This is a genomic window from Thermus oshimai DSM 12092 (genome assembly GCF_000373145.1).
Lineage (GTDB): Bacteria > Deinococcota > Deinococci > Deinococcales > Thermaceae > Thermus > Thermus oshimai.
Genome location: NZ_KB890602.1, coordinates 159,013 through 213,536 on the forward strand (window position 1 = coordinate 159,013; position 54,524 = coordinate 213,536).

At 68.4% G+C, this 54,524-nt stretch carries 56 protein-coding genes (1 of these 56 running past the window's edge); 20 read left to right on the forward strand and 36 right to left on the reverse strand.

Annotation, left to right across the window (positions count from 1 at the left end):
• The first annotated feature begins 66 nt into the window (after positions 1-66).
• A complete protein-coding gene (locus B043_RS0100940; protein ID WP_016328713.1) occupies positions 67-438 on the forward strand; it encodes an SRA domain-containing endonuclease in 372 nt (123 codons plus the stop codon).
• On the opposite strand, the gene B043_RS0100945 is transcribed toward B043_RS0100940, so the two are convergent.
• Positions 395-1,153, reverse strand: coding sequence for a type III pantothenate kinase (locus tag B043_RS0100945; protein ID WP_018460606.1), 759 nt, complete (start codon positions 1,151-1,153; stop codon positions 395-397). The genes B043_RS0100940 and B043_RS0100945 overlap by 44 nt on opposite strands.
• Positions 1,153-1,566, reverse strand: coding sequence for an OsmC family protein (locus tag B043_RS0100950; RefSeq protein WP_026234065.1), 414 nt, complete (start codon positions 1,564-1,566; stop codon positions 1,153-1,155). The genes B043_RS0100945 and B043_RS0100950 overlap by 1 nt, the downstream gene beginning before the upstream one ends.
• A 48-nt stretch (positions 1,567-1,614) precedes the next feature.
• Between B043_RS0100950 and B043_RS0100955 the strand changes: the two genes are divergently transcribed.
• On the forward strand, positions 1,615-2,715 hold the full coding sequence (locus B043_RS0100955; protein WP_018460607.1) for an N-acetylmuramoyl-L-alanine amidase family protein: 1,101 nt from the start codon (positions 1,615-1,617) through the stop codon (positions 2,713-2,715).
• A 9-nt stretch (positions 2,716-2,724) separates the two neighbouring features.
• Here the strand turns inward: B043_RS0100955 and B043_RS0100960 are convergent, their stop codons facing one another.
• Positions 2,725-3,498: a serine/threonine-protein kinase gene (locus B043_RS0100960; RefSeq protein ID WP_016328717.1), complete on the reverse strand. Its 774-nt coding sequence runs from the start codon at positions 3,496-3,498 to the stop codon at positions 2,725-2,727.
• A 48-nt stretch (positions 3,499-3,546) separates the two neighbouring features.
• Here B043_RS0100960 and B043_RS0100965 point away from each other — a divergent pair, with 48 nt between their 5' ends.
• Both B043_RS0100965 and lepB read left to right on the forward strand, forming a co-directional pair.
• Positions 3,547-4,302: a patatin-like phospholipase family protein gene (locus tag B043_RS0100965; RefSeq protein WP_016328718.1), complete on the forward strand. Its 756-nt coding sequence runs from the start codon at positions 3,547-3,549 to the stop codon at positions 4,300-4,302.
• The gene (gene lepB / locus B043_RS0100970) at positions 4,299-5,099 is read left to right on the forward strand and encodes a signal peptidase I (RefSeq protein ID WP_016328719.1); all 801 of its coding nucleotides are present in this window, start codon (positions 4,299-4,301) and stop codon (positions 5,097-5,099) included. The genes B043_RS0100965 and lepB overlap by 4 nt, the downstream gene beginning before the upstream one ends.
• Here lepB and B043_RS0100975 read toward each other — a convergent pair.
• From B043_RS0100975 to gyrA, 13 genes are all read right to left on the reverse strand, one after another.
• Positions 5,074-5,655, reverse strand: a complete 582-nt coding sequence (locus B043_RS0100975) for a LutC/YkgG family protein (RefSeq protein WP_018460609.1) — start codon at positions 5,653-5,655, stop codon at positions 5,074-5,076. The two genes, lepB and B043_RS0100975, sit on opposite strands and share 26 nt — an antisense overlap.
• Positions 5,631-7,031 (reverse strand): LutB/LldF family L-lactate oxidation iron-sulfur protein, encoded by a 1,401-nt coding sequence (locus B043_RS0100980; protein ID WP_018460610.1) that lies wholly within the window; start codon positions 7,029-7,031, stop codon positions 5,631-5,633. The genes B043_RS0100975 and B043_RS0100980 overlap by 25 nt, the downstream gene beginning before the upstream one ends.
• Positions 7,021-7,731: a (Fe-S)-binding protein gene (locus tag B043_RS0100985; protein WP_018460611.1), complete on the reverse strand. Its 711-nt coding sequence runs from the start codon at positions 7,729-7,731 to the stop codon at positions 7,021-7,023. Before B043_RS0100985 ends, B043_RS0100980 begins: the two co-directional genes overlap by 11 nt.
• Before the next feature lie 104 nt (positions 7,732-7,835).
• Positions 7,836-9,203, reverse strand: coding sequence for a phosphohexomutase domain-containing protein (locus B043_RS0100990; RefSeq protein WP_018460612.1), 1,368 nt, complete (start codon positions 9,201-9,203; stop codon positions 7,836-7,838).
• 11 nt (positions 9,204-9,214) lie between these two features.
• Positions 9,215-9,484, reverse strand: a complete 270-nt coding sequence (locus B043_RS0100995; RefSeq protein WP_018460613.1) for a hypothetical protein — start codon at positions 9,482-9,484, stop codon at positions 9,215-9,217.
• Between the two features lie 669 nt (positions 9,485-10,153).
• On the reverse strand, positions 10,154-11,401 hold the full coding sequence (locus tag B043_RS0101005; protein WP_018460615.1) for a sensor histidine kinase: 1,248 nt from the start codon (positions 11,399-11,401) through the stop codon (positions 10,154-10,156).
• Positions 11,398-12,081: a response regulator transcription factor gene (locus tag B043_RS0101010; protein WP_016328742.1), complete on the reverse strand. Its 684-nt coding sequence runs from the start codon at positions 12,079-12,081 to the stop codon at positions 11,398-11,400. Before B043_RS0101010 ends, B043_RS0101005 begins: the two co-directional genes overlap by 4 nt.
• Positions 12,078-12,434 (reverse strand): hypothetical protein, encoded by a 357-nt coding sequence (locus B043_RS0101015; protein ID WP_016328743.1) that lies wholly within the window; start codon positions 12,432-12,434, stop codon positions 12,078-12,080. The genes B043_RS0101010 and B043_RS0101015 overlap by 4 nt, the downstream gene beginning before the upstream one ends.
• Positions 12,435-12,444: 10 nt before the next feature.
• A complete protein-coding gene (locus B043_RS0101020) occupies positions 12,445-13,092 on the reverse strand; it encodes a DUF502 domain-containing protein (protein WP_016328744.1) in 648 nt (215 codons plus the stop codon).
• A 10-nt stretch (positions 13,093-13,102) separates the two neighbouring features.
• On the reverse strand, positions 13,103-13,711 hold the full coding sequence (locus tag B043_RS0101025; RefSeq protein ID WP_016328745.1) for a helix-turn-helix domain-containing protein: 609 nt from the start codon (positions 13,709-13,711) through the stop codon (positions 13,103-13,105).
• A 60-nt stretch (positions 13,712-13,771) separates the two neighbouring features.
• Positions 13,772-14,005, reverse strand: a complete 234-nt coding sequence (locus B043_RS0101030; protein WP_018460616.1) for a hypothetical protein — start codon at positions 14,003-14,005, stop codon at positions 13,772-13,774.
• 107 nt (positions 14,006-14,112) lie between these two features.
• Entirely contained in the window at positions 14,113-14,424 is a 312-nt protein-coding gene (cutA, locus tag B043_RS0101040; RefSeq protein ID WP_018460617.1) for a divalent-cation tolerance protein CutA, read from the reverse strand.
• Complete coding sequence (gene gyrA / locus B043_RS0101045) at positions 14,424-16,838, reverse strand: DNA gyrase subunit A (protein WP_016328748.1); 2,415 nt, start codon at positions 16,836-16,838, stop codon at positions 14,424-14,426. Before gyrA ends, cutA begins: the two co-directional genes overlap by 1 nt.
• Positions 16,839-16,900: 62 nt before the next feature.
• Between gyrA and B043_RS12735 the strand changes: the two genes are divergently transcribed.
• A complete protein-coding gene (locus B043_RS12735) occupies positions 16,901-17,059 on the forward strand; it encodes a hypothetical protein (protein WP_155987375.1) in 159 nt (52 codons plus the stop codon).
• Here the strand turns inward: B043_RS12735 and aroQ are convergent.
• Positions 17,056-17,493: a type II 3-dehydroquinate dehydratase gene (gene aroQ, locus B043_RS0101055; RefSeq protein ID WP_016328749.1), complete on the reverse strand. Its 438-nt coding sequence runs from the start codon at positions 17,491-17,493 to the stop codon at positions 17,056-17,058. The two genes, B043_RS12735 and aroQ, sit on opposite strands and share 4 nt — an antisense overlap.
• Between aroQ and B043_RS0101060 the strand changes: the two genes are divergently transcribed.
• Positions 17,492-18,469: a peptidoglycan DD-metalloendopeptidase family protein gene (locus B043_RS0101060; RefSeq protein WP_018460619.1), complete on the forward strand. Its 978-nt coding sequence runs from the start codon at positions 17,492-17,494 to the stop codon at positions 18,467-18,469. The genes aroQ and B043_RS0101060 overlap by 2 nt on opposite strands.
• On the opposite strand, the gene B043_RS0101065 is transcribed toward B043_RS0101060, so the two are convergent.
• Entirely contained in the window at positions 18,466-19,686 is a 1,221-nt protein-coding gene (locus tag B043_RS0101065) for a class I SAM-dependent RNA methyltransferase (RefSeq protein ID WP_018460620.1), read from the reverse strand. The two genes, B043_RS0101060 and B043_RS0101065, sit on opposite strands and share 4 nt — an antisense overlap.
• 40 nt (positions 19,687-19,726) lie before the next feature.
• Between B043_RS0101065 and B043_RS0101070 the strand changes: the two genes are divergently transcribed.
• The 3 genes from B043_RS0101070 to B043_RS0101080 are packed head-to-tail and all read left to right on the forward strand — an operon-like array spanning position 19,727 to position 22,203.
• Positions 19,727-20,374, forward strand: coding sequence for a response regulator transcription factor (locus B043_RS0101070; RefSeq protein ID WP_026234067.1), 648 nt, complete (start codon positions 19,727-19,729; stop codon positions 20,372-20,374).
• The gene (locus tag B043_RS0101075; protein ID WP_018460622.1) at positions 20,375-21,358 is read left to right on the forward strand and encodes a M20/M25/M40 family metallo-hydrolase; all 984 of its coding nucleotides are present in this window, start codon (positions 20,375-20,377) and stop codon (positions 21,356-21,358) included.
• 5 nt (positions 21,359-21,363) lie between these two features.
• Positions 21,364-22,203, forward strand: coding sequence for an acyl-CoA dehydratase activase-related protein (locus B043_RS0101080; RefSeq protein ID WP_016328754.1), 840 nt, complete (start codon positions 21,364-21,366; stop codon positions 22,201-22,203).
• Between the two features lie 24 nt (positions 22,204-22,227).
• On the opposite strand, the gene B043_RS0101085 is transcribed toward B043_RS0101080, so the two are convergent.
• The 4 genes from B043_RS0101085 to B043_RS0101100 all read right to left on the reverse strand — a co-directional run bounded on the left by B043_RS0101085 (position 22,228) and on the right by B043_RS0101100 (position 24,831).
• Complete coding sequence (locus B043_RS0101085) at positions 22,228-22,521, reverse strand: HU family DNA-binding protein (protein ID WP_016328755.1); 294 nt, start codon at positions 22,519-22,521, stop codon at positions 22,228-22,230.
• Positions 22,522-22,643: 122 nt separating this feature from the next.
• Entirely contained in the window at positions 22,644-23,273 is a 630-nt protein-coding gene (locus B043_RS0101090; protein WP_018460623.1) for a lysophospholipid acyltransferase family protein, read from the reverse strand.
• Positions 23,274-23,278: 5 nt separating this feature from the next.
• On the reverse strand, positions 23,279-23,959 hold the full coding sequence (locus B043_RS0101095) for an endonuclease V (protein WP_018460624.1): 681 nt from the start codon (positions 23,957-23,959) through the stop codon (positions 23,279-23,281).
• Positions 23,959-24,831 (reverse strand): SIS domain-containing protein, encoded by an 873-nt coding sequence (locus B043_RS0101100; RefSeq protein WP_018460625.1) that lies wholly within the window; start codon positions 24,829-24,831, stop codon positions 23,959-23,961. The genes B043_RS0101095 and B043_RS0101100 overlap by 1 nt, the downstream gene beginning before the upstream one ends.
• A 19-nt stretch (positions 24,832-24,850) precedes the next feature.
• Between B043_RS0101100 and B043_RS0101105 the strand changes: the two genes are divergently transcribed.
• From B043_RS0101105 to B043_RS0101130, 6 genes are all read left to right on the forward strand, one after another.
• On the forward strand, positions 24,851-25,606 hold the full coding sequence (locus B043_RS0101105) for a class I mannose-6-phosphate isomerase (protein ID WP_018460626.1): 756 nt from the start codon (positions 24,851-24,853) through the stop codon (positions 25,604-25,606).
• Positions 25,607-25,615: 9 nt separating this feature from the next.
• Positions 25,616-26,434: a HesA/MoeB/ThiF family protein gene (locus B043_RS0101110; protein ID WP_018460627.1), complete on the forward strand. Its 819-nt coding sequence runs from the start codon at positions 25,616-25,618 to the stop codon at positions 26,432-26,434.
• 40 nt (positions 26,435-26,474) lie between these two features.
• Positions 26,475-27,605: a citrate synthase/methylcitrate synthase gene (locus tag B043_RS0101115; RefSeq protein WP_018460628.1), complete on the forward strand. Its 1,131-nt coding sequence runs from the start codon at positions 26,475-26,477 to the stop codon at positions 27,603-27,605.
• A gap of 96 nt (positions 27,606-27,701) precedes the next feature.
• On the forward strand, positions 27,702-29,444 hold the full coding sequence (locus tag B043_RS0101120; protein WP_018460629.1) for an ABC transporter ATP-binding protein: 1,743 nt from the start codon (positions 27,702-27,704) through the stop codon (positions 29,442-29,444).
• Positions 29,441-31,243, forward strand: coding sequence for an ABC transporter ATP-binding protein (locus B043_RS0101125; protein WP_018460630.1), 1,803 nt, complete (start codon positions 29,441-29,443; stop codon positions 31,241-31,243). Before B043_RS0101120 ends, B043_RS0101125 begins: the two co-directional genes overlap by 4 nt.
• Before the next feature lie 3 nt (positions 31,244-31,246).
• On the forward strand, positions 31,247-32,410 hold the full coding sequence (locus B043_RS0101130) for a bifunctional folylpolyglutamate synthase/dihydrofolate synthase (RefSeq protein WP_018460631.1): 1,164 nt from the start codon (positions 31,247-31,249) through the stop codon (positions 32,408-32,410).
• Here the strand turns inward: B043_RS0101130 and B043_RS0101135 are convergent.
• The 10 genes from B043_RS0101135 to glnA all read right to left on the reverse strand — a co-directional run bounded on the left by B043_RS0101135 (position 32,381) and on the right by glnA (position 43,598).
• Entirely contained in the window at positions 32,381-33,430 is a 1,050-nt protein-coding gene (locus B043_RS0101135; RefSeq protein ID WP_018460632.1) for a protease complex subunit PrcB family protein, read from the reverse strand. The two genes, B043_RS0101130 and B043_RS0101135, sit on opposite strands and share 30 nt — an antisense overlap.
• A 79-nt stretch (positions 33,431-33,509) precedes the next feature.
• On the reverse strand, positions 33,510-34,361 hold the full coding sequence (locus B043_RS0101140) for an ABC transporter permease (RefSeq protein ID WP_018460633.1): 852 nt from the start codon (positions 34,359-34,361) through the stop codon (positions 33,510-33,512).
• A 4-nt stretch (positions 34,362-34,365) separates the two neighbouring features.
• Positions 34,366-35,376 carry an ABC transporter permease gene (locus B043_RS0101145; RefSeq protein WP_018460634.1) on the reverse strand — a complete coding sequence of 337 codons (1,011 nt, stop codon included), beginning with the start codon at positions 35,374-35,376 and terminating at the stop codon, positions 34,366-34,368.
• 50 nt (positions 35,377-35,426) lie between these two features.
• Positions 35,427-37,007 carry an ABC transporter substrate-binding protein gene (locus B043_RS0101150; protein ID WP_018460635.1) on the reverse strand — a complete coding sequence of 527 codons (1,581 nt, stop codon included), beginning with the start codon at positions 37,005-37,007 and terminating at the stop codon, positions 35,427-35,429.
• A gap of 87 nt (positions 37,008-37,094) precedes the next feature.
• The gene (locus B043_RS0101155; protein WP_018460636.1) at positions 37,095-37,808 is read right to left on the reverse strand and encodes an ABC transporter ATP-binding protein; all 714 of its coding nucleotides are present in this window, start codon (positions 37,806-37,808) and stop codon (positions 37,095-37,097) included.
• Complete coding sequence (locus B043_RS0101160) at positions 37,805-38,584, reverse strand: ABC transporter ATP-binding protein (protein ID WP_018460637.1); 780 nt, start codon at positions 38,582-38,584, stop codon at positions 37,805-37,807. Before B043_RS0101160 ends, B043_RS0101155 begins: the two co-directional genes overlap by 4 nt.
• Positions 38,581-39,900 carry a branched-chain amino acid ABC transporter permease gene (locus B043_RS0101165; RefSeq protein WP_018460638.1) on the reverse strand — a complete coding sequence of 440 codons (1,320 nt, stop codon included), beginning with the start codon at positions 39,898-39,900 and terminating at the stop codon, positions 38,581-38,583. Before B043_RS0101165 ends, B043_RS0101160 begins: the two co-directional genes overlap by 4 nt.
• Positions 39,897-40,865, reverse strand: a complete 969-nt coding sequence (locus B043_RS0101170) for a branched-chain amino acid ABC transporter permease (protein WP_016328772.1) — start codon at positions 40,863-40,865, stop codon at positions 39,897-39,899. The genes B043_RS0101165 and B043_RS0101170 overlap by 4 nt, the downstream gene beginning before the upstream one ends.
• Before the next feature lie 64 nt (positions 40,866-40,929).
• Positions 40,930-42,099 (reverse strand): branched-chain amino acid ABC transporter substrate-binding protein, encoded by a 1,170-nt coding sequence (locus B043_RS0101175; protein ID WP_018460639.1) that lies wholly within the window; start codon positions 42,097-42,099, stop codon positions 40,930-40,932.
• Between the two features lie 158 nt (positions 42,100-42,257).
• The gene (gene glnA, locus B043_RS0101180; RefSeq protein WP_018460640.1) at positions 42,258-43,598 is read right to left on the reverse strand and encodes a type I glutamate--ammonia ligase; all 1,341 of its coding nucleotides are present in this window, start codon (positions 43,596-43,598) and stop codon (positions 42,258-42,260) included.
• A 198-nt stretch (positions 43,599-43,796) separates the two neighbouring features.
• On the opposite strand from glnA, the gene B043_RS0101185 reads away from it, so the two are divergent.
• Positions 43,797-45,452: a bifunctional metallophosphatase/5'-nucleotidase gene (locus tag B043_RS0101185; protein WP_018460641.1), complete on the forward strand. Its 1,656-nt coding sequence runs from the start codon at positions 43,797-43,799 to the stop codon at positions 45,450-45,452.
• 28 nt (positions 45,453-45,480) lie between these two features.
• Here B043_RS0101185 and B043_RS0101190 read toward each other — a convergent pair whose 3' ends face one another.
• The 3 genes from B043_RS0101190 to B043_RS0101200 all read right to left on the reverse strand — a co-directional run bounded on the left by B043_RS0101190 (position 45,481) and on the right by B043_RS0101200 (position 47,928).
• On the reverse strand, positions 45,481-45,936 hold the full coding sequence (locus B043_RS0101190; RefSeq protein WP_018460642.1) for an MOSC domain-containing protein: 456 nt from the start codon (positions 45,934-45,936) through the stop codon (positions 45,481-45,483).
• A complete protein-coding gene (locus B043_RS13280) occupies positions 45,918-46,586 on the reverse strand; it encodes a c-type cytochrome (RefSeq protein ID WP_018460643.1) in 669 nt (222 codons plus the stop codon). Before B043_RS13280 ends, B043_RS0101190 begins: the two co-directional genes overlap by 19 nt.
• Positions 46,587-46,707: 121 nt before the next feature.
• Positions 46,708-47,928, reverse strand: a complete 1,221-nt coding sequence (locus B043_RS0101200) for a sulfite oxidase (protein ID WP_018460644.1) — start codon at positions 47,926-47,928, stop codon at positions 46,708-46,710.
• Between the two features lie 181 nt (positions 47,929-48,109).
• Between B043_RS0101200 and mutS the strand changes: the two genes are divergently transcribed.
• Both mutS and mutL read left to right on the forward strand, forming a co-directional pair.
• Positions 48,110-50,524 (forward strand): DNA mismatch repair protein MutS, encoded by a 2,415-nt coding sequence (gene mutS, locus B043_RS0101205; RefSeq protein WP_018460645.1) that lies wholly within the window; start codon positions 48,110-48,112, stop codon positions 50,522-50,524.
• Complete coding sequence (mutL, locus tag B043_RS0101210) at positions 50,521-52,128, forward strand: DNA mismatch repair endonuclease MutL (protein WP_018460646.1); 1,608 nt, start codon at positions 50,521-50,523, stop codon at positions 52,126-52,128. The genes mutS and mutL overlap by 4 nt, the downstream gene beginning before the upstream one ends.
• On the opposite strand, the gene rraA is transcribed toward mutL, so the two are convergent.
• Positions 52,037-52,525: a ribonuclease E activity regulator RraA gene (gene rraA, locus B043_RS0101215; RefSeq protein WP_018460647.1), complete on the reverse strand. Its 489-nt coding sequence runs from the start codon at positions 52,523-52,525 to the stop codon at positions 52,037-52,039. The two genes, mutL and rraA, sit on opposite strands and share 92 nt — an antisense overlap.
• Before the next feature lie 19 nt (positions 52,526-52,544).
• Here rraA and purU point away from each other — a divergent pair, with 19 nt between their 5' ends.
• Both purU and B043_RS0101225 read left to right on the forward strand, forming a co-directional pair.
• On the forward strand, positions 52,545-53,402 hold the full coding sequence (gene purU, locus B043_RS0101220) for a formyltetrahydrofolate deformylase (protein WP_016328782.1): 858 nt from the start codon (positions 52,545-52,547) through the stop codon (positions 53,400-53,402).
• 46 nt (positions 53,403-53,448) lie between these two features.
• Positions 53,449-54,524, forward strand: partial view of a S1C family serine protease gene (locus tag B043_RS0101225; RefSeq protein WP_018460648.1) — the 5' portion only. The gene runs 142 nt beyond the window's last position; the window shows 1,076 of its 1,218 coding nt (coding positions 1-1,076); its start codon is at positions 53,449-53,451; the stop codon falls past the right edge of the window.

Consider the following 54,524-nt stretch of genomic DNA (forward strand, 5'->3'; position numbering starts at 1 on the left):
TTAGGGTTTGTGCCGGGTCGGGGGCGTCCGACCGGGCATTTAGGATAATAGCCGGGGCTTTAGGCTGTGTCAAGCTTGACCTGGACCGAGGTCTTCGCCTACCACCGGACGCGGAAGGGCATCGGGGAGAAAAGCCTCCTGGTGGACCGGGGGGAATCAGGCTACCGGAACGTTTTTTTGCCGGATGGGCGCATCCTCTACATGGGGGAGGGCAGGCGGGGCCACCAGGCCCCCATGGGGGGCAACCTCCGCCTCCTCCTGGCCCACCGGGAGGGGCGCCCCCTTAGGGTTTTCCTCCGGGAAAGGCCCGGGGTTTGGCGGGACCTGGGGTGCTACCGGGTGGAGGGGTGGCGGTACGCCCTTCTGGAGGAGGAAGGGCGGTACGTGTACTGGTTCACCCTTGCGCCTGGTGGATGCGAAGGAGGCCTTTCAAGGTGAGGTCCTCGTCCACCAGATCAAAGGAGGGGCAGATGGGCTTTAGGACCTCCGCGAAGCCCCCGGTGGCGATGACCAGGGCCTCCCCCACCTCCTCCTTAAACCGGCGCACCATCCCCTCCACCAAGGCGGCGTAGCCCAGGACCAGGCCCGAGCGGAGGGCCTCGAGGGTGTTCTTCCCCACCGCCCTTTCGGGGGGGACCAGGTCGATGCGGGGGAGCTTGGCCGTGCGCTGGGCCAGGGCGTCGGCCGCGGTCTGGGGGCCGATGGTGATGGCCCCCCCCAGGTAGCGGTTCGGGGCCTCCACCAGGTCAAAGGTGGTGGCGGTGCCGAAGTCCACCACGATGTAGCGGCCCGTGGGGCTTTCGTAGGCCAGCGCCCCCACCGCGTTCACCAACCGGTCGGCCCCCGCCTCCTTGGGGTTGTCTATGAGGACCTGAAGGCCCGTGGCCTCCGCGTCCACCACCCTGGCCTCCACCCCAAAGAGGTTCCCGATGGCCCGGGCCATCTCCCGCTCCACCGGGGGCACCACGCTGGAGAGGAGGGCGGCCTTGGGGGGTGGGAGGCCTTCTAGGGCGAAGAGGTTTTTGAGAAGGACCCGGTACTCGCTTTCCATCCGCATCCGGTCGGTGTGGATGCGGAAATGGGCCACGAGCCTTTCCCCCTCAAAAAGCCCTAGGGCGGTGGAGGTGTTCCCGATGTCCACCGCGAGGAGCATCATTCCCCTTCCCAGGGCTCCAGGACCACCCGGGTGGTGATCTCGGCGTTGAGGTTGGCGGACACGGAGCAGTACTTGGTGTGGGAGAGCTCCACCGCGCGCTCTAGGGCCTCGAGGGTCACCCCCGGCCCCGAGGCGATGTGGGTCACGGTGATGTGGGTGTAGCGCTTGGGGTGGGTTTCCGCCCGCACCCCCTCCACCTCCACCCGGTAGCGGGCCAGGGGTTGCTTCTTCTTCCGCATGATGTCCACCACGTCGTAGGCGGTGCAGGCCCCTAAGGCCATGAGGAGGAGCTCCATGGGGCGGGGGCCGGTGGCGGGCTGATCCCCGTCGATCATCACCTTATCCCCCTGCTCGTTCACGCCCAGGAAGCGGTGGCCCACCAGTTGGTAGACGGTGACCTTCTTCGTCATGAGCCGCATTTTACCAAGCCTTCATCTTGTGGGGTAGAATGGCCCTCGGTGCGGTTTTTCCCTCTTCTCCTTTGGGTGCTCCTGGCTCTGGCCCAGGCCAACCTCCGGGTGGGGATCCACGAGGGCTTCACCCGGGTGGTGGTGGACCTCCCTGCCCCTGGGGTAGGGTACGCCCTGGAGAGAGAAGGGGCCCTCCTCGTCCTAAGGCTTTCCGGCCTCGCCCTTCCCCCATCTGGGGGGGTGGTGGACTCCAAGGAGCTCGCCTCCTACCAGGTGGTGCCTGAGGGGAACGGGACCCGCCTCCTCCTCAGGACCAAGAGCCCGCAAACGGAGGCCAAGCTGGCCCGCTATTCCGACCCGGAACGGCTGGTGGTGGACCTGTACCTCCCCTCCGGTCCTACCAGCCCCTCTGGGGCTAAGACCTCCCCCTCGGGGCTCACCAAGCCTCCCCGGCCCCCCAAGCCCCTGGTTCTTCTGGACCCAGGCCACGGGGGGGTGGACCCGGGGATGGTGGGGTACGTGGTGGAGAAGGAGCTGGTGCTGGACGTGGCCCTCAGGCTCAAGCGCCTCCTGGAGCGGGAGGGGATAGAGGTCCTCCTCACCCGGGACCGGGACATGCACCTTTCCCCCGACAAACGGGAAGACCTCTCCAGGCGGGCTGGCCTGGCGGACAGCTCCCGGGTGAACCTCTTCATCTCCATCCACGCCAACGCCTCCCCCACCCACACGGCCCAGGGCATAGAGGTCTACTACTTCGGCCGGGCCCAGAGCCAGGCGGTGCTGGACCAGGTCATCCGGGAAAACGGCGGAGGGGACTTGGGCCGCCGCCTTACCCAGGAGGCCCGCACCGTGGCGGAGAAGATCCTTCAGGACATCGTGGCCCAGGCCAACCAGCGCTACTCTGAGCGCTTGGCGGAAACCCTGGGCCGGAAGCTTTCCCAGGCCACGGGGAGCCCGTACCGGGGAAGTTTTCCCGGCGACTTCTTCGTGCTGCGCTACGCCAAGGTGCCCGCGGTGCTGGTGGAGGTGGGCTTTGGGGACCACCCCGTGGAGGGGCGGAAGCTGCAGGACCCCGCCTATCGGGAGAAGGTGGCCCAGGGCCTCCTTTCGGGCATCCTCACCTTCCTCGCCCAGGGGGCCTTCCGCTAAGGAGGGCTTTTAGAAGGGGAAGGCCTCCAGGGCCGCCCCCGCGTGGGGGAAGCGGGCCTTGGGGTCCTTGGCCAGGAGGCGCCTAAGGTAGCTCTCCTCCTCTGGCCGCAGGCCGGGGATGGGCGGGGCCTCCTCCTGCAGGTGGCCGAGGAGCACCTCCTCCGGCTCCCCCACGAAGGGGAGCTCCCCCGAGAGGATCCAGTAGAGGATGACCCCCGCCGCGTACACGTCCGCCTCCTGCCCCGGGCTTTGCCCCAGGACCTGCTCCGGGGCCAGGTAGGGCAGGGTGCCCACCCTGAGGGGTTTCTTGAAGGCTTCCCGGGCCGGGCCCGAGAGGTCAAAGTCCAACAGCCTGGCCTCGTCCGTGAGGGCCACGATGACGTTTTCCGGCTTCACGTCCCGGTGGACCAGGCCCTTTTCGTGCATGTGGGCCAGGGCCTTTAGGAGCTGGCGGAAAACCCCCAGGGCCCTGGCCTGCCCCGGGCGGCGGAGCATCCAGCGGCCCATCTCCTCCCCCGGGGCGTAGGCCAGAAGGAGGGCGGGGCCTTCCTCCAGGTCCAGCTTTTCCAGGACGGGGTTCAGGTTGGGGTGGGAAAGCCGCTGGCCCACCCAGTGCTCCCGGTCCCGCCGGGCCTCGGCCCCCTTGGGGAAGAGCTTCAGGGCGTAGGGGGTGCCGTAGAGGTCAAAGGCCAGGTAGACCGTGGCCAGAGCGCCCCGGGCCAGGGGGCGCACCACCCGGTAGCGCCCCAGGAGGTTCTGCCCCACCAGGCTCACCTTCCCCACTATACCCGTCCTCACCTCTTTCACCTGGCCTCTCGCTAAGATTTTCCCGTGCGCGGCTTGGCGCTTTCCGGCGGTGGAGCCAGGGGCCTCGCCCACATCGGGGCGTTGGAGGTGCTCCTGGAGGCCGGCCTGGACTTCCAGCTGGTGGCGGGCACCAGCATGGGGGCCATCGTGGGGGCGCTCTTTGCCGCGGGGATGAGCCCCAAGGAGATGCTGGCCCTGGCCCGCAAGACCCCTTGGCTGGGCCTCTTGGGCCTTTCCCCCAGGGAGGGGATCTTCTCCCGCCGGAAGCTCAAGGACTTTCTGGCCGAGCACCTTCCCCCCACGTTTGAGGGGTTGAAGCGTCCCTTGGCGGTCACCGCGGTGGACGTGCGCTCGGGGAGGCTCCTTTACCTCACCCAGGGGGACCTTCCCAGCGCCGTTTTGGCCTCCGCCGCCTACCCCGGCCTCCTGGCCCCGGTGGAGCGGGAGGGGGTGCTCCTCTTTGACGGGGGGGTTTTGGACAACCTGCCCGTGGACGCGGTGCGCTTTTTGGGGGCCCAGGAGGTCTTTGCCGTGGACGTCACCCCGGAACGGGAGGCGGAGGAGGCCCCAAGGGGCCTCATCGCCCTGGCCCGGCGGGCGGTGGACCTGATGCAGCGCCAGCTCACCGCCCTCCGCCTCACCCTTTACCCCCCGGAGGTCTACCTTAGGCCGGAGCTCAAGGGGGTGGGGATAGAGGACTTCCGCCGCCTCGAGGAGATCGTAGCCGCGGGGCGCGAGGCGGCCCGGGCCTATCTGGAGGGTAGAGTGGGAGGGGTATGAAGGCGTTTTGGGACTACCTGTTTAAGGAGTGGTTTCGCCAGGTGGGGGAGGCCCTCCTGGTGGCCTTTCTGGTCACCACCTTTCTTTTCACCACCGTGGGGGTGGTGGGCCAGAGCATGTACCCCACCTTGCGGAACGGGGAGCGGGTCCTGGTGCCCAAGTGGGAGACCTGGCTGGTGCGGCTGGGGTTTGCCGAGTGGCGGCGGGGAGAGATCGCCATCCTCAAGCCCCCGGAGGGCACCCCCTACGCCACCGCCCGCTTTCCCGTCCTGGGCTTCTCCTTCCGGGCCTTCTTCATCAAGCGCATCGTGGCCGTGCCCGGGGACGAGGTCTACGTGGAGCGGGGCGTGGTGCATGTGAACGGAATGCCCCTGGCGGAGACCCACATCACCGACCAGATCGCCCCCTGGCCCGACTCCTTCCCCGGGGTGTGCTACAAGGACGGGCGCATGACCCGGATCGTCACCCAGCAGGGGGACTTCCCCGTGGAGGTCCTCCCCGCCTACCTGAAGCCCCTTAAGGAGATGCTCCTTCCCCCCTCGGAAGGGGTGCTGGAGCGGAGCCGGCTGGGGGAGGCCTGCGAGGTGGGCCGCATCAAGCTGAAGCCCGGCTACTACTTCGTCATGGGGGATAACCGCACCCTGGGGGGGAGCGAGGACTCCCGCACCTTTGGCCCCGTGCCCGTGGAGGCCATCGCCGGGCGGGCGAACTACGTCTGGTGGCCCCCCTTCGTGCGGGAGGAGGAGGGGCTTAGGCTCAACCTCCGCCCCCTCACCCCTCCTCCGGCCTACCGCTGAGCACGGCCACGAAGAGCCGGCCCGGACCGTGCACCCCCTTCACCATGACCTGGCCGATGTCCGCGCTCTTGGAGGGGCCCGAGTGGAGGCCGAGGGCCTTGGGGAGGCGCTCCGGGCGGGAGAGGGCTTCCAGGAGCGTCCCGTAGACCCTTTCCTCCGGCACCAGGACCAGGTGGGTGGGGGGGAGGAGCTGGGCGCGCCTTCCGTCCTCCGAGGAGAGGGCCACGGTGCCCGTCTCCGCCACCGCGAAGAGGGCCAAGGAGACCCCTAGGGGGGCCTCCTCGGGGGGAAGCTCGGGGAGAGAGGGGCGGAGGGCCTCTGGCACCCCCTCCCCGAAGGCCACCCCGCTGAACCCTTCCGCGAAGCGGGCGATAAAACCCTGGGCCTCCTCCCAGGGCACCCTGGCCCCTTCCGCCCCGTTCTCCGCTAGGCGCTCGAGGAGGAGGGCCACGGGGTCGGGGAGGGCTTGGGGGTGGAGGGGGCTTGGGAGTTCGGCCTTGGGCCTTTCCTCGAGGGCCTTCCGCACCCGGTTCAGGATCCGTTCCCTGGCGTCCATTCTCCCTCCAGTTCCTGCCAAAGTTGATGGAAGGGCTTGGGGCTGGGCTTAAGGGGCCCCCGGCCCCCCGTCCAGGCCTTGAGAAGGGGCAAGATCTCCTGAGCCCCAAGGGGCACCCCCCGGAGGGCCCGGGAGAAGAGGCGGTAGAGGGCCGGGCTTTCCATGACCTTGCGGAAGGCCTTGAGGGCCGCCCCTTCCAGGCGGGGGCTAAGCCCCGCCTCCACCGCCCGGCGGCGCCAGGCCAGGAGGAGCTTGGGGATGGGGATCTTCACCGGGCAGGCCTCGTAGCAGGCCCCGCAGAGGGTGGAGGCGTAGGGCAGGGGGTAGGCCTCCTCGAGGCCCAGAAGCCCCGGGTCCAGCACCGCCCCGATGGGCCCCGAGTACACGTAGCCGTAGGGGTGCCCCCCCGTCTGCCGGTAGACGGGGCAGGCGTTGAGGCAGGCCCCGCACCGGAGGCACCTTAAGGTCTCCCAGGCCTCCGGGTCGTGGAGGAGGGCGGTGCGGCCGTGATCTACGAAGACCACGTGCACCTCCTCCGGGCCCCCCTCCCCCGGCCCCTGGATGAGGGAGACGAAGGTGGCAAGCCGCTGCCCCGTGGCCGCCCGGGCGGTGAGGGGGAGGAAGAGGGCCAGGTCCTGGAAGCGGGGAAGGAGCTTCTCTATGCCCACGAAGGCCACGTGGACCTTGGGGAGGCTCGTGGAAAGGCGGATGTTCCCCTCGTTCTCCATGAGGGCTAAGGTGCCCGTCTCCGCCACCAGGAAGTTGGCCCCGCTTATCCCGAGCTCGGCGGTGAGGAAGGCCTCCCGTAGGGTTCTCCGGGCCACGGCGGCCAGGGCCTCGGGGCTGGCGTCCAGGGGGGTGCCGAAGCGGTCGTGGAAGAGCCTCCGGATCTCCTCCAGGGAGAGGTGGATGGCCGGGCCCACGATGTGGCTCGGGGGCTCCCCCAGGAGCTGGATGAGGTACTCCCCGAGGTCCGTTTCGTAGACCTCCACCCCCAAGGACTCCAGGAGGGGGTTTACCCCGAGCTCCTCCGTTAGCATGCTTTTGGCCTTCACCGCCCGCCTGACCCCGTGGCGGGCCACCACGTCCCTCAAGACCCGGTGGGCCTCCTCGGGGGTTTCCGCCCAGTGGACCGTGGCCCCGTTTTCCCTAAGCTTCCTCTCCGCAAGCTCCAGGTAGCGGTCCAGATGGCTTAGGACGTGGTCCTTCACCGCCTTGGCCCGCGCCCGCCAGGCCTCGATGTCCACCTCGCCGTAGGCCCGGAGGCGGTTCCGTTCAAAGTGGAGCGTGGCCCCGGTGACCGCCCGCCGGACCCCCGGCCTCTCCTTCAGGAGCCTGGCCGCCTCCTTGGGGTAGAGCCTCGCCTTAGCCCGCATAGGCCTCCCAAAGCAGGGTGGCCAGGGGGGCCACCCGCAAGCCCTTCCCTTTCCGGGCCAACACCCCCGAGAGGTGGAGGAGGCAGCCCGCGTCGGTGGAGGTGAGGACCTCGGCCTCAGGGAGGGTTTCCCCTTTGCGCTCGGCCATGGCCAGGGAGACCTCGGGGAGCTTCACGGAGAAAAGCCCCCCGAAGCCGCAGCACTCCTCCGCCGCCTCCCAGGGGAGGAGTTCCGCCCCGGCGTTCTTGAGGAGGAGAAGGGGCTCCTCCTTTACCCCAAGCTCCCTCAGGGCGTGGCAGCCGTGGTGGTAGGCCACCTTCCGCCCCCTTAGGCCTTCCCCCAGCTTCTCCACCCCCAGGACCCGCACCAGGAACTGGGAGAGCTCGTAGGTCTTCTCCGCGAGTTCCAGGGCCTCCCGGCTTCCGGGAAGGAGCTCGGGGTAGTGGTTCCTCACCATGCTGGCGCAGCTTCCCGAGGGGAGGACCACGTACTCCGCCTCCCGGAAAACCTCCAGGGTCCTTCTCGCCAGGGGCCTGGCCTCGTCCCAGTACCCCGCGTTGAAGGCGGGCTGGCCGCAGCAGGTCTGGCCTTCGGGGAAGTCCACCTCCACCCCCAGGGCTCTTAGAAGCCTAACCGCCGCCACCCCGGCCTCGGCGTAGAACTGGTCGGCCAGGCAGGTGATGAAGAGGGCCACCCGCATTTGGCCCCAGTCTACCGCTTGAGAAGGCCTCGAGTCAGCTTCTCCTTGGCCTTTCTCTGGCGCATGGGACTTTGCCCTCGGCTCTTCAGCGGCTGAAAGTCCTCCTATTGTTTCATCAGAATCTCCGCCTCCTTGAGGAGGGCCCTCACCACCTCCTCCGAGGGGCCTTCCGCGTAGATCCGCACCACGGGCTCCGTTCCCGAGGGGCGGAAGAGGACCCAGGCGTTTTCATAGATCCACTTCACCCCGTCCAGGTCCTCCACCCCCTGAGGGGTGAGGCCTGCCAGGGGCCGGGGCTCCCTGAGCCGCTCCAGGAGGCCTTCCGTGGGCACCTTGAGGTCCAGGCGGTCGTAGGCGTGGGTGAGGCCGGTGAGGGCCTCCAGCTCGGAAAACTGCGCCCCGAGGTCCTTCCCCGTCTGGGCCACGCTCTCTAGGAGAAGGAGGGCGTTTAGGAGCCCATCCCGCTCGGGGAGGTGCCCCTTCACCCCGATCCCGCCCGACTCTTCTCCCCCGATGAGGGTGTCTTCCTTCAAGAAAGCCTCGGTGATCCACTTGAAGCCCACGGGGGTGGTGCGCACGGGAAGGCCCAGCTTCTCCCCCAGGCGGTCGATGAGCCAGGACACGGCGAAGTTCTTCACCACCAGGCCCCTTAGGCCCTTCCGGTGGAGGTGGCTGAGGAGGACGGCGAAGACCTGGTGGGGGTTGAAGAAGCGCCCTCCGGGGAGGACCGCGGCGATGCGGTCCGCGTCCCCATCGGTGGCCACGGCGAAGGTGGGGGGCTCCTCCGGGCCCATGACCGCGAGGAGGGTCCTGAGGTTTTTGGGCAGGGGCTCGGGGTTCACCCCGTAGAAGAGGGGGTGGGGGACGTTGTGGAGTTCCCGCACCTCCACCCCAAGCCCCACGTGGCGGAAGAAGGCGGAGAGGAGGCTATCCCCTGCGCCCCCCATGGCGTCGTGGTAGAGGACGCCGGGGAAGCGGGCCAGGGCCTCGAGGTCCAGGAGGGCCTTTAGGTGGTCAAAATAGGCCGCGCGGACCTCCAGGGGCTCGGGGGTGCCCCGGGCTTCCGCTGGGCTTTCTGGCACCAGGGCCTCCACCCGCTTCACCTCCTCCTCCAGGGCGCTTCCCCCGTAGGGGCCTTTGAGCTTCACCCCCAGGTACTCCGGGGGGTTGTGGCTTGCGGTGAGCATCAGGCCCCCGTCTGCCCCCACGTGGCGCACCGCGAAGGAGAGCATAGGGGTGGGGTGGGGCCCTTTCAGGAGGTAGGCCTTAAGGCCCATCCCCGCGAGGAGGCCCGCCGCCTCTTCCGCAAAGGCCCCCGCCTGAAAACGGGTGTCGTACCCCACCACCACGCTCTTTCCCCCCTTCTCCAGGAGGTAGCGCCCGTAGGCGGTGGCCACCCGGGCGAGGTTATGGAAGGTGAAGTCCCGGGCGATGACCCCCCGCCAGCCGTCGGTGCCGAAGCGGATCTTCATACCCTAAGAGTTTACCGAAGGGTGGCGCTTACAGAGAGGCTTGGGCCCGTGGCCTCGTGGTACTGCCCCCTTAGGACGTTCTGGAAGCGGAGCTCGTAGGCCAGGCAGCCGTCGTAGTAGGGGAGGGTGAGGCCGTAGCGGCTCAGGGCCCCTTCCCCGAAGCCCATCTCCGGGGCAACCCACAGGGCCTGGCAGCAGGCCCTATCGGGCAGGGGCATGGCGTAGCCCAGGCGCACCTCGGCGTAGCTTCCCCGGAGGTAGGCCAACCGGAGGGTGCCCAATGGAGGTTCTCCTGGGCCTTCTCCGGACTATTCCTCCGGTCCTACGGTTTCCACCCTGAGGGGTAGGCTCGGTGAGGCGGGAAGGTCTTGGGTTTCAGGTCGACCCGAAAAAGCCCGTTTAGGGTCATCCGACCTCCAGTTTTCTCGAGCTCCCCCAAGGCTCGTTCCAGGAGGAGTGCCATCTCCAGAAGAAAGCGGTCCGCCCTTTCCTGGGGCACAGGCAGGGTTCCCGGGGTGAGGCACCCTAGGTGAACCTCTGGACAGCCCCGGTCCAGAAGCAAGGCCCCGCCTCGGAAGTAAAGCCGCCAACGCCCGAGGTCCACCCGGTATCCCCCCTTTAGGTGTTCTCGGTATTGGGTCAAAAGGGCCTGCCAGAGGGCTCGAGCCTCTTCTGTCCGTGGGCTTAGAGTGTACTGCCAGGTTCCCCTCTCCCTTAAGCTTTCCGACTGGCTTTTGGAGAGGCGCCAATCCCCGTCGGCGAGGGCTATAGGGGCAAGGGAGAGCAAAAGAAGGGGAAGGTACCAGCGCATGAGAACATTTTTTCGGGCTTGAGAGATTTACCCCGGCAAATTTGACCGAGATCCCTTTCAGCCTGGGTTGGAACAGGATGGAAAGCGTTGCCCTCAGGCCCTAGCTGGGGGTCTCAGGGCTATTGAAAGCTGTTCTGGCCTAACCCTCCTCCAGAAGGGGAAGCCGCACCCGGAAGACCGTCCTTCCGGGTGCGCTTTCCACGGTGATCTCCCCCCCATGGGCCCGGGCGATGGCCTGGGCCACGGCGAGGCCTAGGCCGGTGCCGCCCCCAGGCCCCCGGGCGAAGCGCTGGAAGAGGTGGGGGAGGAGGTCCTCGGGGATCCCTGGGCCCCGGTCCTCCACCTCCACCAGGGCCCAGCCTTCTTCCCGCCCCACCCTTACCCGCACCCCCTCCCTTCCCGCCGCCCGCACCCCATTGGCGATGAGGTTGCGGAGGGCCTGGAGGAGCCGGTCCGGATCCCCCAGGACCTCGAGGGCCTCCCCCTCCACCCGGACCCCCTGCTCCCTGGAGGCCTCCCGGGCCAGCTCCAAGAGGTCCACGATGTGCAGGTCCAGCCGCCAGCCCGCCTCCCCTCTCGCCAGGTCCAGGAGGTCTTCCACCAGGCGGCGCATCCTCTCGGAGGTCCTTTGGGCCGCCTCCAGGGCCTCCCCGTCCAAAGGGTTGCGCTTAAGCCGGTCCAGATGCCCCAGGAGGACCGTGAGGGGGGTGCGGAGCTCGTGGCTCACCTCCGCCAGGAAGGCCCGCTCCCGCTCCTGGGCCTCCTTCAGGGCCTGGAGAAGGCCGTTTACCGCGGCCACCATCCGCCCGAACTCGTCCCTGGGGAGGGTCAAGGGGATGGGGTCCAGGCGGCTTGGGCTCCGGCTCGCCACCTCCCTGGCCGCCCGCTCCAGGGGCCCCGCCGCCAGACGGGCGGTGAGGTAGACGAGGAGAAGCCCCAAGGGGAAAAGGAGGAAGAAGGCCTCCAAAAGCCCCCTCCTCAAGGCGGAAAGGGCCCCTTCTATGGGGGCGGTGTCCGCGGTGAGGGCGAGGAGGCCCAGGGGGGTCCTGACCAGGGCGGCGGCGAAGCCCTCCTGGAAGAAGGCCTTCGGGGTTTCCCCTGCCCCCTCGAGGGCCCCCTTGGGCAAAAGGTGGCGGGGCTCGGTGAGGACCAGGGGCTCGCCCTCCTCCGTGTAAAGGTGGAGGAAGACCCCTCCTGTGGTGAGGAGGGCCCCGCTCTGCCCCTTCTGGTAGGCCTCCGCCGCCCGGAGGGCGTCCTGGAGGAGGGTGTTTAGGAGGTGGGTCTTGAGGCTTTCCTCCACCCCCCGCCCCGCCAGGTAGCCGGTGAGGAGCAGGAGGAAGAGCCAAAGGGCGCTGAAGGCCAGAAAGAGCCGGGCCCGGAAGGTCAAGCCTCGTCTCCCTCGCGGCCTGGGCGGAGGGCGTAGCCCAGGCCCCGGACCGTGCGCAGGTAGCCGTAGGCCCCGGCTTCCCTAAGCTTCGCCCGCAGGTTGGCCACATGCACGTCCAGGACGTTGGACTCCCGCCCCAGGGGCTTGCCCCAAAGCTTCTCCTCGATCTCCTCCCGGGGGAAGACCCTTCCCGGGCGGGACATGAGGAGGTGGAGGAGGTCAAACTCCTTGGGGGAAAGCCTCACCTCCCGCCCAGCGAAGAAGACCTGCCGCCGCCTGGGGTAGAGCTCCAGCTGGCCCACGCTTAAGACCTCGCTTCCCTCCCGGTGGCGGAGCTGCACCTGGACGCGGGCCAGGAGCTCCGCGGGGTGGAAGGGCTTTACCAGGTAGTCGTCCGCCCCGTCGGAGAGGAGGCCCACCTTGCGCTCCACCCCGTCTTGGGCGGTGAGGACCAGGATGGGGGTCTCGTCCGTGGCCCGGATCCTGCGGGCCACCTCCGCCCCGTCCAGGTCCGGCAGGCCCAGGTCCAGGATGACGAGGTCCGGGCGGTTCTGGCGGAAGAGGGTGAGGCCCTCCATGCCCCCCTTGGCCCAGAGCACCCCAAAACCCGCCTCCGAGAGCTCCAGCTCCACCAGCCGGGCCACCTCGGGGTCGTCTTCGATGAGGAGGATCCGCTTCATGGCCAAAGCCTTTCTGGAAGGGTCAGGCCGTAGACCTCCTTGAGGAGCTTTAAAAGGCTCACCCGCTCCTTTTCCAGAAGGACATCCCCCCGGTCCACCACCCCGCTAAAGGTCTTGGGCTTTTCTCCAGGCACGGCCAGGAGGAGGCGCACCTCGCTGCCCGGCCTGGGGGGCAGGGGAGGGGAGAGGGGGAGGAGGGCCCTCCCCTCCACCCGCCAGGCCCCGTGGAGGGTCTTGAGGTCGGGGGAGAGGAGGCGGAGCTCCGTTCCCGGGGGCAGGGCGGGGCCCAGGAGGGGGAAGAGGGCGGCCAGGGCTAGGCCCAGAAGGAGGGCAAGGGCGAGAAGAGGCCGCATCCTTCCCATTCTACGAGGCCCCTTTCCCCGAGGGTGGGAGGGAGGTTAAGGCTTCTAAAGGTTTTTCCGGCAGGAGGAAGCCGGCGGAGACCACGTACTTGAGGGCATCCTCCACGCTGATCTCCAGGGGGATGACCTCCTCCGAGGGGACCAGGACCACCATGCCGCTGGCGGGCACGGGGCTGGTGGGGACCAAGACGGCGGTGTACCCCTCCGGAAGGGGGGGAAGCCTCCGCCCCACGGGCTGGACCACAAAGCAGAGGGTGTAGACCCCGCGCCTCGGGTACTCGATCACCGCGGCCCGGCTGAACTTCACCTCCTTGTGCCCGAAGAGGGTGTGGGCGATCTGCTGGACCGCCTTGTAGATGTCGCGGACGATGGGGATGAGGGTGAGGGAACGCTCCAGGGAAAGGAGGAGCCTTCGCCCCAGGTAGTTCTCCGTGAGGGTCCCTACCAGGTAGATGAAGACCACCGCCAGGAAGAGGCCCACGAAGGGGAGGAGGGGGCCGTAGGCCGGGGGCACCTCCACCCCGAAGGCCAGGAGGAGGCCGGCGATGAACCCCCCCGAGTAGGTGTAGACCCAAAGGAGGAAGTAGAGGGTGACGAGGAGGGGTAAAAGGGCGAGGAGGCCGGCGAGGAGGCGCTGGCGAAGCCGCATCCCCTCTAGTTTACCTGCCCTCGCCCTTGTGTTGGGAAAGCTCCTTTAGCCCCTTCAGGTCCAGAAGGGCGATCTTGCCGTAGCCCGAGCGGATGTACCCCTCCCGGGCGAGCTCCCCGATGACCTTGGTGACCGTCTCCCGCACGCTTCCCACCGCGGCGGCCAGCTCGTCGTGGGTGGCCCGGAGGACGATCTTCCCGTCCTCCTCCTTGGCCAACGGGGTGTCCATGAGCTCCAAGAGGGCCGCGGCCATGCGGTTCTTGAGCCTTTGGGTGGCCAGGCGCTCTATCCGGCGGTAGCCCTCCGCCAGGGCCTGGGCCAGGTGGGCGGTGAGGGCCTTTAGGGTTTCGGGGTCCGGCTCCTTGGGCAGGGGGAGGAGCTCCACCTCCGTCACCGCCTCGGCGAAGTAGCCCCGCTCCAGGCCCGAAAGCGCCTCCTCCCCGAAGAACCCCCCGGGGCGGACCAAGCGGAGGGTGAGGGCGTTGCCCTCCAGGTCCACGGCCTCGAGGCGGACCAGGCCTTTCAGGACCTGGTAGACCCGATCCCGGGGCCCCGGCACCCCGGGGTAGAGGATGACCTCGCCGGGCCGGAAGCTAAGGGTTTCGCGCACCTGGGTCATGGCTTCCCTCCTTCCCCTTCAGGCTAGCACGGGGGGAGGGATTTTGTAAACCCTAAGGTTTCAAAAATCTTCCCCGCCCAGGGGGCGTTTGCGGGCCACGGGGAGGAGCCGGAGGGCGATCTCGGGGGTTTCCCCCCGGGCCCTGGCCTCCCTAAGCTCCCGTTCCGCCCAGAAGACGGCCATCTCCCACATTGCCCTTAGGCGTTCTTCCAGGGGCAGGGCCTGCCACTCCGCCCGGTCGTCTACGCGCTCGTCCAAGGCGAACCTTCGGGCCACGGGTTGGATCTTCCTCATCCCAGCTCCTCCAGGTCCCTAAGACGGCCAAAGGCCCGCTTCAAGGCCTTCCAGGAGGCGGGCCTGGGCCTGGTGAGGGGCCCGGAGGAAGTCCAGCATGTCCTCTGTCATCCCGTGTTCTCCCTAAGCCAGGCCAAATAGGCCCCGTGCCCTTCGGCGATGGGGAGGGCGATGATCTCGGGCACGGTGTAGGGGTGGAGGGCGAGGACCCGTTCTTTAAGCCTGGGGAAGGCGAAGGTGGTGGTCTTGACGATGAGGAGCACCTCCTTGTCCTCCACCACCTCCCCCTGCCAACGGTAGACGGAGGTGAGGCCCGGGACCAGGTTCACGCAGGCCGCCAGGCGCTCCTCCACCAGGGCGCGGGCGATCTTTAGGGCCACCTCCTCGCTGGGTGCGGTGATGAGGACCACCTCTTCCATCACTCCTCCTCCACCACGAAGGCGCTGGCGATCTCGTCGTCCTCGGGCAGGTTCATGATGCGCACCCCCGCGGTGGCCCGGGAGTAGGTGCGGATCTCCGCCACCGGGGTGCGGAGGGCCAGGCCCCGCTTGGAGAGCACCAGGAGGTCCTCCGTGCCCTTCACCTTGAGGAGGGCGGCCAGGGTCCCCACCTTAGGGGAGACGGCGTAGGTGATGACCCCCACCCCGCCCCGGCCCTGGAGGGGGTACTCGGCAAGGGGGGTGCGCTTCCCGTAGCCCCGGGTGCTCACCGCCAGGAGTTCCGCCATCTCCCCGGGCTTCACCGCCACCAGGGAGACCACCCCGTCCCCCGGGCGCTTGAAGCGGATGCCCGTGACCCCTTGGGTGTCCCGGCCCGTGGCCCGCACCTCCTCCAGGGGGAAGCGGATGGCCATCCCCTCCCGGGTGGCCAGGATGACCTCGTCCTCGGGGTCGGCCAGGGCCACGCCGATGAGCCGGTCCTCCGGGTGGAGCCTGATGGCGATGAGCCCCGCGGAGCCCAGGTTCCGGTACTCCTTGAGAGGGGTGCGCTTCACCATCCCCCCTTCCGTGGCGAAGAGGAGGTCCCCCTCCCCTTCCAGCCCCCGCACGGAGAGGAGGGCGGCCACCTCCTCCTCTTCGGAGAGGGGGAGGAGGCTTTTCACGTGCACCCCCCGGGCCTGGCGGCCCATCTCGGGGAGCTCGTAGACCTTGAGGCGGTAGACCCGGCCCCGGCCGGTGAAGAAGAGGAGGTCGTCGTGGGTGGCGGCCACCAGCACGTGGGTGGCCTCGTCCTCCTCCTTGGTCTTGCCCGCCTGGGCCCCCCGCCCGCCCCGGCCCTGGGCCCGGTAGGCCTCCAGGGGGATGCGCTTTAGGAAGCCCTGGGCGGTGAGGGTGATGACCACGGGCTCGTCCTCGATGAGGTCCTCGGGGTTGAAGTTCTCCTCGAAGTCGGCGAGGAGGGTGCGGCGGGGGTCGGCGTAGCGCTCCTTGACCCGGAGGAGGTCCCGCTTCACCTCGCCCCATAGGCGCCCTTCGTCCTCCAGGATGGCCCTCAGGCGGGCGATTTCCTCCATGAGCTCCCGGTACTCCTCCAAAAGCTTCTCCCGCTCCAGGGCCACCAGGCGCTGGAGGCGCATGTCCAGGATGGCCTGGGCCTGGGCCTCGGTGAGGCCGAAGCGGGCCATGAGGCCGCTTCTGGCTTGGGCGGCGTCTTCCGAGGCCCGGATGAGGGCGATGACCTCGTCGATGTGGTCCAGGGCGATGAGGAGGCCCTCGAGGATGTGGGCCCTTTCCTCCGCCTTCTTGAGCTCAAAGAGGCTCTTCCGCCTCAGGACCTCCTTGCGGTGGTCCAAGTAGTGGCGCATGAGGTCCAGGAGGCTTAGGGTCTTGGGCTCCCCGTCCACGATGGCGAGGAGGTTCACCGTGAAGGTGGTCTGGAGGGCGGTGTGCTTGTAGAGCTGGTTCAGGACCACCTCGGGGTTCGCCCCCCGCTTGAGCTCGATGGCGATCCTAAGGCCCTGCCGGTCGGACTCGTCCCGTAGGGCCACGATGTCCTCCAGCTTCTTGGCCTTGACCAGGGCGGCGATCTGGGCGATGAGGGAGGCCTTGTTCACCTGGTAGGGGATCTCCGTGACCACCAGCATGGGGCGCTGGCCCTTCTCCTCCACCCGCACCTTGGCCCTGAGCCTTAGGCTTCCCCGCCCCGTGGCGTAGGCCTCCTGGATGCCCCTTCGGGAAAGCTTCCCCCCGGTGGGGAAGTCGGGACCCGGGAGGTGGCGCATGACCTCCTCCAGGGTGATGGCGGGGTTGTCGATCATGGCCACCAGGGCGTCCACCACCTCCCCCAGGTTGTGGGGGGGGAGGCTGGTGGCCATGCCCACGGCGATGCCGCTGGCCCCGTTCACCAACAGGTTCGGGATGGCCGCGGGCAGGACCTCGGGCTCCTTTAGGGAGCCGTCGTAGTTGGGGCGGAAGCCCACCGTTTCCTTGTCAATGTCCAGGAGCATCTCCGCCCCGATGGGGGAAAGCTTGGCCTCCGTGTAGCGCTGGGCCGCGGGGGGGTCCCCGTCCACGGAGCCGAAGTTCCCCTGGCCGTCCATGAGGGGGTAGCGCAGGTTCCAGGGCTGGGCCATGCGGGCCAGGGCCTCGTAGATGGCCGCGTCCCCGTGGGGGTGGTACTTGCCCATGACCTCCCCCACGATCTTGGCGCTCTTCACGTGCTTGCGCCCAGGAAGGACCCCTTCCTGGTAGGCCCCGAAGAGGATGCGCCGCTGGACCGGTTTAAGCCCGTCCCGCACGTCGGGCAGGGCCCGGTCCACGATGACGGACATGGCGTAGTTGATGAAGCCTTGCTTGAGTTCCTCGGTGATTTCTACAGGCAGTACCTGGGCCATAGCGCTCCTAGGGCGTGTGCGACGCCACCTTTCATTATACGGCCCGCGCCGGGGCTATACGGGTGGGGAAGGGCAGGGTGTACCAGCGGGAGGGGCGGACGGACCTCCTCCGTCAGGAGGTCCAGGCGGAGGTGGGCGCCGCCCTCGACAAGGCCATGCGCCACTTCACCGCCGTGGCCGTCCTTTCGGCCCTGATGGCCCTCCTCGTGGTAGGGGCCTAGCCCACCTCGAGGCTCTCCGCCAGGTAGTGGAGGGCGAGCTTGTAGGAGAGGACCCCGAACCCCGAGATGATCCCCCGGCAGGCGGCGGCGGTGACGGAGTGGCGGCGGAACTCCTCCCGGGCGTGGAGGTTGGTGAGGTGCACCTCCACCACGGGGAGGGGCTGGGCGCGGAGGGCGTCCAGGAGGGCGTAGGAGTAGTGGGTGAGGGCCCCGGGGTTCAGGACGATGGCCAGAAAGCCCTCCTGGTGGGCCTGCTGGACCCACTCGATGAGCTGGCCCTCGTAGTTGGTCTGGCGGAAGACCACCCCAAGCCCCAGCTCCGCCCCCCAGGCCTCGCAGAGGGCTTCCAGCTCCTCCAGGGTGGTCCTTCCGTAGAGCTCGGGCTCCCGCCTGCCCAGGAGGTTTAGGTTGGGTCCGTTTAGGATAAGGACCATGGTCCTATTATGGCGGACCCTGGCCCTTTGGCTCCTCCTTCCCGCCCTGGCCCAGCTCCACACCGTGGCCCCGGGGGAAACCCTCTTCTCCATCGCCCGGCGCTACGGGACCACTGTGGAGGAGCTGGCGCGCCTCAATGGCCTTAAGGACCCAAACCGTATCCAGGCCGGGCAGGTCCTCCGGGTTCGCCCCTTTGAGGAGATCCCCTTGCTCAAGGGGCGGCTTTTCCTCGGGCCCGCCTTCCCGGGAAGGGCCTTGGCCCTGGCCGTGGAGGGGTACGCCGGGGGGGAGGCCCACTTCCAAGGGGTGCGCTACCCCCTTTGGCCCTTAGGGGAGAGGCTTTTGGGCCTGCTCGCCGTGGGGGCCCTGGCGGAGCCCGGGGCCCACCCCTTGCGCCTCCACCTGGAAGAGGAGGTGGTGGAGGTGATGGTCCGGGTCCAGCCCCTTTCCTACCCCAAGGAGACCCTGGCCCTTTCCCCAAGCCTCAAGGCCCTCCTCCAGGACCCCACCCTGAAGGCGGAGCGGGCCAAGGTGGTGGCCGCCTGCCCCAAGGAGGGGCCTCTCCTCCTGGAACGGCCCTTCCTCCCCCCGGTGGAAGGGGCCAGGGTGACGAGCCCCTTCGGGGTGCGCCGCCGGTACGGGGACCTCTTCACCTCCTACCACGAGGGGCTGGACTTCGCCGCGCCCCTTTCCACCCCTGTGCGGGCGGTGGCCGAGGGGGTGGTGGTCCTTTCGGAGCGGCTTAGGGTGCGGGGGGAGGCGGTGCTCCTGGCCCACGGTGGGGGGCTTTGCACGGGGTACTGGCACCTTTCGGAAAGGAAGGTGCGGGTGGGGGAGCGGGTGAGGGCCGGCCAGGTCCTGGGGCTTCTCGGGAGCACGGGGCTTTCCACCGGGCCCCACCTGCACCTCGAGGCCCGCCTCCAGGGCGTCCCCATAGACCCCGCCCCGTTCTTCCAGGCCCTCCCCTGGCCCTAAAGGCTTAGGAGGGAGAGGACCTCCACGTGGTGGGTGAAGGGGAAGAAGTCGTAGGGCTGGGCGAAGCGGAGCCGGTAGCCCCCTTTCGCCAAGGCCCCCACGTCCCGGGCCCAGGTGGCGGGGTCGCAGGCCACGTAGAGGATCTGCCGGGGCCGGGTTTCCAAGAGGTAGGCCCGCACCTCGGGGGAAAGGCCTGCGCGGGGCGGGTCCACCACCACCAGGTCAAAGGCCCCAAGCCGGGCCGCCTCCTTGGCGTCCCCCCGGTGGAAGCGCACGTTCTCCACCCCAAGCCGCTTCCGGTCGGCCTCCCCCCGCCTGACCGCCTCCTTGCTGATCTCCACCGCCGCCACCTCCCGGAAGCGAGGGGCGAGGAGGAGGCTGATGAGGCCGCTGCCCGCGTAGAGCTCCAGGGCCCTTTCCCCACCCCCCACCAGGGTAAGGGCCTCCTCCAGGAGGGCCCCCATGGCGGGGGGGTTCACCTGGGCGAAGCTCTCCACGCTCACCGTGGCCGTGAGGGGGCCGAAGCGCTCCAGGAGGGTCCTTTCCCCGTAAAGGGGCGTGACCCTTCCCCTAAAGCGCCCCTTGGGGGAGGGCTCGGCCCAGACCACCCCGCGGAAGCCCTCCCGCACCAGGGCCTTGGCCGGGCGCTTCAGCACCTCTGGGCTTCCCCCGATGAGCCCCAGGAGGACCTCCCCCGTGAGGAGGCTTCCCCTTAGGGCCACCTCCTCCACGGGAAGGGGCCAGGTTTGGAGGAGGGCCAGGGCCTTCTTGAGGGGTTCTGCCACCAGGGGGTCTTCCTCCAGCCGCACCAGGACCTCGCTTTCCGGCAGGCGGTAGGCCAGGCCCCCTAAGGGGTGGCGGGCGTACTGGGCGGCGGTGCGGTAGCCCAGGGGGGAGGGGGAGGGGCGGATGGGGCTTAGGGGAAAGGATAGCTTGGCGATGCGCTCCAGGGCCTCCGCCACCAGGGCTTCCTTCAGGGGGAGCTGGGCCTCGTAAAGGAGGGGGAGGTCGGCGGAAGGGGGGAGGGGATGGGGGTAGCGGTCCGGGCGGGGGGTGAGGACCTCCACCCCCTCCAGGAAAAGCGCCCCCCGCCGGCGCACAGGTTTTCCCCGCACCACCTCCCCGGGGAGCCCCCCCTTGACCAGGACCGCGCCCTCCTCCGTCCGGGCCAGGCCGTACCCCCCCGGGACCAGTTTCTCCACGGTAACCGTAAGCACTCTTTCTACCCTACCAGACCCTAAGGGCTACAATGAAGGGGTGATTCGCATCGTGTTAGCGGACGACCACGCCCTCTTCCGCCAGGGGCTGAAAAGCCTCCTCGAGGCGGAGGGGGACTTCCGGGTGGTGGGGGAGGCCAAGGACGGCTGGGAGGCCCTTAGGCACGCCCTGGAGGCCAAGCCCGACGTGATCCTCATGGACATCCAGATGCCGGGCCTGGACGGGGTGCAGGCCACCCAGGCCATCCTCAAGGAGTGGCCCGAGGCCAAGGTCATCATCCTCACCATGTACCGCCAGGACGCCTACGTCTTTGAGGCGGTGAAGGCGGGGGCCAGGGGCTACCTCCTGAAGGACACGGACGCCAAGGAGCTCATCGGGGCCATCCGCCGGGTGCACGCGGGGGAGGTCCTTTTGGACGCGGAGCTTGCGGGGCGCATCATCCAGGACTTCCGGGCCAAAAAGGAGGGGAGCGCTCCCCTGCACGCGGAGCTTTCCGAGCGGGAGATCCAGATCCTGAAGCTGGTGGCCCAGGGCTACACCAACCTGGAGATCGCCGCGGAGCTCCAGCTTTCCGAGAAGACGGTGCGCAACCGCCTCTCGGAGATCTTCCAGAAGCTTCACCTCAATAACCGCACCCAGGCCGCCCTCTACGCCATCCGCGAGGGCCTGGCCCAGCCGGAAGAGTAGGTGGACCCCAGGGCCTTCCTCCTGGAGCTCGCCCCCCTTTCCGAGGAGGCCCGGGCGGCTTACCTCCTCTCCCGCCTTCCGGGGGCAAAGCGGGACGGGGTGGGCAACGTCTTCGCAGGCGAGGGGGGGGTCCTCCTCCTGGCCCATATGGACACCGCTCTCCCCCCGGGGCCCGTCCGCCTCCAGGGGGGGAGGCTCTACGGGGCGGGGGTGGGGGACAACACCGCGGGGGTGGCCATCCTCCTCTCCCTGCCCCCCCTCCCTGGGGTGGTCCGGGGCTTCACCGTGGGGGAGGAGGGTTTGGGGAACCTGAAGGGGGCGAGGGCCCTGGTGGCCGCTCTAAACCCGGAGGTGGTGGTGGCGGTGGACGGCTACCTGCCGGTGGTGGTGGACCGCGCCCTGGGGGCCATCCGCTTCCGGGTGCGCTTCCAAGGCCCCGGGGGGCACGCCTGGGGGGATCGGGGGGTTCCCCACCCCGCCTTTGCCCTGGCGGAGGGGCTTAAGGCGGCCCGGGCCCTCCTGGAGGGGGAGGAGGCCAGCCTGAACGCCACGGGCCTTAGGGCGGAGGCCCCGGTGAACGCCATCCCCAAGGAGGCGGAGGCCCTTTTGGAGCTCAGGGCCCTGGAAAGGGAGGTGCTGGAGGGCCTTTTCCGGAGGGTGGAGGCCCTTTTCCGGGAGGTGGCCCGGGCCCAGGGGCTTGGGCTTAGCCTCGAGGTCCTGGGCACCCGGCCCGTGGGGGCCACCGCCACCCCCCTCCTCAAGGAGGCGGCGAGGCAGGCCTTGGCCGAGATCGGGGAAAGGCCCCTCTTCCTCCCGGGCTCCACCGACGCCAGCGCCGGGGTGGAGCGGGGCATCCCCGCCCTGGCCCTGGGGGCCTACCGGGGGGGCGGGGCCCACACCCCGGAGGAGTGGGTCCTCCCCGAAAGCCTCCTGGAGGGGAGGAGGGCCCTCCTCGCCTTTCTCCGGGCCCTTGGCGTAGGATAGGGCGTATGCGCGTGGGCCTTTTGGAGGGCTTTCTTTCCCGCCGGTACCTGGGCTTCTGGGAGGCGTACCTGAGGGCCTTGGGGGTGGAGGTGGTGCGGGCACCCAAGACCCGCCCCGCCCTCCCCTTCTGCCGCCCGGTGCAGGAGCTTTTGGGCCAGCTGGAGGCCCTGAAGGCCCAAGGGGTGGACTACCTCCTCCTCCCCGACCTCCAGGGGGGGGTGGAGTCCGAGCGGGGCGGGGGCGGGTGCCCTTGGCTTCTGGACCTCGAGGCCACCCTCCTCCGCTACTTCCCGGGGCTTCCCCCCGTGCTCAAGGTGCCCGCGGAGGCCTCGGAAAGGGTCCTGGGCCGGGCGGGGGAGGTGGGGCAGATCCTCACCCAAAACCCCATGCTGGTGGGCCGGGCCCTGGATCGCGCCCGGAGCCTCCTGAAACCCCCTTCCCCTTTGGGAAACCCCCAGGGGAGCGTGGGGGTGGCCGCCCAGCCCTACCTTTTGGAAGATGAGGCCTTCCGGGAGGAGGTGATGGAGGCCCTAAGGCCCCTAGGCCTCCTCCCCTACTTCCCCGACCTGCCCCCTGAGCGCCTGCGGGAGGAGGGGGACCGGCTCCTTCCCATGGACCTCCCCACGGACCGGGAGCTATTGGGGATGGTCCACTACCTGGCGCGGCTTGGCCGGGTGAAGGGCCTCCTCCTGGTGGTTTCCTACGAGTGCCCCCCCATTCCCGGCCTTCTGCGCAAGGCGGCCCGAAGGCTTTCCAAGCCCCACCGCCTCCTCACCCTGGGGGAGGACTGGAAGGAGGCTTTGGAGGGCCTCAAGCGGGAGATGGAAAGGCCCGGGGGGGCCTGAGGCCCCCCCGGGGGAAGGGACGGCTTACTTCTTAACCTTTTCCTTAAGGGCCTTGCCCGGCTTGAAGGCGGGATACTGGGTGGCGGGGATCTTGATCTTCTCCTTGGTGCCGGGCTTCACGCCGGTGCGGGCCTTGCGCTTGCGCACCTCAAAGGTGCCGAAGCCGGTGAGCTGGACCTTGTTCCCCGCGCTCAAGGCCTCTTCCACCTTGTCCAGAAGGGCGTCCACCGCGGCCTTCACGTCCTTCTTCTTCAGGCCCGTGGCCGCCGCCACCTGATCCACCAGATCCGCTTTGGTCACCGTCTTCTTTGCTGCCATTCTTCACCTCCCGTATCTTTTCCCTTCCGGGCGGACTATATCACGCTTGAAGGCGGTTTTACAATACCCTGAGGCTTTCCTATACAAGTGGTAAGTAAGGTATGATAGCGGAAGCATTGGCTCTAGCGGTACCGGGGGGGGAGAAGTTCCCGTAGGCGGGCCTCGATCAGGCGGGTGAGGTTTTCCAGCTCCTGGTGCTCCACCCGCCCCTTCTTTGGAACGGGGATGGGCTCCCCGTAGACCACCCGGATGGGCCTCCGCAGGCGGAAGAGCTTCCGGCCCACGGGCCAGGCCTCCTCCGTCCCGATCACCGCCACCGGCACGATGGGGGCCCCGGTGCGGAAGGCGATGGCCGCCACCCCGGTCTTGAAGGGCTGCAGGCGGCCGGTGCGGCTCCTCGTCCCCTCGGGGAAGATGCCGAAGGCCAGGCCCGCTTCCAGCCTGCGGATGGCCCCCTTGATGGCGGAGAGGTCCCCTTTGCCCCGCTCCACGGGGATGGCGTAGAGGCGGGGGAGGAGCCAGGAGAGGATGGGGAGCTGGAAGACGTCCGCGCGGGCGAAGAAGCTCACCGGCCGCTTAAGGCCCGCCCCAATGGCGATGGGGTCCAGGATGGAGAGGTGGTTGGCGGCCAGGATGACCGGCCCCTCCTCCGGCACCCGCTCGGCCCCTTCCGTCTTGTAGCCGAAAAGGAGGTGGAGGAGGAAGCGGGCCAGGTGCCAGGCGGCGCGGTAGACGGGGTTCGCCTCCTTCATGCCCCCTAGTCTAGGGCTTTTAGGGCCTTTCCCGCCTCCAGGTGGGCGAGCCTTAGGGGCTCGGGGAGGCGGTAGCGGGTGGGGAGGGCCCGGACGAAGGCCAGGGCCTCCCAAGGGCCCACCCGGTGCCCGGGGGAGACCACCAGGGGCTTCACCCCCCTTCGGCTCCGGTAGAGGAAGCCGAGAAGCTCCCCTTTAGGGGAAAGGAGGGGGACGTGGCTTCCCGCCTCCTCGGGGAGGGGCCCTTGGGGTCTTCCGTAAAGGAGGCGCTTGGCCACCCCCACCGCGGGGAGGTCCAGGTGGAGGCCCAGGTGGGCGGCGATGCCGAGCCTCCTGGGGTGGGCGATGCCCTGCCCGTCCACCAGGAGGGCCTCGGGGGGCTCGGGGAGGGCCCTTAGGGCCTCGAGGTAGGCGGGGGCCTCCCGGAAGGAGAGGAGGCCTGGGATGTAGGGGAAAAGCCCCGTCTCCTCCACCACCCCCCGGCCCACGAAGAGGGGGCCTTTTTCCAGGTGGTACAGGACGGCCACGGCCACCAGGGGCTTCCCCTTTTTGTGGGCCGCATCCAGGGCGGTCACCCGCCGCACGCCCTCCAGGGAGCCCTCCAGGATAAGCCTTTCCGAGAGGACCCTTTGCAGGGCTACGGCCTCCTCGGGGGAGCGGGGGGTGGGGAAGGGGGGGAGGTCCATCAGGTGAGGTCCCTGAGGCGCTCCAGGACCTCCTGGTCGCTGGGGTCTACCCCGTAGAGGAGGGCCAGGTAGTAGGCCGTCCAGGCCAGGCGGTACCAGAGGGCCATGGTCTGGGCCAGGCGGCTCCCCTCGGGCGGGGGCACCTCCACCACCGTGTCCACCCGGCTTTCCAGGATCTCCTTGGCCAAGGAGGCCGCCTCCCCCCCGCCCAGGAGGACCGCGGCCAGGGGGTCCCCCTGCTCGTGGCGGGCCTCGAGGCCGGTGAGGAAGAACTCCAGGGCGGCGTGGGGGGGCGTGAGGGAGAGGCTTTTCCCGATGCGGGCGAGGAGGGTCTGGGCCCCTCCCTCCAGGGGGCGGAAGGAGGGGGCGTAGAAGAGGGGAAGCCGTTCTAAGAGGGTGTAGGCCAGGAACTTGGCGGGGTTTTCCTCCAAGGGGATCTCCGGGGTGAGCCGCCTCCTTTCGTCCAGGAGCTTGGCGTCCACCTCCCTCAAGGCCTCCTCCTGCCCCAGGGCCAGGAGGAGGAAGCGGAGGTAGCGGTAGGGGCTCAGGGGGCTTGGGGGGATGTAGGCCGCCACCCCCTCCCGGAAGCCCACCCGCACCACCTTTGCCCTTCCGGACTCGGCCAAAAGGCCCATGGCCGCGGCCTCCCCCAGGTCGTACCCCCCTTCCAGGAGGAAGAGGGTGCCCTCCTCCACCCATTCGGGAAGCCCGAGGAGGCTTGCCGCCAGGTGCCCCTCCCCGTAGGCCAGGACCCCGTGGGGGCCGGGGTAGGTCTCCTTTGGCACGGGCCCCGTCCCCACCAGGTCGCGGAGCTCCAGGGCCAGGCCCCTACGGTCCACCAGGTAGGTCTCCTCCCGGTCCAGGTCGCGCATACCCCTTATGCTACCCCCGATGCGGCGCTTTCGCCCTAAGCCGGTGGAGCGGGTCTGGGGTGGGGAAGCCTTGGGCTTCGGCCCCGGGGTGGGGGAGGTGTGGCTTGCGGAAGAACCCCTCCTGGTCAAGGTCCTGGACCCCGCGGAGTGGCTTTCCGTCCAGGTCCACCCCCCCCACGCCTACGCCTTGGAAAAGGAGGGCGGCCTCGGGAAGTACGAGGCCTGGTACGTCCTCACCCCCGGGGAGATCGTCTACGGCTTCAAGCGGCCCGTAAGCCGGGAGGAGGTGCGCTCACGGGCCCTTTCGGGCACCCTGGACGAGGTCCTGAACCGGGTGGCGGTGCGCCCGGGCCAGGTGGTCTACCTCCCCGCGGGGCTGGTCCACGCCCTGGGCCCGGGGGTGCGGGTCTACGAGGTCCAGACCCCCTCGGACCTCACCTACCGCCTCTTTGACTACGGCCGCCCCCGCCCCCTCCACCTGGACCGGGCCCTGGAGGTGGCCCTGCTCTCGCCCCTTCCCCTGGAGGTTCCGCCCCCTGAGCCCGTGCCCGGTGGGGAAAGGCTCCTTTCCACCCCCTACTTCCACCTCTACCGCTTTCCCTTAGAAGGGAGGCTCCGGGTGCGGGCGGAAGGCCCCCTCCTCCTCACCCTGGTGGAGGGGGAGGCCTGGCTTGGGGGGGAAAGGCTTCCCCGATGGGCCACCTTCCTCCTCGAGGCCGGGGAGGAGGCGGGGATGGAGGGGGAGGGCCTTTTCCTGGGGGCGAGCCCCGGGTAGCCTAGGGGCATGGGCTGGAGCAAGGAGGAGCTCCTCCGCTACCACCGGCAGATGATCCTCCCCGGGGTGGGCCCCGAGGGGCAGGCCCGGCTTAAGGCAAGCTCGGTGGTGGTGGTGGGGGCGGGGGGGCTTGGGGTGCCCGTCCTCCAGTACCTGGTGGCCGCGGGGGTGGGGCGGGTGGGCATCGTGGAGATGGACCGGGTGGAGCTCTCCAACCTCCACCGCCAGGTCCTCTACGCCACGGAGGACGTGGGGAAGCCCAAGGCCCTGGCCGCCAAGGAACGGCTTTCCGCCCTGAACCCCCTGGTGGAGATCGTCCCCCACCCCGTGCGCCTCACCTCGGAAAACGCCCTGGAGATCCTCGCCCCCTACGACCTCATCGTGGACGCCTCGGACAACTTCCCCACCCGCTACCTGGTGAACGACGCCGCGGTCTTCCTGAACAAGCCCCTGGTCTACGGGGCCATCCACCAGTTCCACGGCCAGGTGGCCGTCTTCCACCACCCCACGGAGGAGGGGATGGGGCCCTGCTACCGCTGCCTCTTCCCCAAGCCCCCGCCCCCCGGAAGCGTCCCCTCCTGCGCGGAGGCCGGGGTGTTCGGGGTGCTTCCGGGGGTGGTGGGAAGCCTCATGGCCACGGAGGCCCTCAAGGTCCTCCTGGGCCTGGGGAAGCCCCTGGCGGGGGCCCTCCTCCTCTACGAGGCCCTGGAAGGGGAGGTGCGCAAGCTCAAGGTGAAGCGGAACCCCGCCTGCCCGGTGTGCGGGGACCACCCCACCCAAAAGGAGCTTATAGACTACGAGGCCTTCTGCGGCCTGAAGGCGGTATGATGGAGCGGAAGCACCCCGTGGGGTGCGAAAGGAGGAACCTATGGAAGTGGCGCGGGGTTTGGAAGGCGTGCTGTTCACGGAAAGCCGGATCTGCTTCATTGACGGGGAGGCGGGCCGGCTCTACTACTGGGGCATCCCCATCCAGGAGCTGGCGGAGAAGAGCACCTTTGAGGAAACCACTTTCCTCCTCCTGAAAGGCCGGCTACCCACCAGATCCGAACTGGAGGCCTTCCGAAAGGACCTGGCCGCCCGCCGGGCCCTGCCCCAGCATCTTCTGGACTCCTTCCGCCGCTACCCCAGGGAAGCCCACCCCATGAGCTTCCTGCGCACCGCGGTGTCGGAGCTCGGGATGCTGGACCCCAAAGAGGCGGACATCTCCGAGGAGGCCCTGTACGAAAAGGGCCTGGACCTCATCGCCAAGTTCGCCACCATGGTGGCCGCCAACAAGCGCCTCAAGGAGGGGAAAGAGCCCCTACCCCCCCGGGAGGACCTCTCCCACGCGGCCAACTTCCTCTACATGGCCACCGGCCAGGAGCCCTCCCCTGAGCAGGAGAGGCTCATGGACGCGGCCCTGATCCTCCACGCGGAGCACGGTTTCAACGCCAGCACCTTCACCGCCATCGCCGCCTTCTCCACCGAGACCGACCTCTACTCCGCCATCACCGCCGCCGTGGCCTCCCTCAAAGGCCCCCGGCACGGCGGGGCCAACGAGGCGGTGATGAAGATGATCCAGGAGATCGGGGAGCCCGAGCGGGCCCGGGCCTGGGTGCAGGAGAAGCTCGCCAAGAAGGAGCGCATCATGGGCATGGGCCACCGGGTCTACAAGGCCTTTGACCCCCGGGCCGGGGTCCTGGAGCGCCTGGCCCGCCTGGTGGCGGAGAAGCACGGCCACTCCAAGGAGTACCAGATCCTGAAGATCGTGGAGGAGGAGGCGGGGAAGGTCCTGAACCCCCGGGGGATCTACCCCAACGTGGACTTCTACTCCGGGGTGGTCTACTCCGATCTGGGCTTCGGCCTGGAGTTCTTCACCCCCATCTTCGCCGTGGCCCGCATCTCTGGCTGGGTGGCCCACATCCTGGAGTACAAGGCCCTGGACAACCGCCTCCTGCGGCCGGACGCCAAGTACACCGGGGAGCTGGACCGGCCCTACGTGCCCCTCGAGGCCCGCTGAACGCTGGGGCCAGCCCGGAACCCCCGGCCACGGCCGGGGGTTTCTTTGGTGGCCCTACCCCCACACCCCCATGGGCCTTGACGTAAACTGGAAGCCATGACCGACCGGTCAGCCTCTCAGCTTCTGGCCCGGCTCTACCCCTACGTGGCCCGCTACCGGGGCCGCTACCTTCTGGGGGTTTTGGCGGGGCTGCTCTCCATCTTTTTCTTCGTCCTCTTCCCCTACTTCCTCAGGCTTACCGTGGATGCGGTGCGCGAGGGCCGGCCCTACACCCTGTATGTCCTCTACCTTCTCCTCTCCGCTTCCTTCACAGCCCTCCTCAGCTGGGCCATGCGCCGCCTGGCGGTGGTGGCGAGCCGCCAGGTGGAGTACGACCTTAGGAAGGACCTCCTCCACCACCTCCTCCGCCTGGACCGAAGCTTTTACCAGGCCACCCGCGTGGGGGACCTGATGAACCGCTTGAACACCGACCTCTCCGCGGTGCGGGAGATGGTGGGGCCGGGGATCATGATGGGCAGCCGCCTCACCTTCATGGTCCTCCTGGCCTTCCTCTCCATGTACGCGGTGAACCTGCGCCTGGCCCTTTACCTCACCCTGATCCTCCCCCTCATCTTCCTGGCCATGGCCTACCTCCTCCGCCTGGTGGACCGCCGCTACCGGGAGGCCCAGGAGGCCTTTGACGCCATCAGCACCCTGGCCCAGGAGGCCTTCAGCGGCATCCGCGTGGTGAAGGGCTACGCCCTGGAGGGGCGGATGCTGGCCCGCTTCCAGGACCTGAACCGGGTCTATATGGGGAAGAGCCTGGCCCTGGCCCGGGTGGAGGGCCCCATGCACGCCCTGCTGGGCTTTCTCATGGGCTTCGCCTTCCTCACCGTCCTTTGGGCCGGGGGGGGCATGGTGGTCCGGGGGGAGCTTTCCGTGGGCCAGCTGGTCCAGTTCAACGCCTACCTGGCCCAGCTCACCTGGCCCATCCTGGGCTTGGGATGGGTTCTTTCCATGTACCAAAGGGGCCTCACCAGCCTGAGGCGGCTTTGGGAGCTTTTTGATGTGGAGCCCAAGATCCGTGACCAAGACCCCCTGCCCCTCGCCCCTGAGGACCTCTCCGGGGAGGTGCGCTTTGAGGGGGTGGGCCTTACCCTGGAGGGGCGGCGGGTGCTTCGGGACATCACCCTCACCGTGCCCGAGGGCATGACCCTAGGGATCACCGGGCGCACGGGAAGCGGGAAGAGCCTCCTTCTCGCCCTCATCCCCAGGCTTCTGGACCCCGCGGAGGGGCGGGTTCTGGTGGGGGGGGTGGACGTGCGGAGGATCCCCCTCCTCACCCTCCGCCGCCTGGTGGGGGTGGCCCCCCAGGAGCCCTTCCTCTTCAGCGAAACCCTCTTTGAGAACATCGCCTTTGGCCTGGACGAGCCCGATCCCGAGCGGGTGGAGTGGGCGGCTAAGCTTGCGGGCATCCACGAGGAGATCCTCGCCTTCCCCAAGGGCTACGAGACCCTTCTCGGGGAGCGGGGGGTCACCCTCTCCGGGGGGCAGAGACAGCGGGTGGCCCTGGCCCGCGCCCTGGCCAGGAGGCCCAAGATCCTCATCCTGGACGATGCCCTAAGCGCGGTGGACACGGAGACGGAGGCCCGCATCCTGAAAGGGCTTAAGGAGGTTCTGGGCCGCCAGACCACCTTCCTGGTCTCCCACCGCACGGCCACCCTGCGCCACGCGGACTGGATCGTGGTCCTGGACGAGGGGCGCATCGTGGAGGAGGGGACCCACGAGAGCCTCCTCGAGGCGGGGGGGCTTTACGCGGAGCTGGACCGGATGCAGCGCCTCATGGAGGTGGAGGGATGACGGAGGACGCCTACAGCAAGACCTTTGACCGGGTGCTCTTCGCCCGCATCCTGGCCTACGTCCGCCCTTACCGCCTGCAGGTGGGGTTGGCCCTCCTCTTCCTCCTCCTCGGCACCCTCACCGCCGCGGCCACGCCCCTCTTCTTCAAGTGGGCCATTGACGGGGCCCTGGTGCCCCGGTCGCCCACGCCCCTGGACGAGCGCTTTGCCTTCCTCCTTTGGGTCAGCCTGGGCTTTCTCCTGGTGCGGGCCCTCAACTTCGCCGCCACCTACGGGCAGACCTACCTCATCCAGTGGGTGGGGCAAAGGGTGCTCTTTGACTTGCGCACCGCCCTCTTCGCCAAGCTCATGCGCCTCCACCCGGGGTTTTACGACCGGAACCCCGTGGGCCGCCTCATGACCCGGGTGACCTCCGACGTGGACGCCATCAACCAGTTCATCACCGGGGGGCTGGTGGGGGTCATCGCGGACTTCTTCACCCTCTTCGGCCTCCTGGCCTTCATGCTGGTCCTAAGCCCCAAGCTCACCCTGGTGGTCCTCCTGGTGGCCCCCATCCTCCTCTGGGCCACGGCCTGGGTGCGGAAGGGGATGCGGGAGGCCTACCGCACCATGCGCCTCAGGCTGGCCCGGCTCAACGCCGCCCTGCAGGAAAACCTCTCCGGGGTGGAAACCATCCAGCTTTTTGCCCGGGAGGGGGCGCGGGAGGCCAAGTTTGACCGCCTGGCCCAGGACCTCCTCCGGGCCTGGGTGGAGATCGTGCGCTGGTTCGCCCTCTTCTTCCCCCTGGTGGGCTTTTTGGGGGACCTGGCGGTGGCGAGCCTCCTCTACTACGGCGGCGGGGAGGTGGTGCGGGGGGCGGTTTCCCTGGGCCTCCTCGTGGCCTTCGTGGACTACACCCGCCAGCTTTTCCAGCCCCTCCAGGACCTCTCGGACAAGTTCAACCTCTTCCAGGGGGCCATGGCCAGCGCGGAGCGCATCTTCGGGGTCTTGGACGCGGAGGAGGAGCTTAAGGATCCGGAAAACCCCAAGCCCATCGCCCGCTTCCGGGGGGAGGTGGCCTTCCGGGACGTGTGGCTGGCCTACACCCCCAAGGGGGTGGAGCCCACGGAGAAGGACTGGGTGCTCAAAGGGGTTTCCTTCCACATCCGCCCCGGGGAGAAGGTGGCCCTGGTGGGGGCCACGGGGGCGGGGAAGACCAGCGTGGTGAGCCTTATCGCCCGCTTCTACGACCCCCAGCGGGGCCAGGTGCTCATTGACGGGGAGGACGTGCGGAACTACCGCCAGGAGGAGCTCCGCCGCCACATCGGCATCGTCCTCCAGGACCCCTTCTTGTTCTCGGGCACCATCCTGGAGAACCTCCGCCTCTTCAACCCGGAGATCCCCGAGGAGAAGGTGGTGGAGGTGGCCCGGTTCCTGGGGGTGCACGAGGCCATCCTGCGCCTGCCCCAGGGGTACCAGACCCGCGTGGGGGAGAGGGGGGCGGGGCTTTCCACCGGGGAGAAGCAGCTTCTCGCCCTGGTGCGGGCCCTCCTGGCCAGCCCCGACATCCTTCTCATCCTGGACGAGGCCACGGCCAACGTGGACACGGAGACGGAGAGGAGGCTCCAGGAGGCCCTCTACAAGGCCATGGAGGGCCGGACCTCCATCATCATCGCCCACCGCCTCTCCACCATCCGCAAGGTGGACCGCATCCTGGTCTTCCGCAAGGGGCGGCTCCTGGAGGAGGGGCGGCACGAGGAGCTTCTGGCCAAAGGGGGGTACTACGCCACCCTCTACCGGCTCCAGTACGCGGAGCATTAGGCCATGGAGTACCGGGAAGCCCTGGCCTGGCTCTACAGCCGGCGGCGAGAAGGCCCGAGGGGGGTGGGGCGGGTTCTGGGGCTCCTCGAGGCCCTAGGCCACCCCGAGGAGGCCTTCGTGGCGGTCCACGTCCTCGGCACCAACGGGAAGGGGAGCGTGGTGGCCTACCTGGAGGCCGCCTTCCGGGCCGCGGGCCTCCCCTACGGGGCCTACACCAGCCCGCACCTTTTGGACTTCCGGGAAAGGATCCGCACCCACCTGGGGGAGATCCCCGAGGAAAAGGTGGTGGCCTTCGTGGAGTGGGCCAGGGGGCAGGCCTTCCCTGAGCCCCCGGGGTTTTTTGACCTGGCCACCGCCTTAGCCTTCCTCCACTTCCGGGAGGTGGGGGCGGCCTACGCCGCGGTGGAGGCGGGGGTGGGGGGGGAGAAGGACGCCACCAACGCCCTAAAGCGGGTGGCCCTCACCGTCCTCACCAACGTGGGGGAGGACCACCTGGAGGCCTTAGGGGGCTCCTTGGAGGCCGTGGCCCGGGACAAGGCGGGGGCCATCCGGAAGGGGGTGCCGGTGGTCACGGGGGTGAGGGGGGTGGGGCTTGGGGTGGTGCGGGAGGTGGCCGCTTTCCGCCAGGCGCCCCTTTACCTCCTGGACCCGGAAGACCCCCTCTTCGCCCTCCCCGCGCCCCCCGCCCTAAGGGGGGCCTTCCAGGAGGAAAACGCCCGCCTGGCGGTGGCCGCCCTCCGCCTCTTGGGCTTCGCGGAGGAGGCCATCGCCCGGGGGCTACGGGAGGCCCGAAACCCTGGGCGCTTGGAGCGCTTCCTGGTGAGGGGGGTGGAGGTGTATCTGGACGGGGCCCACAACCCCCCGGCGGCGGAGGCCCTGGCCCGGGAGTTTTCCGCCTACCACCTCCTCTTCGGGGCCTTTCCCCGGAAGGACATCGGGGGGGTTCTGGCCCACCTCCTTCCCAAGGCCAAGACGGTGCGCTACGCCCGGGCGGGGGAGGGGGCCTCGAGGGTGGGGGAGCCCTTCTTTGAGGACCCCAAGGCGGCCCTGGAAGACGCCCTGAAGGCCGCCCAACGGGACGGCCTTCCCATCCTGGCCACGGGCTCCTTGTACCTGGTGGGGGCCTTGAGGGGCCTTCTAGCGGGCCTCCGCCAGGACCCGCCCTGAGGGGTCGGCGAAGACCACCCGGTCCACCCGGGGAAGCTCTAGGAGGACGTAGGGGCTGGTGAGGGCCTGGGTGACGATGGCCCCCCTGGGGGGGCTCTTGAGCTCCAGGACCACCCGGGCGGTGGTGCCGCTAAAGGTCACCCCCACCACCTCGAGGCCGTACCCCCCCGTGGGCTTCAGCCCCCAGAAGAAGGCGGCCACGGTGCGGGTGCGGAAGTCCACGCTGGGGGCGGGAGGGCGGGGGATGCGGTTGCCCACCACCAGGTTCCAGACCTCCGCGAAGCGGGTGGGGTCCTTGGCCAGGAAAGCCCGGGGCTCTTCCTCCATGTAGGCGGCGTTGGTGCCCCGGTCCAGGAGGCGGTAGCTGGGGGCAGGAGGGCTCACCAGCTCCACTCTAAGCCCGTACTGGACCAAAAGGGCCTCCACCCCGTAGGCCATGGGGGTGGGTTCCAGGGAAAGGGGCTTCAGGACGGGCTCCGAGAGGTGGAACAGCACCACCTGCCGCCCGCCCCGCCGGGCCAGGACCTCCCGGAGGAGGACGGCGGTTTCCGAGGGGAGGAAGGCGGGGAGGTCGGGGGTGCGATAGTCCATGGGCTGGACCAGGCTCCGCCGTTCCCCGGCCCTTAGGGGCCCGGTGAGCTGGACCCAGCCCGTGCCGTCGTAGAGCCAGGTGGCCCGTAAGGGAACCTCCGCGCGCACCTCCAGGGCGTTTCCCGCCAGGCCCCGTACGGCCTCCGCCTGGGGCTTTAAGGCGGGCCCCACCTCCCTAAGGACCGGGCTTCCCTCCACCCACAGGGCCCGGGGCATGGCCCAAAGGCTTTCCCCCTTGGCCGCCTCCAGCCTTAGGACCTTCCCCCCTACCTTCACCTCCCGGGGTTCCCCGTAGAAGTAGGTCCAGCGCTCCGTGCTCTCGGGGAAGAGGAGCTGGGCCTCCTTCACCCAGTAGCCCGAGCTTTCCAGCACCAGCTCGCACCCCGCCAGGGCCGTGGCCCCGAGGAGAACCATAAGGGTCTTGCGCATGGTTCCATCATAGGGCCAAGGGAGCCCTTTGGGGGTTTAGCTTCTCTTAAGCCCTTGGAAGCGCCTTCATTTGGGGCACTTAGTGCCGGCTTCTCGGGTCCAGGGCGTCCCTTAGGCCGTCCCCCAGGAGGTTGAAGGCCAAAACGGTGAGCATGATGAAAAACCCGGGGAAGATCATGGTCCAGGGGGCGTTCATGGCGTAGCCCCCTTTGAAGCTGTCGGCGATCATGGCCCCCCACTCGGGGGCGGGGGGCTGGGCCCCCAGGCCTAGGAAGCCCAAGGCGGCGGCCTCGAGGGTGGCGGTGCCGATGGAAAGGGTGGCCTGGACGGTAAGGGGCGGAAGGGTTCCGGGCAGAAGATGCTTCAGGAGGATCCGCCCCGAGCCCGCCCCCAGGGCGTGGGCCGCCTGCACGTAGTCCTGCTCCCTTAAGGAGAGGACCATGGAGCGGGCCAGGCGGATGTACACCGGCACCTGGACGATGCCGATGGCCAGCATGGCGTTTTGCAGGCTGGGGCCCGAAACCGCCACGATGGCGATGGCCAGAAGGGTGCCGGGAAAGGCCAAGAGGAGGTCGGAAAGCCAGAGGATCCCCAGCTCCACCCGGCCCCGGAAAAACCCTGCCAGAAGGCCGAGCAGGGTGCCCAGGACCAGCCCGATGCTTACGGAGATGACCCCCACCTGCAAAGAGATGCGGCTTCCGTGGAGCACCCGGGTGAAGATGTCCCGCCCCAGGTGGTCGGTTCCGAAGGGGTGTTCCAGGGAAGGGGGCTTAAGCCGGTTCAGGTAGTCCCGGTCCGTGGCGGGGTCGTAGGGCTTAAGCACGGGCACGAGAAGCGCCAGGAGGACCAGGGCCAGGGTGAGGGCGAGGCCCACCCGGCCGGAGGGGGAACGTAGGAAGCGCTTTAAGGCTTTTCGGGTTGGGGTTTCCATGGGGTCACCTGTACTGAATCCGGGGGTCTAGGAGGGCGTAGGAGAGGTCCACCAGCAGGTTGACCAGCACGAAGGCCAGGGCCACCACCAAGACCCCCGCCTGGACCACGGGGTAGTCCCGGTTGAGGATGCCCTCGTAGATGTAGGAGCCGATGCCCGGCCAGGAGAAGATGGTCTCCGTGAGGATGGCCCCACCTAAAAGGGTGCCGAACTGCAGGCCCACAATGGTCACCACGGGGAGGAGGGCGTTTTTCAGGGCGTGCTTCAGGATGACCTGGCGTTCGGCCAGGCCCTTGGCCCTGGCGGTGCGCACGTAGTCCTGGGAGAGGACTTCCAGCATGGCGCTGCGGGTGATGCGGGTCAGGATGGCTAAGGGGATGGTCCCCAGGGTGAGGGCGGGGAGAAGGAGATGGCGCAAGGCGTCCCAAAGCACATCCCCCCGGAGGGCGAGGAGGCTGTCCAGAAGGAGAAAGCCGGTTAGGGGGCGGAAGTCTATGGCCAGGTCGGTGGAAAGCCTGCCCCCTGTGGGGAGCCAGTGGAGGTTTACCGCGAAGAGGTAGACGAGGAGGAGGCCCAGCCAGAAGACGGGCATGGAAACCCCCACCAGGGAAAGGCTCATGGAAAGGGTGTCCAGGAGGCTGTTCTTGCGCACCGCGGCCAGGATGCCCACGGGAATGCCCAGGGCCACGGCCACCAGGGTGGCCGCCAGGGCCAGCTCAAAGGTGGCGGGCCAGCGCCGTTTGAGCTCGTCGGCCACGGGGATGGTGGAGACCGCGCTGGTGCCCAGGTCCCCCGTGAGGACGCTCTTCAAAAAGGTGAGGTACTGCACGTACAGGGGCCGGTTTAGCCCCAGCTTCTCCCGCAGGGCCTCCAGCTGCTCCGGGGTGCCCCGCTCCCCCAGGATGGCCTGGGCGGGGTCCCCGGGGATGAGCTGGAGGAAGAGGAAGACCAGGAGGGTTATGCCGATGAGCACCGGGAAAAGGCCCAAAAGGCGTCTGAAAATGTAGCTCCACATTTGGGTGTACGAAGCCCGGACCCCCCTTGGGGGGTCCGGGCTAAAACGCGTTACCGCTTCTCAATGGTCTCAAAGGACTCGGAGCCCAAGGGGCTTGGCGTCCAGCCGGTAATGTTCTTCCGCTTGGCCAGGAGGGGTTGGGAGTGGACGATGGGGATGCGGAGGGCGAGGCTATGGGTGAGCTCGTCCGCCTGCTGGTAGAGCCGCTTCCTCTCCTCGGCGTTGGCGCTAGTGGCGGCCTTGGTGAGGAGGTCCCCCAGCTCCTTCACGCAAAGGGTCTTGCCGGAGGCGTCAAAGAGGTCGGTGATGGGGCAGGCGAAGTGGGGGTCGTAGAAGTTCTGCGGGTCGCCGTAGTCCCCCGTCCAGCCCAGCATGTAGGCCTGGAAGCCAGGGGCCTGCTTGCGGTCGTTCAGGTAGCTGGCCCAGTCCTTGGTCTGGAGCTTCACCCGGATGCCGATGGCCGAGAGGTCCGCGGCCATGGCCTCGGCGATCTCCTTGGGGGTGGGGAAGTAGGGCCGGGAGACGGGCATGTACCAGAGGTCCATCTCAAACCCATTGGGGTAGCCCGCCTCCGCCAGGAGGGCCTTGGCCTTTTGGGGGTTGAACTCGTAGTCCGTCACCTTAGGGGACTGGAAGGCCTTCATGGAGGGCGGGGTGAAGTGGCCGTCCGTCACGCCCAGCTTGCCCCAGAAAGCCTGGACGATGGCCTTCTTGTTGATGGCCATGGCGATGGCCTGGCGCACCCGGGGGTCGGAGAAGGGCTTGTGGGAGGGGTTCAGGGCCAGGTAGCCCACGTTGAAGGAGGGGCGGTAGACGGGGTCCAGGTTGCGGTCGGCCTCGAGGTCCCTCAGGTTGGCCGGGGGGATGTCGGTGGTGAAGTCAATGGTCCCGGCCTTGAGGGCCGCCAGCCGGGCTGCGGGGTCCCGGATCACCCGGAAGACCACCCGGTCCACCTTGGGGAAGCCCTTCTTCCAGTAGTTCGGGTTCTTCTCCAGGACCACCTGCTCCCCGGGCCGCCACTCCACCAGCCGGAAGGGCCCGGTGCCCACCGCGCTTCCCGTGGGGGAGCCGTACCTGGCCCCATCCTTCTGGATGGCCGCGGGGCTGGCGATGCCGAAGTAGCCGGCGGCGATGGCCGCGGGGAAAGCGGGGAAGGGCTGGGAGAGGACGAAGCGCACGGTGTACCTGTCCACCACCTGGACTTCCTTCAGGATGGACCCGGGGTCGCCCTTGAAGCCGCCGAAGAGTTCGGGCCAGATCTCGTAGCGGGCGGCGGCGTCAATCCGGGTGGGGTTCTTGGGGTCCCACCAGCGCTCCACGTTGAACTTCACCGCCTCGGCGGTGAGCTCCGTGCCGTCGTGGAACCGCACCCCTTGGCGCAGGCGGAAGGTCCAGCTCTTGCCGTCGGGGGAGCTGAACCAGCTGGTGGCGAGCCCCGCCGTAAGCTCCGTGGAGCCGGGCTTGAAGTCCACCAGGGTGTCGTAGATCTGGCGCTGGACGTAGATGGAGATCCCGTCCGTGATGTTCCCGGACTCGAGGCTCACGGGCTCCCCGTTGGCCCCGAAGACCAGGGTCTTCTGGGCCAGACCGAGCCCCAGCGCCACCAAAAGGCCTAAGACCGCTCGTTTCATACCCACTCCTTTCCAGGGGTTCCCCCCTTTTGGCACGGACCAAGTATAAAGCGCCCCTTTCGGGGCGCGCAAGCCTGAGGAAACGCTTCAGCCCTCCCCCAGGTAGGCCTTCTGCACCTCGGGGTTCTGGGCGAGCTCCCTTGCGGGGCCTTCCAGGCTGATCTCCCCCGTGGCCAGGACGTAGCCCCGGTGGGCGATCTGCAGGGCCAGGCGGGCGTTTTGCTCCACGAGAAGGATGGTCTTCCCCTCCCGGTTGAGCTTAAGGATGGTTTCAAAGATGAAGTCCACCAAGACCGGGGCCAGGCCCATGGAGGGCTCGTCCATGAGGAGGATCCGGGGGTTTTGCATCAGGGCCCGGCCAATGGCCAGCATCTGCTGCTCCCCCCCGGAAAGCGTCCCCCCCTTCTGGCCCCGGCGCTCGTAGAGCCGGGGGAAGAGGGCGAAGACCATCTCCTTCCGCTCCTGGACAACTTTTCGGTCCTTCTCCAGGTAGGCCCCGATCTCCAGGTTCTCCTCCACCGTAAGCCGGGGGAAGATGCGCCGGCCCTCGGGCACGTGCCCCACCCCTAGGGCCACGATCTCGTGGGCGGGCAGGCGGTGGATGGGCCTCCCCTGGAAGCGCACCTCCCCCTCCCTGGGCTTCACCAGGCCGCTGATGGTCCTCAAGGTGGTGCTCTTCCCGGCCCCGTTGGAGCCGATGAGGGTCACGATCTCTCCCTCCTCCACCCTTAGGGAAACCCCTTTCAGGGCGTGGATGTGCCCGTAGTAGGTGTGGACGCCCTTGAGCTCCAAGAGGCTCATGCCGCACCTCCCGCGGCCCCCTTGCCCAGGTAGGCCTCGATGACCCGGGGGTTCTGCCGCACCTCCTCGGGGGTGCCCTCGGCGATCTTGGAGCCGTACTCCAGCACGGCGATGCGGTCGGAGATGCGCATCACAAGGCGCATGTCGTGTTCAATGAGGACCACGGTGATGCCAAGCTCGTCCCTTAGCTTCTGGATGAAGGCCTGAAGCTCCTCCGTCTCCCTGGGGTTCATGCCCGCGGCGGGCTCGTCCAGGAGGAGGAGCCTGGGCTTCAGGGCCAGGGCGCGGGCGATCTCCAGCCGGCGCTGCTCCCCGTAGGGGAGGTTCTTGGCCAGCTCGTCCTTCCGGTGGAGGAGGCCCACGTACTCCAATAGCCGCTTCGCCTCCTCCTCCGCCCGCTTCTCCTCCTTCCGGGCCAGGGGGGTGCGGAGGAGGGCGTGGAAGTAGGGCACGCGGATGTGGATGTGCATCCCCACCAGGAGGTTTTCCAGAACGGTCATGGCCCCGAAGAGGCGGATGTTCTGGAAGGTGCGCCCCACCCCTTCCTTGGCGATGCGGTCCGGGGAGAAGCCCGTCACGTCCTTGCCGAAGAGGAGGATTCTCCCCTCGTCGGGGGCGTAGATCCCCGTGAGGAGGTTGAAGAAGGTGGTCTTGCCCGCCCCGTTGGGGCCGATGACGGAGAAGATCTCCCCGGGGTTGACCTCGAGGCTCACCTTGTTCACCGCCACCAGCCCCCCGAAGCGCTTGGTGGCGCCGTGCACCTCCAGGGCCTTCATGCTTCCTCCATCTCCGCCCGGTGGCGCTTTTCCGGGATTAACCCCTCGGGCCGGAAGATCATCATGAGGACCAGGATAACCCCGAAGACCAGCCTTTCGTACTTGGCGGGGTCCACTTGGCTCGGGATCTGGGGCAGGCTGGTGCGGACGAACTCGCTAAAGGTCTTGAGCACGTCCAGGTTCAGGATGGTGAGGGCCGCCGCCCCCAGGATGGCCCCGGGGATGGAGCCCATCCCCCCCAGGATCACCATGGCCAGGATGGTGATGGAGGCGAGAAGGGTGAAGGACTCCGGGGAAACGAAGGTCCGTTGCGCGGCGAAGATGACCCCCATGACCCCGGAGAAGGCCGCCCCGGTCATGAAGGCCAGGAGCTTGGTGGGCAGGAGGGGGATGCCCATGGAGCGGGCGGCGATCTCGTCCTCCCGGATGGCCACCCAGGCCCGGCCGAAGCGGGAGTTGGCCAGGTTCAGGTTCACCAGCACCACCAGCCCGATCATGAGGAGGACCAGGAGGTAGAAGAAGAGCTGGTAGTCCGTGCGGGCATCCAGCTGGAGGCCTAGGGAGGCCGCGAGGCTGTGGAACCAGTCTATGGGGGGGCGCTGTACGGGGGTGATGCCCTGGGGCCCGTTGGTGAAGTTGATGGGGTGGTCCAGGTTGTTGGCCAGGATGCGCACCACCTCCCCCAGGCCCAGGGTGACGATGGCCAAGTAGTCCCCCCGGAGCCTTAGGGCGGGGAGGCCGATGAGGAGGCCGGTGATGGCGGTGGTGACGATGGCGATGGCCATGAAGAGGTACATGTACTCCCCGGGCAGGGGGAAGTTCCCTTGCAGGAAGTTTTTGGCCTGCTCGCTCCCGAAGATGGCCCAGGTGTAGGCCCCCACGGCGAAGAAGGCCGCGTAGCCCAGGTCCAAAAGCCCCGCCATCCCCACCACCACGTTGAGGCCCAGGGCCATGGCCGCGTAGATGCCGATCTGGATGCCGAGCTCAAAGATGAAGGTGTTGGCGAACCCCGCGATGGGCACGGAAAGGAGGAGGATGGCGAGGCCCAAAAGGATCTGGAGAAGGCGGGGCACCTTCAAGGTGGTGAGGGCCACCAGGATGCCCACGAGCCCGATGAGGCCCAGGGTGTTCCCCGAGGCCCTGAGCCCCAGGGTGAACCCCAGGGTGAGGAGGGCCAGGCTAAGCCCCCTTTGGCTCGGGGAGAGGCGGCCAAAGGCGGTGACCCCTAGGGCCAGAAGGCCGAAGAGGGCGCTTAGGGCCCCCGGGGCCAGCCAGGTGAAGAGGAGGAAGCCAAGGGTGAGGGCGAGGGCGGTCATACCTTCTCCTTAACCACCTGCCCCAGGAGGCCCTGGGGCCGCACCAGGAGGATGAAGATGAGGATGAGGAAGGCCACCACGTCCTTGTACTCCGTGCCGAAGTTGCCGTTCGTGAGGATGGGCAGGTAGGTGCCGAAGAAGTTCTCCAGCTGCCCCAAAACCAGCCCCCCCAGCATGGCCCCCGGGATGTTGCCGATGCCCCCGAGCACCGCCGCGGTGAAGGCCTTGATGCCGGGGAGGAAGCCCACGTAGGGGTTCACCGTGGTGTACATGAGGGCGAAGAGGACCCCCGCCACCCCGCCCAGGGACCCCCCGATGAGGAAGGTGCGGGAGATGACCCTATCGGGGTCAATCCCCATGAGGCTGGCGGTGGAGAGGTCCTGGGCCACCGCGCGGATGGCCACCCCCAGCTTGGTGCGGTTCACCAGGTAGGTGAGGCCCACCAGCATGAGGATGGAGACCACGATGACGATAAAGGCCTTGGTCTGGGCGAAGATGGCCCCCCCGAAGAGCTCCACCGAGCCCTCGAGGGCCTCCACGGTGCGCATCCTGAGGAAGAACTCGTTGTGCCAGAGACCTTCGATGAGCCGCACCAGGTCCTGCAGGATGAAGGACACCCCGATGGCGGTGATGAGGGGCACCAGGCGGTTGGTGGTTCCCCGCTTCCTCAAGGGTCGGTAGGCGAAGCGCTCCACCAGGATGGCCGTGCCCCCGGCGATGAGCCCGCCCAGGAGGAGGGCCAAGAGGAGCAAAAGGTAACCGTTGGGGAGGGCGGGGGCCAGGTAGCGGAACACCTCCACCCCCACCACCGCCCCGATCATGAAGATCTCCGAGTGGGCGAAGTTGATGAGCTCCAAAACGCCGTACACCATGGTGTACCCCAGGGCCACCATGGCGTAGACGAAGCCCAAAAGGAACCCGTCAAAAATGACCTGGGGAAGAAGAACGAGGATCTGTTCTAGCAAGATGCCTCCTTTTTCCCGGCACAAGGGGTGGCCTCGCGGGCCACCCCTTGGCTACGCCAGTTTCTTACCTCGCCGCGGGGGGCGCCACTTCCACCACGCGGATCAGCTTGTTGTCGGCCCAGTTGCCGGTGCCCGCCACCTGCATGATGAAGTACTTGGCCTTCTTGATGTCGCCCTTCTCGTCAAACTCGATGGTGCCGGTGAGGCCTTCCAGCTTGACCTCCCGCACGGCCTTGGCCACCTGCTCCCGGGTGGGCTTCCGGCCGCCGTTGTCCTTGATGGCCTTCTCCAGGGCGGTGAGGATCACGTTGGCTGCGTCGTAGGCGTATATGCCGAAGCCCTCCGCCTCCTTGCCGTACTTCTGCTTGAAGCGCTGGGCGAAGGCCTTGGCCTTGGGGAAGGCGGAGACGGGGCCGGCCACGGTGGTGTAGTAGGTGCCCTTGGCGGCCTGGGAGCCCGCCAGGCGCTCAAACTCGCTGGAGTCCAGGCCGTCGCCGCCCATGAGGCGGGTGGTGACCCCCCGCTCGCGGAGCTGCTTCACGAAGGGCCCGATCTGGCTGTAGATCCCCCCGAAGTAGATGAGCTGGGGGATGGGCCTAGCACCCCGGATCTGGTTGATGATGGGCACGAAGTTGGAGGTCTCCTCCGTGCCCACGAAGGCCACCACCCGGCCGCCCAGGGCCTCAAAGCGCTTCTTGAACTCCTCCGCCAGGCCCTGGCCGTAGGCGGTCTTGTCGTGGATCACGAAGGCCGTGCGCACCCCCAGGTTGTTGAAGGCGTACTCCGCCCCCGCGGGGCCCTGGACGTCGTCGCGGCCGCAGATGCGGTTCACGTTGGGGAGCTTGCGGTCCGTGACCCGCGGGTTGGTGTTGGCCGGGGAGACCATGACCAGGTTCACCCGGGCGTAGACCTCGCTGGAGGGGATGGCCACCCCGGAGTTCAGGTGCCCCACCACGCCCAGGATGTCGGGGTCGTTGATGATGCGGTTGGCGTTGGCCACGCCCACGTCGGGGTTGGCCTGGTCGTCGTAGGGGACGAACTGGAGGTCAAAGCCCAGCTGCCTAAAGCGGGCCTTGGCCTCCTCCACCGCCAGCTCCGCCCCCAGCTTGATCTGCTCCCCCAAGGCCGCCTGGGGGCCGGAAAGGGGGGACTGGGAGGCGATCTTGATGACGTTCTGCCCCAGGGCCATCCCCAGGGCGGCTACACCTGCTACCACTAAGCCCAGCTTCCTCATAGCTCACCTCCTGAAGAAGAGCACGCGTTCGCGTTGCGGCCCCATTCTACGAGGGGGGTAGGGCCTTTTGTCAACGCCCCCTTGAAAGTTTATGCCTGACCCATGGGTCACAAAGGCTTCCCCGCCGGGGATGCCCCCGGCGGGTATGCGTAGGGCCCTTAGTAGGTGGCCAGGTACTGGTCCAGCTCCCACTGGTGGACCGTGACCCGGTAGTCGTCCCACTCCATCTGCTTGGCCTGGAGGAAGTGGGTGTAGACGTGTTCGCCCAGGGCCTCCTGGATCACCGGGTCCTTCCTAAGGGCCTCGAGGGCCTCCCTTAGGGTGCCCGGAAGCTCGCGGATCTTGTGCTTGCGCCGCTCGCGCACGGTCATCTGGTAGATGTTCCGCTGGATGGGGGGCGGAGGGAGGAGCTTGCGCTCAATGCCGTCAATTCCCGCCGCGGCCATGACCGCCAGGGCCAGGTAGGGGTTGGCGGAGGGGTCGGGCATGCGCAGCTCCGCCCGGGTGCCCACGCCCCGCCGGGCGGGGATGCGGATCATGGCGGAGCGGTTGGAGGCGGACCAGGCGATGTTGGTGGGGGCCTCGTACCCCGGGGTGAGGCGCTTGTAGGAGTTCACCAGGGGGTTGGTGATGGCCACCATGCCCTCCGCGTGCTCCAGGAGCCCGGCGATGAAGTGGAGGGCGGTCTGGGAGAGCTGGTACTCGGCCTTGGGATCAAAGAAGGCGTTCTCCCCGTTCTTGAAGAGGGAGAGGTGGGTGTGCATGCCGCTGCCGTTGATGCCCCGGATGGGCTTGGGCAGGAAGGTGGCGTGGAGGCCGTGGTTGATGGCGATGCGCTTCACCACCCACTTGAAGGTGGCGATGTTGTCCGCGGTGGTGAGGGCATCGGCGTACTTGAAGTCGATCTCGTGCTGGCCGGGGGCCACCTCGTGGTGGGAGGCCTCGATCTCAAAGCCCATGGCCACCAGGGCGTTCACCATGTCCCGCCGGGCCTCCTCCCCCTTGTCAATGGGGGCCAGGTCAAAGTAGCCGGCCTTGTCGTGGGTTTCCACGGTGGGGAGGCCCTCGGGGGTGCGGAGGAAGAGGAAGAACTCGGGCTCGGGGCCGGCGTACATGTTGTCAAACCCGAGCTTTTTGAGCCGCTCCACCTGTCGCTTCAGGACGTAGCGGGGGTCCCCCTCGAAGGGGCGGCCGTCAGGGTAGTGGACGTCGCAGATGAGCCGGGCCACCCGCCCCCGGGCCGGGTCCTCCACCAGGTCGGGCAGGATGACGAAGGTGTTGTAGTCGGGCCTGAGGAGCATATCGGACTCCTCAATGCGGGTGAAGCCCTCGATGGAGGAGCCGTCAAACATGATCTCCCCGTCTAGGGCCTTCTCAAACTGGGAGGCGGGCACCTCCACGTTCTTCACCACGCCCAGGATGTCCGTGATCTGCAGGCGCAAAAACTTGACGTCGTTGGCCTTTAGCTCTTTTAAAATCTCCGCTTTCGTGTAGCCCATGGCCTCCTCCTCTGCCAAAAATCGGGGGATTTTTGCCGCTTTTCTCCCCCGATTTGCGCAGAGCGTACCACAAAACTTGACCATCTGTCAATATTTTCTTGAACGCTCCGACCAAAGGGTTCCTTTGAAAGGATATGCGGCCTTGCCCCTGACGCTCCCCTGACAGGGCGGGGTAGACTAGAGGCCGGAGGTCTAGGTATGCAAAGGCGGGATCTATTGAAAGCCGGTGCGGCCCTGGGGGCCCTGGGGCTAGGCCTTGGCCGGGCCCAGGGGGCCTTCACCCTCACCCTGATCCACACCAACGACACCCACGCCCACCTGGAGCCCGTGGAGCTCACCCTTTCGGGGAAGAAGACCCCCGTGGGCGGGGTGGCCCGCAGGGTGGCCCTCTTTGACCGGCTCAGGGTTCAGGCCAAAAACCCCCTGTTCCTGGACGCGGGGGACGTGTTCCAGGGGACCCTCTACTTCAACCAGTACCGGGGCCTGGCGGACCGTTACTTCATGCACCGGGCCCTCTACCGGGTCATGGCCTTGGGGAACCACGAGTTTGACCTGGGGCCCGGGCCTTTGGCGGAGTTCCTGCGGGGGGCGCGCTTTAAGGTGGTCTCGGCCAACGTGGATGTTTCCCGGGAGCCCAGGCTCCAGGGGCTTTTCGCCCCTTACGCCGTGGTCCAGGTGGGGGGGGAGAAGGTGGGCGTCATCGGCCTCACCACCCCGGACACCAAGGAGATCGCCAACCCCGGGCCCACGGTGGACTTCCTGGACCCCTACGAGAGCGCCCAGAAGGCGGTGTACGAGCTCCTGAAGCGGGGGGTGAGCAAGATCGTGGTCCTCTCCCACCTGGGCTACGGGGAGGACCTGAAGCTGGCCCGCAGGCTTGTGGGGGCGCAGGTCATCGTGGGGGGCCACTCCCACACCCTCCTCGGGAGCTTCCCCCACAAGGAGCTCACCCCCGCGGGGCCCTACCCCACGGTGGTCAAGAACCCCGAGGGGAAGGACGTGCTGGTGGTCCAGGCCTGGGAGTGGGGGAAGGTGGTGGGGCTTTTGGAGGTCACCTTCGGCCCCCAAGGGGAGCTTTTGGCCTACAAGGGGGAGGCCCTCCTCATGACCCCCGAGGCCGCTCCAGAGGACTTCTTCGCCAAGGAGGCCCTCCTGGCCTACGCCCAGCCGGTCATGGCCCTCATGGCCCAGGTCATCGCCGAGGCCAAGGTGGACCTCATCGGGGAAAGGACGGTGGTCCGCAGGCGGGAGAGCAACCTGGGGAACCTCATCGCGGACGGGATGCTTTGGAAGACCAAAGGGGCCGGCACCCGCATCGCCCTCCAGAACGGGGGCGGCATCCGGGCCACCATCCCCAAGGGCCCCATCACCGTGGGCAAGGTCTACGAGGTCCTGCCCTTCGGCAACACCCTGGTGGTCATGGACCTTAAGGGGCGGGAGATCCTCGAGGCCCTGGAGAACGGGGTATCCCAGTGGGAAGGGGCGGCGGGCCGCTTCCTCCAGGTTTCCGGCCTCCGCTACGCCTTTGACCTTTCCCGGCCCGCGGGGAGCCGGGTGGTGCGGGTGGAGGTGAAGGAGGGGGAGGGGTACCGGCCCCTGGACCTCGAGGCCACCTACCGGGTGGTGACCAACAACTTCATCGCCGCCGGGGGGGACGGGTTCACCGTCTTGAAGAACGCCCAGGGCTACCGGGTGGACACGGGCTTCAGCGACGCGGAGAGCTTCATGGACTACCTCAAGGAGCTCAAGGAGGTGGCCCCCGGGGTGGAGGGCCGCATCGAGGTCCTGAACGAGCCCAAGGGGGAGAGGCCTGCCTATTGGGCCTACGCTACCCCCGAAAGGGTAGGGGTATAAGGGCAAAGCCAAGCCCCCGGGGGCTTGGCTACTCCGCGGGCACCAAGACCTGCACCGGGTCCCCCACCTGCACCACCCCACCCCGTAGGATCCGGGCGTAGACCCCCCGGCCCCCGTAGAGGAGCTTGGGGAGCCTGAGGTCAAACCGGGAGAGGCTGGCGCAGACCGTGCAGACGGAGGAAAGCTCCAGTAGCGCCTCGCCCACCTCCAGGCGGGCTCCGGGGGGGAGGTCGTGGGGGTCCAGGTCCAGGAGGAGGTTCTCCCCCAAGGCCCCGTAGGGGATGGATATGCCCGCCCCCTCGGCCCTCTGGTAGGCGGCAAGGCCCGCCACCAGGACCGCCCTATCCGGGTCCCGCCCCGCGTGCCGGTCCCCCAGGGCCCCATGCCCCGCCACCAGGGTGAGGGCCTCCACCCGGGGTTTGGGGAGGCCCTCCCCGGTGCCCAGGTGGAGGGAGACCACCCGCCCTAGGGCCGGAGCCGCCATACCTCCTCCGGGCTTAGGGGTTTGGCCCGCGCCTGGGCCACCTCTCCCGGGGTGAAGGGCTTGAAGCCCTGGGGGGCCTTCCAGGCCACCACGTGGTTCAGCACCAGGGCGATCTCCTCGTCGGAGAGCCAGCTAAAGCCGGGCATCACCCCGTTGTAGCTGGCCTCGCCCACCCGGATCTCCCCCTGCAGGCCGTGGAGGAGGACATGGAGGAGGTAGGTGCGCCCCCCTTCCGTGGCGGCCCAGGGGCCCACGTGGGTGAGGGGCGGGAAGCTGGGAGGGTTCCCCTGCCCCTCGGGCCCGTGGCACCCCATGCAGTTGGCGTACACCTGGGCCCCGGTTTTGGCCGCCTGGGTGGGGGCAGGGGAGACGGGCGGCGGGGTGGTCCCCAGGTAGGTGGCCAGGTAGTCCAGGATGCCGGCCCGTTCCTCGGGGGTGAGCTTCAGGCCCTGGAGGGCCATCTCGTCCAAGACGGCATCCCAGCGCGCCCGGGAAAGCCGCTCCCGCGCCACCAGGCCCAGGTCGTGGCAGGCCTGGCACTTGGCCAAGACCAGGTCCTTGCCCAGACCCTCGGGTAGGGTGTACTGGCTTAGGGCCCAGTAGCCGAGCAAGCCCAGTAAGGGCACCGTCAGGAACAGGAATCGCTTCATTTCCATTACTCTACCCTAGGGGTGTATCCTTCGTCCGCGCCTCGGCTTACCCTTTTCGGAAGGCCAGGGCTTAAGCGCCCGGGGGCCCCCCGCCCCGGGAGGGGCCCCCAAGGTGTAGGGTTTAGGCCACGGTGAAGCGGACCCGCATCACCCCGTTCCACTCGTAGCCCCGCTCGTTCCAGGCCAGGTTGCCGTCCAAGGGCTGGCTCCGCCCGGCCGCGTCCCAAGCCCGGGCCATGATCTCGTGAGCCCCGGAGCGCAGGTAGAGCGTCCTCCGCCAGCGTATCCAGCCGAAGCTCCGCTCCGTCTTCTCCAGTTCCGCCTTGAACCAGGTCCGGCCCCCGTCGGCGGAGAGCTCCACGCTTACGATGGGGACGATGCCGTCGTTGAAGGCCACCCCTTCCACCCGCACGTAGGGGCCCTCCACCGTCTGGCCTTCCAAGGGGGCGAAGATGAAGCTGTTCACGTTCACCAGCCAGTTGGGGCGGGAGGTGGCGAAGGTGTAGGTGTAGCGCCCCCCGGGTTCCTGGGGCAGGAAGGGCAGGTGGGTGTTGGGGATGGCGGGCACCCGGTAGCGGGGCATCTGCTCGGCGGTGGTGTTCTCCGCCTCCGCGAACTCAATCTTCTGCACCCACTTGACGTTGTTCACCCCAAAGAAGCCGGGGAAGACCAGCCGCACCGGCCCCCCATGGACCGCAGGGAGGGGCTCCCCGTTCATGGAGAGGGCCAGGAGGGCGTTCTCCAGGGCCTGGATGGGCACGCTGCGCACGAACTCCGCCGCCCCGCCCTGCCGGCTGGCGTGGGCGGTGATGAAGAGGGCCTTCTCCGTGGGCTTGGCCCCCTTGGCCGCCAGAAGGTCTTTGAGCTTGACCCCGCGGAAGGTCACGTTCCCCACCCCGCCCCGGCCCCACGGGTTGCCCGAGGTGCGGGGCTGGTAGAAGGAGCGGCCGTTCCCCGAGCACTGGAGGACCATGGTGACCTCGCTTTGGGGGAGGTTCAGGAGCTCCTTGGCCTCCAGGGTGAAGGGTTTGTCCAAAAGGCCGCCCACCTCAATGGACCAGCCCTCGAGGCTCGCCCCCTCCACGGTGTTGTACCCTGCCAGGTCTACGTTGTTGCGGATGTAGAGGATCTCCTTGGGGGTCCTTTCCGGCTGGCTTACCAGGAGATCGTAGGGGGTTTCCAGCACCACGGGACGCTGGGAAAGGACGATGAGCTTGGCGTTTTTGCCCTTCACCAGCTGGTCCGCGGTGGGGGCCTGCTGGGCCAGCCCCCGGCCCATGGCCAGCGCCGCCGCCCCCAAGCCCATAAGCTTCAAGGTGGTTCGCCGGTTAAGCTTCTCCATACCCTACTCCTCCTGCCCGGTGGGACGTTCGTCCCTTGGTTTCCGGTTGAGCTTAAGCTAGACCCCCGAGTCTACCCCTGTCAAGTAGGGGGTATAAGCCTTTCGGGGGGTGTTTCCCAAGGGAGTTCTTAACTGTTTCCAAGAGGGTATCCTCCCCCCTTCGGGCGCTATCATGGGAAGTATGCTCAAGGGCGAAGGCCCCGGTCCCCTGCCCCCCCTCCTCCAGCAGTACGTGGAGCTCAGGGACCGCTACCCGGACTACCTCCTCCTCTTCCAGGTGGGGGATTTCTACGAGTGCTTCGGGGAGGACGCAGAAAGGCTGGCCCGCGCCCTGGGCCTGGCCCTCACCCACAAGACCAGCAAGGACTTCACCACCCCCATGGCCGGGATCCCCATCCGGGCCTTTGACGCCTACGCAGAGCGGCTTCTCAAGCTGGGCTTCCGCCTGGCCATCGCCGACCAGGTGGAGCCCGCGGAGGAGGCGGAAGGGCTCGTAAGGCGGGAGGTGACCCAGCTCCTCACCCCGGGGACCCTGGTCCAGGAGGCCCTCCTCCCCCGGGAGGCCAACTACCTGGCGGCCATCGCCACCGGGGACGGGTGGGGCCTGGCCTTTTTGGACGTCTCCACCGGGGAGTTCAAGGGCACCCTTCTCAAGAGCAAAAGCGCCCTTTACGACGAGCTCTTTCGCCACCGGCCCGCGGAGGTTCTCCTGGCTCCGGAGCTACGGGAAAACCCAGCTTTTCTGGAAGAATTCCAAAAACGATTCCCCGTGATGCTCTCCGAGGCCCCCTTTGAGCCCATGGGGGAAGGCCTCCTGGCCCTGAGGCGGGCCCAGGGGGCCCTCCTCGCCTACGCCCGCTACACCCAGGGGGAGGCCTTTAGCCCGAGACCCTTCCGCCCCTACGACCCCGGGGCCTTCATGGGCCTTTCCGAGGCCACGCTTAGGGCCCTGGAGGTCTTTGAGCCCCTCCGGGGGCAGGACACCCTGTTCGCCGTCCTGGACGAGACCCGCACGGCCCCGGGCCGCCGCCTCCTCCAGGCCTGGCTCCGCCACCCCCTCCTGGAGGCGGGCCCCATCGAGGCCCGCTTGGACCGGGTGGAGGCCTTCGTGCGGGATTCGACCCTTAGGGAAGGGGTGCGCCGGCTTCTCCACCGGGTTTCGGACCTGGAGCGCCTGGCCACCCGGCTGGAGCTCGGCCGGGCGAACCCAAAGGACCTCGCCGCCCTGAGGCGCACCCTGGCCGTCCTTCCCGAGCTTTCCGCCCTTTTGGGGGAGGGCTTCCCCTTGCCCGAGCTTGGGCCCCTCAAGGAGGAGCTGGAGGCCGCCTTGGTGGAGGACCCCCCCTTGAAGGTTTCCGAGGGGGGGGTGATCCGGGAGGGGTACGACCCCGAGCTTTCCGCCCTGCGCCGGGCCCACGAGGAGGGGGTGGCCTACTTCCTGGCCCTGGAGGAACAGGAGAGGGCGCGCACGGGCATCCCCACCCTCAAGGTGGGCTACAACGCGGTCTTCGGCTACTACCTCGAGGTCACCCGGCCCTACTACGACCGGGTCCCCCCCGAGTACAAGCCCCTCCAGACCCTAAAGGACCGCCAGCGCTACGCCCTCCCTGAGATGAAGGAGAAGGAGCGGGAGCTTTACCGCCTGGAGGCCCTGGCGAGGAGGCGGGAGGAGGAGGTCTTCCAGGCCCTAAGGGAGCGGGCCAAGCGGGAAGGGGAGGCCCTGAGGGAGGCGGCCAGGCTCCTTGCGGAGCTGGACGTGTACGCCGCCTTGGCGGAGGTGGCGGTGCGCTACGGGTACGTCCGGCCCCGTTTTGGGGAGCGCCTTTTCATCCGTGGGGGGCGGCACCCGGTGGTGGAACGGCGCACGGCCTTCGTCCCCAACGACCTGGAGATGGACCACGGGCTCGTCCTGGTCACGGGGCCCAACATGGCGGGGAAGTCCACCTTCCTGCGCCAGACCGCCCTCATCGCCCTTCTCGCCCAGATGGGGAGCTTTGTGCCCGCGGAGGAGGCGGTGCTTCCCCTTTTTGACCGCATCTTCACCCGCATCGGGGCCGCGGACGACCTGGCGGGCGGGCGGAGCACCTTCATGGTGGAGATGGAGGAGGTGGCCCAGGTGCTGAGGGAGGCCACGGAAAAGAGCCTCGTCCTCCTGGACGAGGTGGGCCGGGGCACCTCCAGCCTGGACGGGGTGGCCATCGCCACCGCGGTGGCCGAGGCCCTGCACGAGAGGCGGTGCTACGCCCTCTTCGCCACCCACTACTTTGAGCTCACCGCCCTAAACCTCCCCCGCCTGAAAAACCTCCACGTGGCCGCCAAGGAGGAGGCGGGGGGGCTGGTCTTCTACCACCAGGTCCTCCCCGGCCCCGCCTCCAAGAGCTACGGGGTGGAGGTGGCCCAGATGGCGGGCCTCCCGAGGGAGGTGGTGGAGCGGGCCCGCGCCCTCCTCCAGGGCCTCCTGGCCCGGCGGGAAGGGGCCTTGGAGGGGGTGCTGGAGCGCCTTCTCGCCCTGGACCCGGACCGCCTCACCCCCCTCGAGGCCCTGAAGGTCCTCCACGAGCTTAGGGCCCTGGCCCTGGGCCTTGTCCGGTCATGATCCGCCCCCTGCCCGAACCCCTTAGGGCCCTCCTCGCCGAGGGGGAGGTCCTCCTGGGGCTAAAAGACGCGGTGCGGGAGCTTTTGGAAAACGCCCTGGACGCAGGGGCGAAGAGGGTCAAGGTGGAGCTTTGGGAGGGGGGAAAGGCCCTTGCCGTGGAGGACGACGGGGAGGGGATCCCCTTCGCCGAGCTTCCCCTGGCGGTGGCCCCTTTTTCCACCAGCAAGCTCCTAGACCCCGAACGGATCGCCACCCTGGGCTTCCGCGGCCAGGCCCTCTACGCCCTGGCCCAGGCCGAGGCCCTAAGGATCCGCTCCCGCCCCCGGGCGCAGGTGGGGGGCGGGCTCCTCCTGGTGGAGCGGGGGGAGGTCCGGGCCCACCGGGAGGTCCCCGCCCCCCCGGGCACCCGGGTGGAGGTGCGCTTCCGCGAGGCCCCCGGGAAGGGGGAGGCGCGGGAGGTCCTCCTCCTCCTCAAGCGCTACCTCCTCCACCACCCCCACCTGCACCTGGTCTTCTTCGCCGAGGGGAAGGCCCTCCTCCTTTTTCCCGGCGCGGGGCTTAAGGAGGCGGCCCGGCTCCAGTTCGGCCGGGTGCTCTCGGAAAGGCTCTTCCCCGTCCGGAAGGAGGGGGAGGGGATGGTCCTGGAGGCCCTTCTCTCCCGCCCTGAGGCCTCGAGGACCGGCCCCGAGGGGCTCTTCCTTTCCGTGAACGGCCGCCCCGTGGCCCTGCCCAAGGGGGTGCTCCTCCTCCTCCGCCGGGCCTACCGGGAGCTCCTCCCCGAGGGGCACTACCCCTACGGGGTCCTGAACCTCACCCTGCCCCCGGCGGCCTTCCGCCTGCGCCTGGACGCCAGGAAGGAGGAGGTGCGGCTTTCTTCCGAGGCCGAGGCCTTCCTGGAAGAGGCCCTAAGGGAGGCCTTCGCCGGGGAGGACCTGGCCCGGACCCTCCCCGAAAGAGCCCTTTCCGCCCTGAGGCCGGTCCAGGCCCTGGCCCGCCCCCGCCTCAAGTACCTGGGCCAGTTCCGGGAAAGCTACCTCCTGGCCGAGGCGGGGAGCACCCTCTACGTGGTGGACCAGCACGCGGCCCACGAGCGCATCCTCTTTGAGGAGCTAAGGAAGAAGGTGGCGGAAGGGCCTGCTCCCCTTCCCAAGCCCCTTCTCGTTCTCCTGGAGCCCGAGGAGGCCCTAAGGCTTCCTGAGCGGGAGGAGGCCCTAAGGGCCCTTTTCGCCTTTGAGCCCTTTGGCCCGGGAAGGGTGCGCCTCCTGGGGGCCCCTTCCTTCCTCCACCCCTACCCCCTCCTCCTCCCCGAGGTCTTCCGGGAGGTCCTTAGGGAAGAGGGAAAGAGCCTAAGGGGGCTCCTGGCCCGCCTGGCCTGCCTCCCGGCCCTCAAGGCCGGCCACCCCCTGGCCCAGGCGGAGGGGCAGGCCCTCCTGGACGCCCTCCTCGCCTGCGAAACCCCCTGGGCCTGCCCCCACGGAAGGCCCACCCTCCTCGCTTTGGAGGAGGCGGAGCTCATCCGCCGCTTTGGCCGCCGCTCGGGGGTGCGGGGAGGAGGAGAAGGCCGTCCTCATCGGCCACCAGAAACTGCCCGGGAAGAACCCTAAGCCCCAAAAACTCCACCGGCACGTCCACCTCCCCCACCCCCGCCTTGGCGCTCTTCTTGGGGGTGGTGCCCAGGGCCTTCACCCCCAAGGGGAGGGCCCTAAGCTCCGCTGCGTCCCGCACCGCCCCGTGGACCACCACCCCCCTAAAGCCCCGTTCCAGGGCCAGCCGGGCTAGGTTGCCCCCGAGGAGGGCGGTGCGCAGGCTTCCTCCGCCGTCGATCACCAGGACCTCGCCCCCCTCCTCCAGCACCCGGCGCACCAGGAGGTTGTCCTCCAAGACCCTAAGGGTGCGCACCCGCCCAAAGAAGCGCGCCCGGCCGCCAAAGTCCTTGAGGAGGCCGGGGAGGTAGGGGGCCTCGGGAAAGCGGTCGGAAAGGTCCGCGGTGGTCCAGTCCATGGCGGATATAGTAACCCCTATGGACGAGGCCCGCCTCCTCATCACCTGCCCCGACCGGCCGGGCATCGTGGCCGCGGTCTCGGGCTTCCTCTACGCCCACGGGGCCAACATCACCGACCTCCAGCAGCACTCCACCGACCCCGAGGGGGGCACCTTCTTCATGCGCCTGGCCTTCACCACCCCCCACCTGGACCTCTCCCGCCCCGCCTTGGAGCGGGCCTTCCAGGAGGTGGTGGCGGAGCGCTTCGGGATGGAGTGGCGCATCGCCTACGCCTCGGAGAGGAAGAGGACGGCCATCCTGGTCTCCAAGCCGGCCCACGCCCTTCTGGAGCTCCTTTGGCGCTACCGGGTGGGGGAGCTTCCCATGGACCTCCGCCTGGTGGTCTCCAACCACCCGGACCACCGGGAGGAGGTGGAGCGCTTCGGGGTGCCCTACCACCACGTCCCGGTGGAGAAGGGGCGGAAGGAGGAGGCGGAGGAAAGGATCCTGGAGCTCCTCGAGGCCCAGGGGGTGGAGCTCGTGGTCCTCGCCCGCTACATGCAGATCCTCTCCCCCCGCTTCGTGGCCCGCTTCCCCATGCGCATCCTCAACATCCACCACTCCTTCCTCCCCGCCTTCGCCGGGGCCGACCCCTACCGCCAGGCCTACGAGAAGGGGGTGAAGCTCATCGGGGCCACGGCCCACTACGTCACGGAGGAGCTGGACCAGGGGCCCATCATTGAGCAGGACGTGGTGCGGGTCTCCCACCGCCACTCCGTGGCGGAGATGCGCCGCTTGGGGCGGGAGCTGGAGCGCACCGTCTTGGCCCGGGCGGTGCGCTGGCACCTGGAGGACCGGATCATCGTCCACGGGAACAAGACCGTGGTCTTCGTCTAATCGGAGGCTAACCCCAGGGGGCTAAGGTGGCCTTAGGAGGTGGCGCATGAGCCTTGGGCGTTCCTTCATAGGGTTTTCGGTCCTCGCCCTCATGGCGGGGGCGGTCCTTTGGTGGGGGGTTTCGGGCGGGCAGGCCCCCAAGCCCCAGACCCCAAGCCCCGCCCCGGACGGGGGGCTTTTGGAGTACGAGCGGAACACCGTGGAGATCGTGGAGCGGTACGGGGACGGGGTGGTCTACGTGGCGGTGCGCACCGCCCCCAGGGCGCTTCAGCTCCCCCCGGGGTTTGAGTTCTTCGCCCCCTTCCTCCAGGCCCCCCCGCAGGAGGGCACGGGTTCGGGCTTCGTCATAGACCAGGAGGGGTACGTCCTCACCAACTACCACGTGGTGGAGGGGGCGGACCAGATCACCGTGAAGTTCCACAACGACCCCAAGGAGTACCGGGCCCGCCTGGTGGGCTCGGCCCCGCCCCTGGACGTGGCCCTCCTCAAGGTGGAGGCCCCAAAGGCCAAGCTGGTGCCCTTGGTCCTGGGGGACTCGGACAAGATCCGCGTGGGCCAGAAGGCCATCGCCATGGGGAACCCCTTCGGCTTGGAGTTCACCGTGACCCAGGGCATCGTCTCCGCCATCCGGGAAAACCCTGGGGCCATCGGGGACGATTCGGGCCTGGTGCCCCAGGTGATCCAGACGGACGCGGCCATCAACCCGGGGAACTCCGGCGGGCCGCTTCTCAACTCCCGGGGCGAGGTCATCGGCATCAACACCGCCATCTTCACCCCCACGGGCCAGTTCGGGGCGGCCCAGTTCGCGGGGGTGGGCTTCGCCCTGCCCATCAACCTGGTGAAGGAGCACCTCCCCGAGCTGAGAGCGGGCAAGACCCTCACCGCGGAGGTCCTCATCCAAAACCGCCCCCGCCTGGGGGTGAGCCTGGTCCCCTTAAGCCTTTACCCCGAGCGCCTGCGCCAGCAGCACGGCCTGCCCGAAACCGGCCTCATGGTGCAGGAGGTGGAGCGGAATAGCCCCGCGGAGCGGGCGGGCCTGAAGCCCCCCACCCGCTTCGCCTACCTCCAGCTCCCCACGGGGGAGGCCCTGCAGGTGGGCCTGGACGGGGACGTGCTCCTGGA

Coding starts and splice junctions, on each gene's coding strand:
- mutS (WP_018460645.1), top strand. CDS start 48,110: ATGCTCAAGGGCGAAGGCCCCGGTCCCCTGCCCCCCCTCCTCCAGCAG.
- B043_RS0101090 (WP_018460623.1), bottom strand. CDS start 23,273: ATGAAGGAGGCGAACCCCGTCTACCGCGCCGCCTGGCACCTGGCCCGC.
- B043_RS0101085 (WP_016328755.1), bottom strand. CDS start 22,521: ATGGCAGCAAAGAAGACGGTGACCAAAGCGGATCTGGTGGATCAGGTG.
- B043_RS0101200 (WP_018460644.1), bottom strand. CDS start 47,928: ATGGAGAAGCTTAACCGGCGAACCACCTTGAAGCTTATGGGCTTGGGG.
- B043_RS0101155 (WP_018460636.1), bottom strand. CDS start 37,808: ATGAGCCTCTTGGAGCTCAAGGGCGTCCACACCTACTACGGGCACATC.
- B043_RS0101120 (WP_018460629.1), top strand. CDS start 27,702: ATGACCGACCGGTCAGCCTCTCAGCTTCTGGCCCGGCTCTACCCCTAC.
- cutA (WP_018460617.1), bottom strand. CDS start 14,424: ATGGAAGAGGTGGTCCTCATCACCGCACCCAGCGAGGAGGTGGCCCTA.
- aroQ (WP_016328749.1), bottom strand. CDS start 17,493: ATGGTCCTTATCCTAAACGGACCCAACCTAAACCTCCTGGGCAGGCGG.
- B043_RS0101110 (WP_018460627.1), top strand. CDS start 25,616: ATGGGCTGGAGCAAGGAGGAGCTCCTCCGCTACCACCGGCAGATGATC.
- B043_RS0101185 (WP_018460641.1), top strand. CDS start 43,797: ATGCAAAGGCGGGATCTATTGAAAGCCGGTGCGGCCCTGGGGGCCCTG.
- mutL (WP_018460646.1), top strand. CDS start 50,521: ATGATCCGCCCCCTGCCCGAACCCCTTAGGGCCCTCCTCGCCGAGGGG.
- B043_RS0101130 (WP_018460631.1), top strand. CDS start 31,247: ATGGAGTACCGGGAAGCCCTGGCCTGGCTCTACAGCCGGCGGCGAGAA.
- B043_RS0101095 (WP_018460624.1), bottom strand. CDS start 23,959: ATGGACCTCCCCCCCTTCCCCACCCCCCGCTCCCCCGAGGAGGCCGTA.
- glnA (WP_018460640.1), bottom strand. CDS start 43,598: ATGGGCTACACGAAAGCGGAGATTTTAAAAGAGCTAAAGGCCAACGAC.
- B043_RS0101165 (WP_018460638.1), bottom strand. CDS start 39,900: ATGACCGCCCTCGCCCTCACCCTTGGCTTCCTCCTCTTCACCTGGCTG.
- purU (WP_016328782.1), top strand. CDS start 52,545: ATGGACGAGGCCCGCCTCCTCATCACCTGCCCCGACCGGCCGGGCATC.
- B043_RS0101115 (WP_018460628.1), top strand. CDS start 26,475: ATGGAAGTGGCGCGGGGTTTGGAAGGCGTGCTGTTCACGGAAAGCCGG.
- B043_RS0100950 (WP_026234065.1), bottom strand. CDS start 1,566: ATGACGAAGAAGGTCACCGTCTACCAACTGGTGGGCCACCGCTTCCTG.
- B043_RS0101025 (WP_016328745.1), bottom strand. CDS start 13,711: ATGACCCAGGTGCGCGAAACCCTTAGCTTCCGGCCCGGCGAGGTCATC.
- B043_RS13280 (WP_018460643.1), bottom strand. CDS start 46,586: ATGAAGCGATTCCTGTTCCTGACGGTGCCCTTACTGGGCTTGCTCGGC.
- gyrA (WP_016328748.1), bottom strand. CDS start 16,838: ATGGCCCAGGTACTGCCTGTAGAAATCACCGAGGAACTCAAGCAAGGC.
- B043_RS0101020 (WP_016328744.1), bottom strand. CDS start 13,092: ATGCGGCTTCGCCAGCGCCTCCTCGCCGGCCTCCTCGCCCTTTTACCC.
- B043_RS0101150 (WP_018460635.1), bottom strand. CDS start 37,007: ATGAAACGAGCGGTCTTAGGCCTTTTGGTGGCGCTGGGGCTCGGTCTG.
- lepB (WP_016328719.1), top strand. CDS start 4,299: ATGAAGGCGTTTTGGGACTACCTGTTTAAGGAGTGGTTTCGCCAGGTG.
- B043_RS0100985 (WP_018460611.1), bottom strand. CDS start 7,731: ATGCGGGTGGCCCTCTTCATCACCTGCCTGGCCGACCAGTTCTACGCC.
- B043_RS0101135 (WP_018460632.1), bottom strand. CDS start 33,430: ATGCGCAAGACCCTTATGGTTCTCCTCGGGGCCACGGCCCTGGCGGGG.
- B043_RS0101190 (WP_018460642.1), bottom strand. CDS start 45,936: ATGGCGGCTCCGGCCCTAGGGCGGGTGGTCTCCCTCCACCTGGGCACC.
- B043_RS0101100 (WP_018460625.1), bottom strand. CDS start 24,831: ATGCGCGACCTGGACCGGGAGGAGACCTACCTGGTGGACCGTAGGGGC.
- B043_RS0101015 (WP_016328743.1), bottom strand. CDS start 12,434: ATGCGGCCTCTTCTCGCCCTTGCCCTCCTTCTGGGCCTAGCCCTGGCC.
- B043_RS0101060 (WP_018460619.1), top strand. CDS start 17,492: ATGGTCCTATTATGGCGGACCCTGGCCCTTTGGCTCCTCCTTCCCGCC.
- B043_RS0100990 (WP_018460612.1), bottom strand. CDS start 9,203: ATGAAGATCCGCTTCGGCACCGACGGCTGGCGGGGGGTCATCGCCCGG.
- B043_RS0101125 (WP_018460630.1), top strand. CDS start 29,441: ATGACGGAGGACGCCTACAGCAAGACCTTTGACCGGGTGCTCTTCGCC.
- B043_RS0101160 (WP_018460637.1), bottom strand. CDS start 38,584: ATGAAGGCCCTGGAGGTGCACGGCGCCACCAAGCGCTTCGGGGGGCTG.
- B043_RS0101175 (WP_018460639.1), bottom strand. CDS start 42,099: ATGAGGAAGCTGGGCTTAGTGGTAGCAGGTGTAGCCGCCCTGGGGATG.
- B043_RS0101010 (WP_016328742.1), bottom strand. CDS start 12,081: ATGAAGCGGATCCTCCTCATCGAAGACGACCCCGAGGTGGCCCGGCTG.
- B043_RS0100975 (WP_018460609.1), bottom strand. CDS start 5,655: ATGGACGCCAGGGAACGGATCCTGAACCGGGTGCGGAAGGCCCTCGAG.
- rraA (WP_018460647.1), bottom strand. CDS start 52,525: ATGGACTGGACCACCGCGGACCTTTCCGACCGCTTTCCCGAGGCCCCC.
- B043_RS0100980 (WP_018460610.1), bottom strand. CDS start 7,031: ATGCGGGCTAAGGCGAGGCTCTACCCCAAGGAGGCGGCCAGGCTCCTG.
- B043_RS0101145 (WP_018460634.1), bottom strand. CDS start 35,376: ATGTGGAGCTACATTTTCAGACGCCTTTTGGGCCTTTTCCCGGTGCTC.
- B043_RS0101105 (WP_018460626.1), top strand. CDS start 24,851: ATGCGGCGCTTTCGCCCTAAGCCGGTGGAGCGGGTCTGGGGTGGGGAA.
- B043_RS0101140 (WP_018460633.1), bottom strand. CDS start 34,361: ATGGAAACCCCAACCCGAAAAGCCTTAAAGCGCTTCCTACGTTCCCCC.
- B043_RS0101080 (WP_016328754.1), top strand. CDS start 21,364: ATGCGCGTGGGCCTTTTGGAGGGCTTTCTTTCCCGCCGGTACCTGGGC.
- B043_RS0101030 (WP_018460616.1), bottom strand. CDS start 14,005: ATGAGGAAGATCCAACCCGTGGCCCGAAGGTTCGCCTTGGACGAGCGC.
- B043_RS0100945 (WP_018460606.1), bottom strand. CDS start 1,153: ATGCTCCTCGCGGTGGACATCGGGAACACCTCCACCGCCCTAGGGCTT.